48 protein-coding genes (1 of these 48 cut by a window edge) are annotated in these 57,370 nt (G+C 67.5%); 29 read left to right on the forward strand and 19 right to left on the reverse strand.

Translation table 11 applies throughout. From position 1 onward, the window contains the following. Positions 1-351: 351 nt before the first annotated feature. The gene (tyrS, locus tag XcodCFBP4690_RS10835) at positions 352-1,563 is read right to left on the reverse strand and encodes a tyrosine--tRNA ligase (RefSeq protein WP_104540954.1); all 1,212 of its coding nucleotides are present in this window, start codon (positions 1,561-1,563) and stop codon (positions 352-354) included. A gap of 170 nt (positions 1,564-1,733) precedes the next feature. Between tyrS and XcodCFBP4690_RS10840 the strand changes: the two genes are divergently transcribed. After that, positions 1,734-3,158, forward strand: coding sequence for a M23 family metallopeptidase (locus XcodCFBP4690_RS10840; RefSeq protein WP_104540955.1), 1,425 nt, complete (start codon positions 1,734-1,736; stop codon positions 3,156-3,158). A 374-nt stretch (positions 3,159-3,532) separates the two neighbouring features. Continuing rightward, a complete protein-coding gene (locus XcodCFBP4690_RS10845; protein WP_104540956.1) occupies positions 3,533-4,666 on the forward strand; it encodes an anhydro-N-acetylmuramic acid kinase in 1,134 nt (377 codons plus the stop codon). 214 nt (positions 4,667-4,880) lie between these two features. Here the strand turns inward: XcodCFBP4690_RS10845 and XcodCFBP4690_RS10850 are convergent, their stop codons facing one another. From XcodCFBP4690_RS10850 to XcodCFBP4690_RS10860, 3 genes are all read right to left on the reverse strand, one after another. Next, entirely contained in the window at positions 4,881-5,108 is a 228-nt protein-coding gene (locus XcodCFBP4690_RS10850; RefSeq protein ID WP_047692723.1) for a hypothetical protein, read from the reverse strand. 58 nt (positions 5,109-5,166) lie between these two features. Next, entirely contained in the window at positions 5,167-6,462 is a 1,296-nt protein-coding gene (locus tag XcodCFBP4690_RS10855) for an AmpG family muropeptide MFS transporter (protein ID WP_167394568.1), read from the reverse strand. 241 nt (positions 6,463-6,703) lie between these two features. Continuing rightward, a complete protein-coding gene (locus XcodCFBP4690_RS10860) occupies positions 6,704-7,504 on the reverse strand; it encodes an exodeoxyribonuclease III (protein ID WP_104540957.1) in 801 nt (266 codons plus the stop codon). A 127-nt stretch (positions 7,505-7,631) separates the two neighbouring features. On the opposite strand from XcodCFBP4690_RS10860, the gene pyrE reads away from it, so the two are divergent. The 9 genes from pyrE (at position 7,632) to XcodCFBP4690_RS10905 (ending at position 14,292) form a co-directional block, all read left to right on the forward strand. Beyond that, on the forward strand, positions 7,632-8,291 hold the full coding sequence (gene pyrE, locus XcodCFBP4690_RS10865; protein ID WP_104540958.1) for an orotate phosphoribosyltransferase: 660 nt from the start codon (positions 7,632-7,634) through the stop codon (positions 8,289-8,291). 22 nt (positions 8,292-8,313) lie between these two features. After that, on the forward strand, positions 8,314-8,979 hold the full coding sequence (locus tag XcodCFBP4690_RS10870) for a hypothetical protein (RefSeq protein ID WP_167394569.1): 666 nt from the start codon (positions 8,314-8,316) through the stop codon (positions 8,977-8,979). Between the two features lie 113 nt (positions 8,980-9,092). Next, on the forward strand, positions 9,093-9,890 hold the full coding sequence (locus tag XcodCFBP4690_RS10875; protein WP_064507740.1) for a ParA family protein: 798 nt from the start codon (positions 9,093-9,095) through the stop codon (positions 9,888-9,890). Further along, positions 9,890-10,819, forward strand: coding sequence for a ParB/RepB/Spo0J family partition protein (locus XcodCFBP4690_RS10880; protein WP_104540960.1), 930 nt, complete (start codon positions 9,890-9,892; stop codon positions 10,817-10,819). The genes XcodCFBP4690_RS10875 and XcodCFBP4690_RS10880 overlap by 1 nt, the downstream gene beginning before the upstream one ends. 28 nt (positions 10,820-10,847) lie before the next feature. Beyond that, positions 10,848-11,186, forward strand: coding sequence for a helix-hairpin-helix domain-containing protein (locus XcodCFBP4690_RS10885; protein ID WP_104540961.1), 339 nt, complete (start codon positions 10,848-10,850; stop codon positions 11,184-11,186). A gap of 19 nt (positions 11,187-11,205) precedes the next feature. Beyond that, positions 11,206-12,171, forward strand: coding sequence for an SDR family NAD(P)-dependent oxidoreductase (locus XcodCFBP4690_RS10890; protein WP_104540962.1), 966 nt, complete (start codon positions 11,206-11,208; stop codon positions 12,169-12,171). A 256-nt stretch (positions 12,172-12,427) separates the two neighbouring features. Then, positions 12,428-13,150, forward strand: coding sequence for a glycosyltransferase family 2 protein (locus tag XcodCFBP4690_RS10895; RefSeq protein ID WP_104540963.1), 723 nt, complete (start codon positions 12,428-12,430; stop codon positions 13,148-13,150). Beyond that, positions 13,150-13,491 (forward strand): lipid-A-disaccharide synthase N-terminal domain-containing protein, encoded by a 342-nt coding sequence (locus tag XcodCFBP4690_RS10900; protein WP_104540964.1) that lies wholly within the window; start codon positions 13,150-13,152, stop codon positions 13,489-13,491. The genes XcodCFBP4690_RS10895 and XcodCFBP4690_RS10900 overlap by 1 nt, the downstream gene beginning before the upstream one ends. 246 nt (positions 13,492-13,737) lie before the next feature. Next, positions 13,738-14,292 carry a hypothetical protein gene (locus XcodCFBP4690_RS10905; protein ID WP_341871614.1) on the forward strand — a complete coding sequence of 185 codons (555 nt, stop codon included), beginning with the start codon at positions 13,738-13,740 and terminating at the stop codon, positions 14,290-14,292. A gap of 126 nt (positions 14,293-14,418) precedes the next feature. Here the strand turns inward: XcodCFBP4690_RS10905 and XcodCFBP4690_RS22415 are convergent, their stop codons facing one another. From XcodCFBP4690_RS22415 to coaBC, 3 genes are read right to left on the reverse strand one after another with little or no spacing between them, the layout of a single operon-like run. Beyond that, positions 14,419-16,764: a phosphomannomutase/phosphoglucomutase gene (locus tag XcodCFBP4690_RS22415; RefSeq protein ID WP_146091881.1), complete on the reverse strand. Its 2,346-nt coding sequence runs from the start codon at positions 16,762-16,764 to the stop codon at positions 14,419-14,421. Positions 16,765-16,776: 12 nt separating this feature from the next. Beyond that, positions 16,777-17,244 carry a dUTP diphosphatase gene (gene dut / locus XcodCFBP4690_RS10915; protein ID WP_104540966.1) on the reverse strand — a complete coding sequence of 156 codons (468 nt, stop codon included), beginning with the start codon at positions 17,242-17,244 and terminating at the stop codon, positions 16,777-16,779. After that, positions 17,241-18,512, reverse strand: coding sequence for a bifunctional phosphopantothenoylcysteine decarboxylase/phosphopantothenate--cysteine ligase CoaBC (coaBC, locus tag XcodCFBP4690_RS10920; RefSeq protein WP_104540967.1), 1,272 nt, complete (start codon positions 18,510-18,512; stop codon positions 17,241-17,243). Before coaBC ends, dut begins: the two co-directional genes overlap by 4 nt. Before the next feature lie 96 nt (positions 18,513-18,608). Here coaBC and radC point away from each other — a divergent pair, with 96 nt between their 5' ends. From radC to XcodCFBP4690_RS10945, 5 genes are all read left to right on the forward strand, one after another. Beyond that, positions 18,609-19,295, forward strand: coding sequence for a RadC family protein (gene radC, locus XcodCFBP4690_RS10925; protein ID WP_104541046.1), 687 nt, complete (start codon positions 18,609-18,611; stop codon positions 19,293-19,295). A gap of 310 nt (positions 19,296-19,605) precedes the next feature. Further along, positions 19,606-21,294: an arginine--tRNA ligase gene (argS, locus tag XcodCFBP4690_RS10930; RefSeq protein ID WP_104540968.1), complete on the forward strand. Its 1,689-nt coding sequence runs from the start codon at positions 19,606-19,608 to the stop codon at positions 21,292-21,294. Between the two features lie 157 nt (positions 21,295-21,451). Next, complete coding sequence (locus tag XcodCFBP4690_RS10935) at positions 21,452-22,345, forward strand: SPOR domain-containing protein (protein ID WP_104540969.1); 894 nt, start codon at positions 21,452-21,454, stop codon at positions 22,343-22,345. Positions 22,346-22,351: 6 nt separating this feature from the next. Continuing rightward, on the forward strand, positions 22,352-22,882 hold the full coding sequence (locus XcodCFBP4690_RS10940; protein ID WP_104540970.1) for a hypothetical protein: 531 nt from the start codon (positions 22,352-22,354) through the stop codon (positions 22,880-22,882). A 28-nt stretch (positions 22,883-22,910) separates the two neighbouring features. Further along, entirely contained in the window at positions 22,911-23,666 is a 756-nt protein-coding gene (locus XcodCFBP4690_RS10945) for an SDR family NAD(P)-dependent oxidoreductase (protein WP_104540971.1), read from the forward strand. A 183-nt stretch (positions 23,667-23,849) separates the two neighbouring features. On the opposite strand, the gene XcodCFBP4690_RS10950 is transcribed toward XcodCFBP4690_RS10945, so the two are convergent. Then, a complete protein-coding gene (locus XcodCFBP4690_RS10950) occupies positions 23,850-24,974 on the reverse strand; it encodes an acyltransferase family protein (RefSeq protein ID WP_104540972.1) in 1,125 nt (374 codons plus the stop codon). 524 nt (positions 24,975-25,498) lie between these two features. On the opposite strand from XcodCFBP4690_RS10950, the gene XcodCFBP4690_RS10955 reads away from it, so the two are divergent. Then, the gene (locus tag XcodCFBP4690_RS10955; protein ID WP_104540973.1) at positions 25,499-27,688 is read left to right on the forward strand and encodes a TonB-dependent receptor plug domain-containing protein; all 2,190 of its coding nucleotides are present in this window, start codon (positions 25,499-25,501) and stop codon (positions 27,686-27,688) included. Beyond that, positions 27,678-28,271: a thioredoxin-like domain-containing protein gene (locus XcodCFBP4690_RS10960; protein ID WP_244183627.1), complete on the forward strand. Its 594-nt coding sequence runs from the start codon at positions 27,678-27,680 to the stop codon at positions 28,269-28,271. Before XcodCFBP4690_RS10955 ends, XcodCFBP4690_RS10960 begins: the two co-directional genes overlap by 11 nt. A 91-nt stretch (positions 28,272-28,362) precedes the next feature. On the opposite strand, the gene XcodCFBP4690_RS10965 is transcribed toward XcodCFBP4690_RS10960, so the two are convergent. The 3 genes from XcodCFBP4690_RS10965 to speA all read right to left on the reverse strand — a co-directional run bounded on the left by XcodCFBP4690_RS10965 (position 28,363) and on the right by speA (position 36,403). Further along, positions 28,363-29,700 (reverse strand): glycosyltransferase, encoded by a 1,338-nt coding sequence (locus XcodCFBP4690_RS10965; protein WP_104540975.1) that lies wholly within the window; start codon positions 29,698-29,700, stop codon positions 28,363-28,365. Next, the gene (locus XcodCFBP4690_RS10970) at positions 29,693-33,673 is read right to left on the reverse strand and encodes a non-ribosomal peptide synthetase (RefSeq protein ID WP_104540976.1); all 3,981 of its coding nucleotides are present in this window, start codon (positions 33,671-33,673) and stop codon (positions 29,693-29,695) included. Before XcodCFBP4690_RS10970 ends, XcodCFBP4690_RS10965 begins: the two co-directional genes overlap by 8 nt. 843 nt (positions 33,674-34,516) lie before the next feature. Then, positions 34,517-36,403 (reverse strand): arginine decarboxylase, encoded by a 1,887-nt coding sequence (speA, locus tag XcodCFBP4690_RS10975; RefSeq protein WP_104540977.1) that lies wholly within the window; start codon positions 36,401-36,403, stop codon positions 34,517-34,519. A 235-nt stretch (positions 36,404-36,638) separates the two neighbouring features. Between speA and speE the strand changes: the two genes are divergently transcribed. Then, positions 36,639-37,496, forward strand: coding sequence for a polyamine aminopropyltransferase (speE, locus tag XcodCFBP4690_RS10980; RefSeq protein WP_104540978.1), 858 nt, complete (start codon positions 36,639-36,641; stop codon positions 37,494-37,496). 97 nt (positions 37,497-37,593) lie between these two features. Here speE and XcodCFBP4690_RS10985 read toward each other — a convergent pair whose 3' ends face one another. After that, a complete protein-coding gene (locus tag XcodCFBP4690_RS10985) occupies positions 37,594-38,388 on the reverse strand; it encodes a hypothetical protein (RefSeq protein ID WP_104540979.1) in 795 nt (264 codons plus the stop codon). Between the two features lie 541 nt (positions 38,389-38,929). Here XcodCFBP4690_RS10985 and XcodCFBP4690_RS10990 point away from each other — a divergent pair. After that, positions 38,930-39,616: an RIO1 family regulatory kinase/ATPase domain-containing protein gene (locus XcodCFBP4690_RS10990; RefSeq protein WP_167394570.1), complete on the forward strand. Its 687-nt coding sequence runs from the start codon at positions 38,930-38,932 to the stop codon at positions 39,614-39,616. Positions 39,617-39,857: 241 nt separating this feature from the next. Here the strand turns inward: XcodCFBP4690_RS10990 and XcodCFBP4690_RS10995 are convergent, their stop codons facing one another. After that, entirely contained in the window at positions 39,858-41,813 is a 1,956-nt protein-coding gene (locus XcodCFBP4690_RS10995) for a glycoside hydrolase family 84 protein (RefSeq protein ID WP_104540980.1), read from the reverse strand. 520 nt (positions 41,814-42,333) lie between these two features. Beyond that, positions 42,334-42,708 (reverse strand): P-II family nitrogen regulator, encoded by a 375-nt coding sequence (locus XcodCFBP4690_RS11000; protein ID WP_279628105.1) that lies wholly within the window; start codon positions 42,706-42,708, stop codon positions 42,334-42,336. Positions 42,709-42,860: 152 nt separating this feature from the next. Here XcodCFBP4690_RS11000 and ubiK point away from each other — a divergent pair, with 152 nt between their 5' ends. The 3 genes from ubiK to XcodCFBP4690_RS11015 all read left to right on the forward strand — a co-directional run bounded on the left by ubiK (position 42,861) and on the right by XcodCFBP4690_RS11015 (position 45,425). After that, complete coding sequence (gene ubiK / locus XcodCFBP4690_RS11005; RefSeq protein ID WP_104540981.1) at positions 42,861-43,145, forward strand: ubiquinone biosynthesis accessory factor UbiK; 285 nt, start codon at positions 42,861-42,863, stop codon at positions 43,143-43,145. Positions 43,146-43,160: 15 nt separating this feature from the next. Beyond that, on the forward strand, positions 43,161-44,681 hold the full coding sequence (locus XcodCFBP4690_RS11010; RefSeq protein ID WP_104540982.1) for a YifB family Mg chelatase-like AAA ATPase: 1,521 nt from the start codon (positions 43,161-43,163) through the stop codon (positions 44,679-44,681). A gap of 234 nt (positions 44,682-44,915) precedes the next feature. After that, on the forward strand, positions 44,916-45,425 hold the full coding sequence (locus XcodCFBP4690_RS11015; RefSeq protein ID WP_104540983.1) for a lipocalin family protein: 510 nt from the start codon (positions 44,916-44,918) through the stop codon (positions 45,423-45,425). A 238-nt stretch (positions 45,426-45,663) separates the two neighbouring features. On the opposite strand, the gene XcodCFBP4690_RS11020 is transcribed toward XcodCFBP4690_RS11015, so the two are convergent. After that, positions 45,664-45,840 carry a hypothetical protein gene (locus tag XcodCFBP4690_RS11020; RefSeq protein ID WP_064507700.1) on the reverse strand — a complete coding sequence of 59 codons (177 nt, stop codon included), beginning with the start codon at positions 45,838-45,840 and terminating at the stop codon, positions 45,664-45,666. A 384-nt stretch (positions 45,841-46,224) separates the two neighbouring features. Between XcodCFBP4690_RS11020 and XcodCFBP4690_RS11025 the strand changes: the two genes are divergently transcribed. Beyond that, positions 46,225-47,787 carry an EAL domain-containing protein gene (locus XcodCFBP4690_RS11025; RefSeq protein WP_104540984.1) on the forward strand — a complete coding sequence of 521 codons (1,563 nt, stop codon included), beginning with the start codon at positions 46,225-46,227 and terminating at the stop codon, positions 47,785-47,787. A 225-nt stretch (positions 47,788-48,012) separates the two neighbouring features. Here the strand turns inward: XcodCFBP4690_RS11025 and XcodCFBP4690_RS11030 are convergent, their stop codons facing one another. Then, positions 48,013-49,134, reverse strand: a complete 1,122-nt coding sequence (locus XcodCFBP4690_RS11030) for a fatty acid desaturase family protein (RefSeq protein ID WP_104540985.1) — start codon at positions 49,132-49,134, stop codon at positions 48,013-48,015. A gap of 9 nt (positions 49,135-49,143) precedes the next feature. Then, the gene (locus tag XcodCFBP4690_RS11035) at positions 49,144-50,220 is read right to left on the reverse strand and encodes a ferredoxin reductase (protein ID WP_167394571.1); all 1,077 of its coding nucleotides are present in this window, start codon (positions 50,218-50,220) and stop codon (positions 49,144-49,146) included. Positions 50,221-50,311: 91 nt separating this feature from the next. Here XcodCFBP4690_RS11035 and fabR point away from each other — a divergent pair, with 91 nt between their 5' ends. The 5 genes from fabR to XcodCFBP4690_RS11060 all read left to right on the forward strand — a co-directional run bounded on the left by fabR (position 50,312) and on the right by XcodCFBP4690_RS11060 (position 55,759). Then, complete coding sequence (fabR, locus tag XcodCFBP4690_RS11040) at positions 50,312-50,959, forward strand: HTH-type transcriptional repressor FabR (RefSeq protein ID WP_104540987.1); 648 nt, start codon at positions 50,312-50,314, stop codon at positions 50,957-50,959. A 330-nt stretch (positions 50,960-51,289) separates the two neighbouring features. After that, a complete protein-coding gene (locus XcodCFBP4690_RS22710) occupies positions 51,290-51,508 on the forward strand; it encodes a hypothetical protein (protein WP_167394572.1) in 219 nt (72 codons plus the stop codon). Positions 51,509-52,355: 847 nt separating this feature from the next. Further along, positions 52,356-53,477: a slipin family protein gene (locus tag XcodCFBP4690_RS11050; protein ID WP_104540988.1), complete on the forward strand. Its 1,122-nt coding sequence runs from the start codon at positions 52,356-52,358 to the stop codon at positions 53,475-53,477. Positions 53,478-53,534: 57 nt separating this feature from the next. Continuing rightward, positions 53,535-54,758 (forward strand): RtcB family protein, encoded by a 1,224-nt coding sequence (locus XcodCFBP4690_RS11055; protein ID WP_167394573.1) that lies wholly within the window; start codon positions 53,535-53,537, stop codon positions 54,756-54,758. 200 nt (positions 54,759-54,958) lie between these two features. Beyond that, on the forward strand, positions 54,959-55,759 hold the full coding sequence (locus XcodCFBP4690_RS11060) for a hypothetical protein (protein WP_104540990.1): 801 nt from the start codon (positions 54,959-54,961) through the stop codon (positions 55,757-55,759). Positions 55,760-56,084: 325 nt separating this feature from the next. Here XcodCFBP4690_RS11060 and XcodCFBP4690_RS11065 read toward each other — a convergent pair whose 3' ends face one another. After that, positions 56,085-56,951, reverse strand: coding sequence for an alpha/beta hydrolase family protein (locus XcodCFBP4690_RS11065; protein ID WP_104540991.1), 867 nt, complete (start codon positions 56,949-56,951; stop codon positions 56,085-56,087). Beyond that, positions 56,951-57,370 carry the 3' portion of a DUF3182 family protein gene (locus XcodCFBP4690_RS11070; RefSeq protein ID WP_104540992.1) on the reverse strand. The gene runs 687 nt beyond the window's last position, so 420 of the gene's 1,107 nt are visible here — the last part of the coding sequence; the start codon falls outside the window, past its right edge — the gene reads right to left on this strand; it ends in the stop codon at positions 56,951-56,953. Before XcodCFBP4690_RS11070 ends, XcodCFBP4690_RS11065 begins: the two co-directional genes overlap by 1 nt.

Consider the following 57,370-nt stretch of genomic DNA (forward strand, 5'->3'; position numbering starts at 1 on the left):
GTTGCCGCCGCTGCACCTCCACCTGCCGAAGCAGCTTTCCGTGTAGCGAGCCGCCCATCATAGCCGGCTTTTGCGTTTCGTCAACACCCTATATCAGGGAATTTCCGAACCCTGTCTGCGTCGTCGCCGCGTTTGCGGCTCGGTTGCGTCGGGGGAGGCGAACTATATGCCTGCTAAACGGTTTTGGGAAGTGATTTGTGAAAAATATTTCACGAATCTTCCTGAAACCTTGCGCTGCCGCGCAAACCCCACTGGCATTCGTGGTCTGAACGTGTCGCCGCAGCTGACGTCACCGCGTATAGAGGAATCGGCAGCCCATGCGATTGCCGCTCTGCAGCAGGCTGGCACGCGTCAGTCGTTGACCAGCATCACACGGGCGAAGTTGCGCTTGCCGACCTGAATCACGCCCTCAAACCCCGGGACGAGCGTATGCGCCGCATCTTCGATGACTTCGCCGTCGATCTTGACCGCGCGCTCCTTCAGCTTGCGCGTCGCTTCGGAATTACTTGGCGTCAGACCAGCTGCGGTCAGCAGACTGGCGATTCGCAGACCCTCGGCCGGCACCGCGACTTCCTGCAAGGGCAACAGGCTGGTGTCGCCCTGCCCGGTCACCACGGCATGCCAGCCTGCGATCGCCTGCTCAGCGGTGGCCGCATCATGAAAACGCGTGGCCAATTCGCGCGCCAGCCGCAATTTGACATCGCGCGGGTGCAACTCGCCGGTTGCGACCTGCTCCTTCAGCCGCGCCGCTTCGGCCACGCCGATCTCAAAGGAGAGCAGATCGATCCAGCGCCAGGTCAGCTCGTCGCCGATCTTCATGGTCTTGGTGACGATGTCGATGGCCGGCTCATTGATGCCGATGTAATTGCCCAGCGACTTGGACATCTTGGCCACGCCGTCCAGGCCTTCCAGCAACGGCATGGTCAGCACGATCTGCGGGGCCTGGCCGTAATGCTCCTGCAGGCCTCGGCCCATCAATAGGTTGAACTTCTGATCGGTGCCGCCCAGCTCGACATCGGCCTTCAAGGCCACCGAGTCGTAGCCCTGGACCAACGGATAGAGGAACTCGTGGATGGCGATCGGCTGCTGCCCGGTGAAACGCTTGGCGAAATCGTCGCGCTCCAGCATCCGGGCCACGGTGTGCTGGGCGGACAGCTTGATCATGTCCGCCGCGGTCATCTGCCCGAACCACTCGGAGTTGAAGCGCACTTCGGTGCGCTCGCGGTCCAGGATCTTGAAGACCTGCTCTTCATAGGTGCGTGCATTGGCCAGCACGTCCTCGCGGCTGAGTGGCTTGCGGGTGACGTTCTTGCCGCTGGGGTCGCCGATCATGCCGGTGAAGTCGCCGATCAGGAAGATGACCTGGTGCCCGAGCTGCTGGAATTGCCGCATCTTGTTGAGCAGCACGGTGTGGCCCAGGTGCAGGTCCGGCGCGGTGGGATCGAAGCCGGCCTTCACCCGCAGCGGTACGCCCGATTTCAGGCGGGCTTGGAGCTGATCGAGCTTGAGGATCTCGTCGGCGCCACGGCCGATGAGTGCGAGGGATTCTTCGATAGTGGCCAACGACGGACTCCAGCGGCAATTGCCGTCAACAACATGAATGAGGTTAAACGCAAGTTAATTTAGCGCCAAGCGAAAATAATGAACAGGCTCAATGGTTTGACGCGCTGTTACAGCCTGTCTATGGTACCGGCGATTGGGCTCGCACTTCGAGCCATCGAGGACATTGAACGATGCAGAACTCCGAGCAGGGCCGTGCACGCAAGCGGCGCTTCCACGAACGCCTCCACGTTCTCCACGACACTGCACTGCATCGCAAGCTCAAGGCGCATCTGCCGGCCGCGTTCAACGATCGTTGGACACGCCGTCATTGGATCCACGCCAGCCTGTTCGCGACCATCGGCGCGATGGTCGCGACCATTGTGCCCGGCTTCTCCAATGCGATCGACACACCGCTGTCCAGCCATTCCACGCTGGCGTTGCCGCTGCCGCCGCTGGTGCCCAGCCGCAAGCAGCTGGCACCGAGTACCGAATGGGAGATCCTGCAGGTTAAGCCGGGACAGACGCTGAGCACCTTGTTCGGCGAATTGGGAATTCCGACCACGGTGATGTATCAGGTGCTGTCCCATCCCGGCACCAAGGAGGCGCTGACCAAGCTGCATCCGGGGACCGAGATCGCATTCGATATGCCGACGCCGGGACAGCTGCGGGCGTTGCGCTTCGATCGCGACGACAGCCACCGGGTGGAACTGCGCCTGCTGGGCGACAGCGTGCGCGAGAAGGTGACCGAGCGGGCGACGACCACGCGTACGGTGGTGGCCAGTGGCGAGATCACCAGCTCGCTGTACGCCTCGGCCGACAAGTCCGGGTTGTCGCCGGCCGCGGTGGCGATCATGACCGACGAGATCTTCAAGTACGACATCGACTTCGACAAGGACCTGCAGCCGGGCGACCGCTTCAGCGTGGTGATGGACGAGACCTGGCGCGAGGGCGAGCGGATCAACACCGGCGACATCCTGGCGGCGACCTTCACCACCGGCGGCAAGACCTACACCGGCTTCCGCTTCGAACGCGCCGGCAAGCCGGCCGAGTACTACGACATCACCGGTCGGCCGCTGAAGAAGAGCTTCATCCGCATGCCGGTGGCCTATAGCCGCATCAGTTCCACCTTCGGTGCGCGCCGGCACCCGGTGCTGGGCACGATGCGCATGCACAAGGGCGTGGATTACGCGGCCGCCTCGGGCACGCCGATCATGGCCGCCGGCGATGCGCGGGTGGTGTTCGTCGGCACCCAGCGCGGCTATGGCAATGTGGTGATCCTGGACCACGGCAGGAACTACAGCACGCTGTATGGTCACATGTCGCGCTTCGGCAAGATCAAGGCCGGCCAGCGCATCAACCAGGGCACGGTGATCGGCTATGTCGGCATGACCGGCCTGGCGACCGGCCCGCACCTGCATTACGAATTCCGCGTGGGCGGGCAGCAGCGCAATCCGATGTCGGTGACCATGCCGCCGCCGGAGCCGTTGCAGGGCGCCGAACTGGCCGCCTTCCGCGCGCAGACCGCACCGGCGATGGCGCGTATCGAAGGCATGGAGAAGCTGATCTACGCTGACGCCGACGCCGGCAAGCCGGCCAGGGGTAAGTCGCGCGGCTGAGCGCGCACGGCCGGGCAACGGCGGTGGCGGCCAGGCGGCGTTGATCGAGCAGAAGGTGGCCCCGGCATTGGGGCCACGTTGCATGGCTGGGTAACAGCCCAACGGCTCGCCGCGGCTCGCTGCACGCCATACGTGTCGACACGTTCCACTCGCCGTGGCAGGTCTTGCCAGCCTATCGCGCCGAGCTGAAGCGTACTCGCCAGCAATGCCCGCGACCTGCGGGGGACCGGGACGGCCGCTGTCCGAAAGGGCACCCATCCAGGCCTTGGGCCCGGCCGCGATGCGGGTATTGCTCATTGGTGTCGAGCGCCAGACGGGTTGACGGCCACGGCCTAGCTGCACAAGCTGGCCGACCTTGCATTTCCGGCTTCGGCATGCCTGCTTTGGAACACGTTGACCCCCCGCTTTACCTGGGCCTGATGTCGGGCACCAGCGCCGACGGCATCGACGCGGCGCTGGTGCGCTTTGCCGACGACAGTCATCGCCGCTGCGCGTTGGTGGCGGGCATCACGGTGCCGTGGGCGCCAGCGTTGCGCGAACTGCTGGTTGCGCTGGGCCAGGGCGCGGAGACGGTCGCCATCGATGCGCTTGGGCGGCTGGATGCGCAGGTGGGGCTGGCGTTCGCCGCCGCCGCCAACCAGCTCATCGACGAGGCCGGGGTGGCGCGCGCACGTATTCGCGCGATCGGCTCGCATGGGCAGACCATCCGCCACCGGCCAAACGGGGATCTGGCCTTTACCTGGCAGATCGGCGATGCCAGCCGGATCGCCGAGCACACCGGCCTGACCACGGTGGCCGATTTCCGCCGCCGCGATGTCGCTGCCGGTGGACAGGGCGCGCCGCTGATGCCGGCGTTTCATCTGGCCATGCTGGGTACGGGCGATGAAGACCGCGCGGTGCTCAACCTGGGCGGCATCGGCAACCTGACCCTGATCCCGCGCGAGGGCACGGTGCTGGGCTTCGACACCGGGCCAGCCAACGCGCTGCTGGACAGCTGGTGCCAGCAGCATCACGGCAGCGCATTCGATGCCGACGGTGCGTTCGCGGCCAGCGGCCAGGTGGATACGCGCCTGCTGCAGGCGTTGCTGGCCGACCCGTGGTTTGCGCTGGCGCCGCCCAAGAGCACCGGGCGCGAGCAGTTCCACCTGGCCTGGATAATGCAGGCGATGGGCGATGCGCGCCTGCGCCCGGCCGATGTGCAGGCGACCTTGCTGGAACTCACCGCAGCCACCGTGGCCGACGCCTTGCTGCGGCTGCAACCGCAAACCCGCCGGGTGCTGGTCTGTGGCGGCGGCGTACGCAATCCGGTGCTGATGGCACGCCTGGCGGCACGGCTGCCGGGGGTGGTGGTGGAATCCAGCGCGCGGCATGGGCTGGATCCGGATTATCTGGAAGCGATGGGGTTTGCCTGGCTGGCGGCCGAACTCCTGGCCGGGCGCCCGGCAAACCTGCCGTCGGTCACCGGCGCGGCGCGGCCGCGGTTGCTGGGGGCGATCCATCCAGCCTGAGGGTCTTCCCAGGCCATTGCCAGCAGCCGGCGCAAGAGGATTAGAAGCTTGGGGCGAACGTGGGCTGTGGCCGGCTGCCATCCGGGCTTGGAACGGGCTTGCCTGGCGCCGATCAGGTGGCCCGCTGGTTGAGGGTCAGGATGCTCCACCGCTGCGCGTGTTGCGGATCGGCCCTTTCCAACCCTGCCTGGCAGCCGCCGCAGTTCGCCTGCCGCTAGGGATTGTTCCCGGCCGGCAGCGCTTTGAGCGCGGCAATCGCTTCGGCCAGGGCATCGACTTCTGGATGCTGCAGGCCGCCGGTGACTTCGTATTCGCTGGCGAACAGGCCTTGTTCGAGCAGATGCATGACGGTCTGGTGCTGGGTCCAGCCCCGTGCGACGGAAATGCGGCGGATGCGGTCCACCAGCAGCGGATCGATGTCACGCAACACCAGATCGGTCATGCCCTTCCTCGTGCGATGCAGTGCCCCGTCGGCATCATCGACAACCTTGACGGCGGTTTCAATCCGGCTGCCTGTCGTGTGCCAGCAGGCGCGGCCAGAGCCAGGCCAATAGCAGCAGGGTCGGGATCACCGTCAGCGCGCTGAGGATGAAGAAGGTGCTGTAGGACGTGGCCTGGACCAGAAACCCGGACACGCCGCCAGCGAACTTGCCCGGCAGATTGGCCAGCGATACCAACAATGCGTATTGCGTGGCGGTGAAGTTGCGGTCGGTCAGCGACGACATGAAGGCCACCAGCACGGTGGCTGCGAAGCCCTGGAACAGGTTGTCGGCGCTGAGCGCCGCATAGAAGGCCCACAGCTTGCCCGGGTTGTGCGCCATCAGCAGGAACGCCAGGTTGGACAGCGCCACACCCAGCGCAGCCACCAGCAACATGCGACGGAAGCCGAATGCCGCCACCGCCGCGCCGCCGGCAAAGGCACCGACAATCCCGATCCACACGCCGAACAGCTTGGAGACGGTGGCGATATCGGCCTTGGTGTAGCCGGAATCCAGATAGAACGGCCCGGCCATCACGCCGATCACCTGGTCCGGGAACTTGTACAAGCCCACGAACAGTAGCAGCACGACCCCTAACGCCACGCCGTTGCCGGAAAAGAAGCTGGAGATGGGTTGCCAGAATGCTCCTGCCACATCGACGCGGCGGACCACCGTGGCTTCGGGTCGGTCGGGCTCGCGGCACACCAGCGTGGTGATGATCGGCAGCAGCATCAGCGCCGACATGCCCAGGTACGCCCAGGTCCAGTCGAGGTATTCGGCCATGTACAGCGCACCGGCGCCGCCCAGGATCAGGCCGATGCGGTACCCCAGGGTGTAGGTCGCGGCCAGCGCTGCCTGCGCGGTTTCCGGTGCGATCTCGATGCGGTAGGCGTCCACCACCGAATCCTGGGTGGCGCCCCAGAACGAGGCGAACAGCACCCAGCTCACCAGCCCCGTCACGCTCAGGTCCGGGCGCGAGAATGCCAGCGCAACCAAACCAATGGTGACGCCGATCTGCGCGACCAGCAGCCAGGAGCGGCGGCGGCCGAGGAAGGCGGTGAGCGGAAACGCGTAGCGGTCGATCAGCGGCGCCCACAGGAACTTGAGCAGATAGAAGAAGCTGGCCAGGCTGATCAGGCCGATGCTGCCCAAGTCCAGCCCGACATCACGCAACCGTGTGGACAGCGTTTGCGAGGCGATCAACAGGAACGGCAGGCCGCTGCCGAAACCCAACAATGCCATGGTCGCCGCCGATGGCGTGGCGAAGGCTTGCCGGATCCCGCGCAGGCCTTTGTACCTGGGTGCGGGCTTGCTCATGCGTGCGGCCGGTGGGATCGGATGCTGGTCGATGCTGCGCGGGCAGTGTTACCGACCGCGGCGCGGGCAGGGCTGACGCAAACGCACAATCGGCACCCTGAAGGATCTGCAGCCCTTGCGCTGCGGCGCGCTACCGCCCGCATGCGCGCGATGCCTGCCTGCGCCACGCCACCGGACGCGCGCCAATCCCGAGTAGCGGCACTCCTGCCCAGTCCAGCGCCGATCCACTGTGCGGCCTCACTCACAGTGCGTAATCCACGACATACGGCGCATGGTCGGAGAAGCGCTGCTCGCGGTAGATCGCGCAGGCCTGCAGTGCCTCGCGCAGGCCGGGGGTGACCAGTTGATAGTCGATGCGCCACCCCACGTTGTTGGCGCGCGCGGCACCGCGGTTGCTCCACCAGGTGTAGTCCTGGCCCTGCGGATGCAACACGCGGTAGCTGTCGACCCAGCCTCGCCCATCGGCGGCGCTGGCCTCGCTTGCCGCATCCGCGCACAGCCCGTTGAGCCAGTCGCGCTCGGGCGGCAGGCAGCCGGAATTCTTCTGGTTGGACTTCCAGTTCTTGATGTCCAGCGCGGTGCGCACGATGTTCCAGTCGCCGCACAGCACGTACTGGCGGCCGCTGGCCAGCCACTGGTCCAGGATCGGCCGCAGCCACTGCATCACCTGAAACTTGTAGTCCTGGCGCACCTCGCCCGACGAGCCGGAGGGAATATAGAAGGACACCACGCTCAGGTTGCCGAAACGCGCCTCGATGTAGCGCCCTTCTTCGTCGAACTCGGGCCAGCCCAGCGCACTGCGCACTTCGTCGGGTTCGCGCCGGGCGTAGATCGCCACGCCGCTGTAGCCCTTCTTGGTGCTGGCGTCGCGAAACCAGGCCTTGTAGCCGGCCGGCAGGAATTCCGGCCCGGCCAGTTGGTGTTCCTGGGCCTTGGTCTCCTGGATGCACAGCACATCCGCGTCCTGGGCGACGAACCAGTCGAAAAAGCCCTTGCTGGCGGCCGATCGCAGGCCATTGGCGTTGAAGCTGATGATGCGCATAGATGAAGAGCCGGGATTCGGGAGTGGGAATTGGGGATTGGCGAAAGCGTACCGCATCGGCGGATGCCGCAAGGCGCGACCGGCTATGCTTTCCAATCCCGAATCCCCACTCCCCAATCTCGTCACCATGACCGACCACCGCACCCGATTCCTGCAGCTGGCCCTGGACGCCGATGCCTTGCGCTTTGGCGAGTTCACGCTCAAGTCCGGGCGGTTGAGCCCCTACTTCTTCAATGCCGGGCGCTTCGATTCCGGGGCCAAGACCGCGCGGCTGGCGCAGTGCTATGCCGATGCGATCGACGCGGCCGGGGTGGAGTTCGATCTGGTGTTCGGGCCGGCCTACAAGGGCATCCCGCTGGCAACGGCGCTGGCCTGTGCCTACGCAGGACGCGGCCGCGACCTGCCGCTGGCGTTCAATCGCAAGGAAGCCAAGGACCATGGCGAAGGCGGCAGCCTGATCGGGGCGCCGCTGACCGGCCGCAAGGTGCTGATCGTGGACGACGTGATCACCGCCGGCACCGCAATCCGCGAGGCGCTGGGCATCATCCGCGCAGCCGGCGGCACCCCGGCCGGCATCGTGGTGGCGCTGGACCGGCAGGAGATCGCCTCCGAGCAGGACCGCCGCTCGGCGGCGCAGGCGGTGGCGGCCGAGGCCGGCATTGCGGTGATCGCGGTGGCCAACCTGGCCGACCTGCTTGCTTTTGCGGCAGGAAACGCCGACCTTGTCGGCTACCGGGAGCCCCTGCTGGCCTATCGTGGCCGCTACGGGACCGACACCACAGGCTGACGGCAGGCGACAGGGGGCTGCGATGATGCCGAGATACACACGTTTGGCGTTATGCGCCGCCGTCATGGCGGCCCTGGCCGCCGCGCCTGCCATCGCGCAGGACAAGTCGGCGGCGAAGAAACTGTATTGCTGGAACCAGAACGGCGCCCGGGTGTGCAGCGATACGCTGCCGCCGGAGGCGGTGAACCAGGCGCGCGACGAGTTCAACGCCAAGAGCGGGCTGCGCAGCGCCGAGGTGCAGCGCGCGATGAGCAGCGACGAGCGCGCCGCCGCCGCGGCCAGCGAGCAGCAGCGCCAGGCCGATCTGGCCGCAGAGCAGATGCGCAAGCGCACCGACCAGGCGATGCTGATGTCGTATCAGAGCGAGGACGACCTGCGCCGGGTGTTCAACGAGCGCATCGCCATCGTCGACAACAACATCCACACCGCACGCTTCAACGTGACCAGCCTGCGCGAGGGATTGGCCAGCCTGCTGCGCGCCGCCGGCGACCGGGAGCTGGCCGGCCAGGCGGTGGCAGACAAGCTGGCCGGCGACATCCAGCAACGCCATCGCGAACTGATGGCGCAGTTGCGCCTGCAGACCAGCTTCGAGCAGCAACGGGTGGCGCTGGACGGGGAGATCGCCGACATCCTGCAGCGCTACCGTGCCATGCAGGCGCCCGCCGGCAGCGCCGCGCCCGCCGGCTGACCCGCAGCGGTCATTCCGACGCGTGGGCGCCGCCGCCGCGGGCGGCATTTCCCGATCCGACGCCCTGCCCGCATAATGGCCGGTCTTACTCCTTGCCCACGAGGCTCTCCCGCATGGCCCGGATCATCGCCATTGCCAACCAGAAGGGCGGCGTCGGCAAGACCACGACGGCAGTCAATCTGGCGGCCGGCCTGGCGCGCGCGCCCAAGCGCGTGTTGCTGGTGGATCTGGACTCGCAGGGCAACGCCACCATGGGCAGCGGCATCGACAAGCGCGATGTGGCGGCCTCCACCTGCGACCTGCTGCTGGGCGAGAACAGCGCGGCCGAGATCCGGGTCACCGCGCCGGAAGGTTTCGACCTGCTGCCGGGCAACATCGACCTGACCGCCGCCGAGATCCAGCTGATGGACCAGGGCGAGCGCGAGCAGCGGCTCAAGCGCGCGCTGGCGCCGATCCGTGACGAGTACGACTTCATCCTGATCGACTGCCCGCCGGCGTTGTCGCTGCTGACGCTCAACGCGCTGACCGCGGCCGATTCGATCATCGTGCCGATGCAATGCGAGTACTACGCGCTGGAAGGGCTGACCGCGCTGCTGGAAACCATCGAAGCGCTGCGTGCCAACCTCAACCCGGCGCTGGAGATCGAAGGGGTGCTGCGCACCATGTTCGACATCCGCAACAACCTGGCCAATGCGGTGTCGGCCGAGCTGACCGAGCATTTCGGCGATAAGGTGTTCCGCACCATCGTGCCGCGCAACGTGCGCCTGGCCGAGGCACCCAGCCATGGACAGAGCATCGTGGGCTACGACCGCACCTCGCGTGGCGGGGTGGCCTACCTGGGCCTGGCCGGCGAGATCGTGCGCCGCCAGAACGACCGCAACAAGGCCGTCCGGCCCGTGGAGACCGTCTGATGAGCAAGCCGCCGCTGGCAAAGAAGCGTGGCCTGGGCCGCGGCCTGGAAGCGCTGCTGGGGCCCAAGGGTGCGGCCGCCGCCGCAGCACCGGCCGGTGCCGACGAACAGGCCTTGCAGCCCGGCGACACCCTGCGCACCTTGGCGGTGACCCAGCTGCAGCCGGGCAAGTACCAGCCGCGCCAGGAGATGGACGAGGTCAAGCTGGCCGAGCTGGCGGAGTCGATCAAGGCGCAGGGCGTGATCCAGCCGATCGTGGCGCGCGAGCTGGCGCCGGGGCAGTTCGAGATCGTGGCCGGCGAACGCCGCTGGCGCGCCTCGCAGCTGGCCGGGCTGACCGACGTGCCGGTGGTGGTGCGCGAGCTGGACGACCGCACCGTCATCGCGATGGCGCTGATCGAGAACATCCAGCGCGAAGACCTCAACCCGCTGGAAGAAGCGCAGGCGCTGCAGCGGCTGATCGACGAATTTTCGCTGACCCATGCCGAGGCCGCCGAAGCGGTGGGCCGCTCGCGCGCGTCGGTGTCCAACCTGCTGCGGCTGCTGGAACTGCCGGTGGCGATCCGGGTGCTGCTGGAAACCCGCCGCCTGGAAATGGGCCATGCGCGTGCGCTGCTCACCCTGGCACCGGAACTGGCCAGCAAGCTGGCCCAGGAAGCGGCCGACCAGGGCTGGTCGGTACGCGAGGTGGAACACCGCGCACAGCAGTTTGCCGCCGGCAAGGTGCCGGGCGGGCTGCGCCGTGGCAAGCCGACGCCGGTTGCGCCGCAGGCCGACATCGCCTCGCTGGAAACCGAACTGTCCGAATCGCTGGGCACCAAAGTGGTGTTCAATCACGGCCGCGGCGGCAAGGGCAAGCTGGTGATCCACTACACCGACCTGGACACGCTGGAAGGCGTGCTGGAACGGCTGCGCCTGCACAAGGGTTAAGGCCGCGGCCCGCGCACGAGGAGCACCGATGCATCCTGCCAAGGTCGACCGCGCGCAGCTGCGGCGCCTGACCGACCTGCCCAATGTCGGTCCGGCCTGCGTACAGGATCTGCATCTTCTCGGCATCCACGAGCCGGCGCAGCTGCGTGGCCGCGATGCGTTCGAGATGCATGCCCAACTCTGCCAGCGCAGCGGGGTGCGGCACGACCCGTGCGTGATCGATGTGTTTCTGTCGATCGTGCGCTTCATGCAGGGCGAGGCGCCACGCCACTGGTGGGAATTCAGCGCCGAGCGCAAGGCGATCCTGGCGAGCCGACCCGCGCTGACGGCGGAGCCGCCATCTGGCGACCCCGCCCTTCGTACTTGATGTCTTCAGGACTACTGCCATGACCATTCTCGTCACCGGCGCCGCCGGTTTCATCGGTGCCTACACCTGCCGCGCCCTGGCTGCACGCGGTGAGACGGTGGTGGGCCTGGACAACTACAACAGTTACTACGACCCGCAGCTCAAGCGCGACCGGGTGGCGGCGCTGTGCCCCGGCATCGACATCCGCACGCTGGATCTGACCGACCGCGACGGCCTGGCCGCGTTGTTCGATCAGATCCAGCCAACCCGCGTGGTGCACCTGGCCGCACAGGCCGGCGTGCGCTATTCGCTGGAAAACCCGCATGCCTATGTCGACAGCAACTTGGCCGGCTTCGTCAACATGCTCGAGCTGTGCCGGCACCGCGGCGTGCAGCATCTGGTGTATGCCTCCAGCAGCTCGGTCTATGGCGACTCGGCCACCCCGCCGTTCTCCGAAGACCAGCGCGTGGACCAGCCGCGCTCGTTGTATGCCGCGTCCAAGGCCGCCAACGAACTGATGGGCTACACCTATGCGCAGTTGTACGGCCTGCGCGCGACCGGGCTGCGCTTTTTCACCGTGTACGGTCCATGGGGCCGGCCGGACATGGCGCCGCTGATCTTCAGCCGCGCGGTGCTGGCCGGGCGCCCGATCGAGGTGTTCAACCACGGCAGGATGCAGCGCGACTTCACCTTCGTGGACGACATCGTGGCCGGCGTGCTCGGCGCGCTGGACACGCCCAGCGACGCGCCGGTGCCGCACCGGGTGTTCAACCTGGGCAACCACACGCCGGTGGAGCTGGAGACCTTCATCGAGGTGATCGCCCAGGCCGCCGGTCGCCCGGCCGAGAAGGTCTACAAGCCGATGCAACCGGGCGACATGCTCCGCACCATGGCCGACACCCGGCGCGCGCAGGCGGCCTTCGGCTTCGATCCGGCCACGCCGGTCGAACGCGGGCTGCCGCAGGTGGTGGACTGGTGCCGGAACTACTTCGGCGACCGCGCCTGAGCGTGATGCAGCGCAGGTGACACCGCGGGCCAGGGAGCGCTCGGCCGCCGCCGCAACTCGTACACTGCAGCGATAGCAGCCACCCGGCGGCCATCAGCGTGCCAAGGCACGCCTGGCGGCATGCGCCCTACACGCTCCCGGCCGCTTGTGCGCATGCCGGCACGGCGGATGCGCACAGGCTTCATGCCTGGCTCAGACGCTCAGGGCACAATGCGCGATCTTTTTTGCTCTGCCCTCCTCCGGCCACCACGAATCCATGAGCCAACCTCAGCTTTCCGTCGTCGTCCCGGTGTTCAACGAACGCGACAACGTCGCGGCCCTGGTCGGCGAAATCGTCGCAGCACTGCGCGGCCTGGTGGCCTTTGAAATCGTCTATGTCGACGACCACTCGCGCGACGACACCCTGGCCGTGCTGCAAGGTCTAAAGGCCACCACGCCGGAATTGCGCGTGCTGCACCACGTGACCCAGAGCGGGCAAAGCACGGCGGTACGCAGCGGGGTCAAGGCCGCGCGCGCCAGCTGGATCGCCACCCTGGATGGCGATGGCCAGAACGACCCGGCCGACATCCCCAAGCTGCTCATCGCGCGCAGCCAGGCGCAGCCGCAGGTCAAGCTGTTTGCCGGCTGGCGGGTCAACCGCCAGGATTCCGGGTCCAAGCGCTGGGCCAGCAAATGGGCCAACGCGATCCGCTCGCGCATGCTGCAGGACAACACGCCCGATACCGGCTGCGGCATCAAGTTGTTCGAGCGCGAGGCGTTCCTGGACCTGCCCTACTTCGACCATATGCACCGTTACCTGCCGGCCCTGATGCAACGCGCCGGCTGGCGCACGGTGAGCGTGCCGGTGAACCACCGCCATCGCACCGCCGGCGTCTCCAAGTACAACAATCTCAATCGCGCGCTGGTGGGCATCCGCGACCTGCGCGGCGTGGCGTGGCTGATCACCCGCAGCAAGCGCACCGTGGTGGAGGAGCGTTGATGGAACCGTCGTTTCTCGACCAGCAGCTGACCTGGCTGTACTGGACCGGTATCCATGTCACCGGCTGGAAGCTGATCGGCTATGTGGGCGCGCTGATGTTCGGCGGCCGCTGGCTGGTGCAGTTCGTTGCCTCCAAGCGCGCCGGCAAGCCGGTGATCCCGCGGCTGTTCTGGTACATGAGCGTGGTCGGCAGCCTGATGACGCTGAGCTACTTCGTGTTCTCGGCCAAGCAGGATTCGGTGGGCGTGCTGCAGAACCTGTTCCCGGCGTTCACTGCGTTTTACAGCCTGTATCTGGATGTGAGGCATCGCGGCTGGAAGCGTGATCGGGCTGGGCATTGAGGGGCTGGGATTGGGGATTGGGGATTGGGGATTGGGGATTCGTCGGTAGTCGGTCGCCGGCGCGCACACGCCGTGTTGGTGGATCTATCGCTCCAGACGGCGCCAGGTTGTTCTTGTGGCTGGCCGCGTTGCGAAAAAGTGCTGCAGCTGGGCGCCCGATCCTTACGCGGCGTTGCGCAGGTGGCCGACGCCCTGGTGCGCGGCTGGATGATGTCGATGCCCTGACGGCATGGGCAAGCTGTGGGCATGTCCAGCATGTCCCTCCCCTGTTCGGTTTTCATGCCAGCGCCCACTGCGGCGTATTGGCATCTGTGCCTGCCCACGCATCAGGATGTGCCCTTGTTCGCGGACTGGCGCTGCGCGCGTGCGGCCGCGGCCACGTTGGCGATGCCGCGCCATTGGCACGGCGCGCAGCTGCTGTGCTGGGTGCTGCTGCCGCAGCGCTGGTGTGGCCTGTTGCAGGCACCGGGCAAGGCGGGCCTGCTGCAACTGGCTGGCGCCGCACGGCTGGCAGCCGGCGAAGCGGTCAATCGCGCACGCGGGCGCGGCGGCACCATCTGGCAACCGGAGATGCAGGCGGCGGCGCTTCCAGCGGATATCGATCACCGGCAGTTCGCGCGCAGCCTGGTGGCGTCGCCGTTGCGCATCGGGTTGGTCGACCGGATCGGCGCGTATCCGTATTGGGATGCGGTGTGGCTGCAGCGCGACGGCCCTCGGGCCTTCGAACTGCCGGTTGCGGCCAACGGCCTGCACCTGCATGCAGTGGCCGGCAGTGCCGGTCGCAGCGGCAGCGAGTATTGAGCCTGCCGATGCGGCAGGCCTGCTTCGCTGCCGGATGGCCCACCTCCTTCGCCGCCATCCTGCTGCGCCACGACCGACGGTGCTGCCGCTGGAGGGGCAACGCCGCGGGTGGCCTTGCCCGCTGGCTCAGAACGCCAGCGGATGTTCGGGCAACAGCGCCTGCAATTCACTGCGGAACAGCGCGCGGATACGCTCCAGCGCCGCCTCGCTGTCGGCTTCGAACCGCAGCACCAGGATCGGCGTGGTGTTGGAGGCGCGCACCAGGCCCCAGCCGTCGACGAAGTCCGCCCGCAGGCCGTCGATGGTGGACAGCCGCGCCGACTCGAACGGCGATTCTTCGCCCGCCTGCGCACGCGCGACCACGCGCGCCACCAGCGCATGCGCATCGCCTTCCACCGGCACCTTGATCTCCGGCGTGGAGACGCTTTCGGGCAGTGCGTCCAGCACCTCGGACGGGGTTTGCTCGCGCTGGGCCAGGATTTCCAGCAGGCGTGCGGCCGCGTAGATGCCGTCGTCGAAGCCGTACCAGCGTTCCTTGAAGAAGAAGTGGCCGCTCATCTCGCCGGCCAGTTCGGCATCGGTTTCGCGCATCTTCGACTTGATCAGCGAATGCCCGGTCTTCCACATCAGCGGGCTGCCGCCGTTGCGCAGCACGTAATCGGACAGCTTGCCGGTGCACTTCACGTCGTAGATGACCAGCGCGCCGGGATTGCGCTGCAGCACGTCGGCGGCGAACAACATCAGCAGGCGGTCGGGGAACACCACCGCGCCTTCCTTGGTCACCACGCCCAGGCGATCGGCGTCGCCGTCGAAGGCCACGCCGATATCGGCGTCGAAACGCTGCACCATGTTCACCAGATCGTCGAGATTGTGCGGCTCGCTCGGGTCCGGATGGTGGTTGGGGAAGGTGCCGTCGATGTCGCAATACAGCGGCACCACTTCGGCGCCGATCGCTTCCAGCAAGCGTGGCGCGATCTCGCCGGCCGCGCCATTGCCGGCGTCCACGACGACCTTGATCGGGCGGTCGAGCTGCACGTCGTCGGCGATGCGCTGGATGTAGGCGTCGCTGAGATCGTGCTGTTCCAGCTCGCCGGGCGTGGCCGCGGTGTGCAGGCGGCCTTCGTTGATGCGCTGGTGCAACTCGGCGATGGCCGTGCCGGACAGCGTCTCGCCCCCGATGACGATCTTGAAGCCGTTGTAGTCCGGCGGATTGTGGCTGCCGGTCACCGCTACGCAGCTGCCGGCACGCAACTCGTACGCACCGAAGTACACCACCGGCGTCGGTGCCAGACCGATGTCGGTCACGTTGCAGCCGGCGCGCCGCAGGCCTTCGATCAGCCCGTTGCTCAGTTCCGGGCCGGACAGCCGTCCGTCGCGGCCCACCACCACATCGCGCAGACCCTGGGCCTGCATCACGCTGCCGATGGCCTGGCCGATCAGCGCCGCCACGCCGGGATTGAGGTCTTTTCCAACCACGCCCCGGATGTCGTAGGCGCGGAACATGTCGGTGGCGACCTGCACCGCCGGCACCAGCGCTGGCGTGGCGGGCTGCGCTGCCTCATCCGGCACAGCCGCCTGGCTGGCAAGGCTGGCGTCGTGTTGCAGGCTTTGACTGAAGGTGGGTTCGTCGGCCGTCGGCGCGCCGGCGACGCGGCGACGCGGCAAGGCCACCCGGCCACGGCTGGCCAGCACCAGCAACACGGCAATGACGCCCAGCAAGCCCGCCACGATGGCGCAGCCCACCGCGCCCAGGCCCAGCGGGCCGGCATCGCCCTGCGGCACCGCTGCGGCCACGCGCAGGCCGCTGGTGCCCAGCGGCCTGGCCAGCGTTTCGGCGGCATCGGACAGTGCCGCATCACCCTGTTGGGCCACGTTGTAACTGCCCTGGCGCAGCGCCAGGTAGGCGCTGCCGGGCACCGCGATCGCGTCCAGCGGGCCGGTCAGGCGCAGCAGCGGCAATCGCGCATACGCCACTGCCGGCTGCCCGCCCAGGCGCACCGCGGCCGCCACGCCCAGGCGCACCTGCCTGGCGTCGCGCACCACGCGCACCTGCGCATGGTCGGCCACCTGCGCCGATTCGAGCAGGCTCAGGCGCGCGTAACCGAAATCCTTGGGGTTGGCATAGGCCGCTGCCAGGTCGCCAGGCAGCACCTGCACGTCCTCGGCGCCCTTGAAACGCTCACGGACGATCGAGGCGGCGGCCAATGCGTCGCCGTTGCCCAGCGCGGTCACGACCGCTGGTTGCTTGAGCACGGCGTCGAGCTGGCTGGCCTGCGCGGCCATCGCCTGGCCGACCTCCTGCACCGCACGGTCGCGGGCCTGCTCCAGCGTCTGCGCAATCGACTCTTCGTGCCATTGCGCATAGCTATTCCAGCCGAACCACGCGGCCAGCAGCAGCAACACGCCCCCCAATACCGGACCACTCGTACGCACGCTGGACATCGACTGCCTGCGCTCGTTCGCCTTGCTCATGCGACTCCCCCGTCAGCGCATCCCGGTGTGGCCGAATCCACCCGCTCCCCGCGCGCTGTCGACGAAAGTATCCACCACTTGCAGGCCCACGCGCACGATCGGCAGGATCACCAGCTGCGCGATGCGGTCGCCCGGCTCGATGGTGAAGGCCTCGCGCCCACGATTCCAGGTGCTGATCAGCAGCGGCCCCTGGTAATCGGCATCGATGAGCCCGGTGCCGTTGCCGAGCACGATGCCGTGACGATGGCCCAGGCCCGAACGCGGCAGGACCACCGCGCACAGCTGCGGGTCGGCCAGATGGATGGCGATGCCGCTGGGAATCAGCGCCGCGTCGCCGGGTTCCAGCGTCATCGGCGCTTCCAGTGCGGCGCGCAGGTCCATGCCTGCGCTGGCCTCGGTGGCGTAGGCCGGCAACGGCCATACGTCGCCGAAGCGCGGATCGAGCAACTTCAGCTGCAAGGAGTAGGTCGGGTCGCTCATGCCTGCAATCTCTCCGCGATCAGGGCCAGCAGTTGGTCGGCCAGCTGGGTCTTGCTGCTGCTGGGGAACACACGCTCGCCGCCCTGCCAGTAGGCGGTGGCGGCGTTGTTGTCGCTTTCGAACCCGCCGCCCTCGATCCCCACCTGGTTGGCGATGATCAGGTCCAGCCGCTTGGCCGCCAGCTTGCCGCGCGCGTAATGCTCCACGTCGTGCGTTTCGGCGGCAAAACCGACCACCAGTTTGAGCGCGCCGGTCTGCGCGGCCACCTCGGACAGGATGTCCGGCGTGCGCACCAGTTCCAGGGTCAGGGTTTCGCCGGTCTTCTTGATCTTCTGCGATACCACCCGTTTGGGCGTGTAGTCGGCCACCGCGGCCGCGCCGATGTAGATGTCGGCCGGAAACGCGCCCAGCACCGCGTCGCGCATCTGCGCGGCCGAGCGCACGTCGGTGCGCTGCACCCCGGGCGGGGTGGTCTGGTGCACCGGTCCGCTGACCAGCACGACGTCGGCGCCCTGGCGGGCGGCGGCAGCGGCCAGGGCGTAGCCCATCTTGCCGCTGCTGCGGTTACCGACGTAGCGCACCGGGTCCAGGTCTTCGAACGTGGGGCCGGCGCTGATCACGATACGCAGGCCTTCCAGCTGCGCGCTGCTGGGAATGAACACCGGCGTGGCCGCAGCCGGGGCGGCAGGGGATGCGGCCGCCACGGCGCCGGTTCCGGCCAGTGCAGCCACGATCGCTGCCGGCTCGGCCAGCCGGCCGGGGCCGGATTCGCCTTCGGCCAGCGGACCGTCCTCGGGGCCGATCACCGCCACGCCGCGCGCGCGCAAGGTGGCGATGTTGGCCTGGGTGGCCGCATGCAGCCACATGCGGTGGTTCATCGCCGGGGCCACGATCAGTGGCGCGGTGGTCGCCAGGCACAGCGTGGTGACCAGATCGTCGGCCAAGCCATGTGCCAGGCGCGCCAGCAGGTCGGCGGTGGCCGGGGCCACGACCACCCGGTCGGCCCAGCGCGCCAGTTCGATATGCCCCATCGCCTGCTCGGCGGCACTGTCCCATAGCGTGGTGCGGGTCGGGTGCCCGGACAGCGCCTGGAAGCTCAGCGGAGTGACGAACTGCTGGGCGCCGCCGGTCATGGCGACCTGCACCTGCGCGCCGGCGTCGCGCAGGCGACGGACCAGTTCGAGCGATTTGTAAGCGGCAATGCCTCCGCCGACGCACAGCAGCAAGCGCTGTCCGTCCAGGGGGCGGGCCTGAGTGGAGCCGATCACGTCGGAGTCGTCCTACGGTTACAAGGACAACTAGATTAGCCGATGGCCCTGCCTGGCCTGATGGGCGTGGGCGATAAGCACCGGCAATCTCGCCATATGCACATACACGACTGGCCCAGCACCGAACGCCCGCGCGAAAAACTCCTGGCGCGCGGCGCGCCCGCCCTCTCCGACGCCGAGCTGCTGGCGATCTTCGTCGGCTCGGGCCTGCGCGGCCAGGACGCGGTCAAGACCGCGCGCGAGCTGCTGCACCGGCACGGTCCGCTGCGCGTGCTGCTGGACCGCCCGGCCTCGGCCCTGGCGCGCCTGCCCGGCCTGGGCCCGGCCTCGGCGTGCAAGCTCAACGCGGCGCTGGAACTGGCGCACCGCCACCTGATGAGCGGGCTGGAGCGCGGCGAAGCGCTCAGCGACCCACCCAGCGTGGGCCGCTATTTTTCCCAGCGGCTGCGCGCACGCAGCTACGAAGTGTTTGCGGTGCTGTTCCTGGACAACCGCCACCGCGCCATCGCCTTCGAGGAAATGTTCACCGGCACCATCGACGGCGCCGACATCCATCCGCGCGAGGTGGTCCGCAAGGCGCTGCTGCACAACGCCGCGGCGGTGATCGTCGGGCACAACCACCCGTCCGGCAATCCGGAGCCGTCCGAGGCCGACCGCGCAGTCACCCAACGCCTGCTGCAGGGGCTGGACCTGGTGGATATCCGCCTGCTGGACCACTTCGTGATCGGCGATGGCCGGCCGGTATCGCTGGCCGAGCGCGGCTGGCTGGACTGGCGCGCTTGATGCCTGCCCGGGATGCGCTGCCATCCGGGCAGATGCCGTCATCAGCGAGGCGGGGCCGATGCTGCGCGGCCCCGGGAACGCGGCGCGCTCGGCGCGGCTGACGGCCATTGCGTACGGGAAGCGGCCTGTGCCACGGGTGATCTGCAACGCCCGGGCAATACTGCCGGCCGCAGATCCCTGTTGCGCCTGCGTGGTCGTCGCGTCGTGCTGGGGTGGATCGTTTGAGCCGGCGCGCCGACCTGAACCATCGGCCGGACCCTGCGCCGCGCGGTCGGGTAAAATCGCTGGTTTGGTTCCAAGCAGATCCCACGTGAAAGCCCAACTCCGCGCACTGATCGGCCAAGGCATCGAAGCCTTGCGCGCCAACGGCACCCTGCCCGCCGACACCCTGCCGCCGGATTTTGTGGTCGAGCGACCCAAGACCCGCGAGCATGGCGACTTCGCCACCAATGCGGCAATGCTGCTGGCCAAGCTCGCGCGCAGCAATCCGCGCGCACTGGCACAGGCGCTGGTGGCCGCGCTGCCGGCCAGCGACGATGTGACCAAGGTGGAGATCGCCGGTCCCGGCTTCATCAATTTCCATCTGGCGCCTACCGCGTATCAGCGCGAAGTGGCGCATGTGATCAAGCAGGGCCACGACTACGGCCGCGGCCTGGCCGGCAACGGCCGCTCGGTGGGCGTGGAATACGTTTCGGCCAATCCCACCGGCCCGCTGCACGTCGGTCATGGCCGCGCCGCGGCGATCGGCGACAGCCTGGCGCGCGTGCTCGATGCCAATGGCTGGAACGTCAAGCGCGAGTTCTACTACAACGATGCCGGCGTGCAGATCGAGAACCTGGCGCTGTCGGTGCAGGCGCGCGCGCAGGGGCTCACCCCCGACAGCGACGGCTGGCCGGAGAGCGGCTACCGCGGCGACTACATCGCCGACGTGGCCAACGCCTACCTGGCCGGCGATACCGTCGACCTGGAGGGCCATCTGGTCACCGGCACCAAGGATCCGTCCGATCTTGAATCGATCCGCCGCTTCGCGGTGGCGTATCTGCGCAACGAGCAGAACCACGACCTGGCGGCGTTCCGCGTCGACTTCGATATCTATTTCCTGGAAAGCTCGCTGTACAAGGACGGCAAGGTCGAAGAAGCGGTGCAGAAGCTGATCGCCTCCGGCCACACCTACGAAGAAGGTGGCGCGTTGTGGCTGAAGTCCACCGACTTCGGCGACGACAAGGACCGCGTCATGCGCAAGTCCGACGGCACCTACACCTACTTCGTGCCGGACGTGGCCTACCACCTGACCAAGTGGCAGCGCGGTTACGAGCGCGCGATCACCGAACTGGGCGCCGACCACCACGGCTCGCTGACGCGCGTGCGCGCCGGCCTGCAGGCGCTGGAGCTGGGCATCCCGCAGGGCTGGCCGGAGTACGTGCTGCACCAGATGGTCACGGTGATGCGCGGCGGCGAGGAAGTGAAGCTGTCCAAGCGTGCCGGCAGCTACGTCACCCTGCGCGACCTGATCGAGGAAACCAGCGCCGATGCGGTGCGCTGGTTCCTGATCGCGCGCAAGCCCGATTCGCAGCTCACCTTCGACATCGACCTGGCGCGTGCGCAGAGCAACGACAACCCGGTGTTCTACGTGCAATACGCGCATGCGCGGGTGTGCAGCGTGCTGCGCCAGGCGCAGGAAAAGGGCTTCAAGTACGAACAGGCCAATGGCCTGGCCCAGCTGGCGCGGCTGGACGACGAGCACTCGCTTGCGGTGATGCTGGAGCTGTCGCGCTACCCGGAAGTGGTGGAGATCTCTGGCCAGGCGCTGGAGCCGTACCAGATTGCGCAGTACCTGCGTGAATTGGCACATGCTTTCCACACGTGGTATCACAACAGCAAGGTGCTGGTGGACGATGCCGCCGAGCGCGACGCCAAACTCACCCTGGCGGTGGCCACCCAGCAAGTGCTCGCCAACGGCCTGGAACTGCTCGGCGTCAGCGCTCCGGAAAAGATGTAGGCACGCCGCCGGGATGCCGCAGCCGGGTGTGCACATCCGGCTGCGGCGCAGGCACGGCAGCCCGCTCATCGCCTGCGCCGCACCCGGCAGCAGGCGCAGCGATTGCCGCAGCAAGCCGGGCAACGGCCCGCAACGACACGATTCGGAGAAGTGGTAGATGGCAGCACGACGCGGTAAGAGCCAGGCACGACGCAACACCAGCAATGGCACGCCCGGTTGGGTGTGGTTGGTGGCGGGCGCCGCGATTGCGGCGGTGATCTTCCTGGCCGCGCCCAACCTGTTCAAGAAGAACGGCGACGGCTTCCTGCGCGTGGGCCCGCGGGCCAATCCCGATGCGCAGCCCGAGCCGGTGGCCGATGCCGACACCGATACGCCGGCCGAGCTGCCCAGGCCCAGCACGCAGCCGCCCAAGCCGCAGACCAAGCCCGGCGATGCGCAGACCCAGTACGACTTCTACACCTTGCTGCCCGGCAAGGAAGTGCAGATGTCCGATGCGGAACTGGCCGCCAGCGCGCGTGCCGAGGAAGCTGCGCGCGCGCGCGCGGCGCTGGAAGGCAAGCCGGTGCCACCGGCACCGGGCGCCGCAGCCAGCGTCGCGGCGGCCACGCCTGCCGCCAGCGTGCCGGTGCCGTTGAACGAACCGGCCGCCCGCGTGCCCAAGCCGTTGCCGGAAGCCGCCCAGACCCGCCCGGCCGCCACGCCTGCGCCAACCAGCACCGCCGCGCTCACCACGCCAGCGGCCACGGCGCCCAAGCCGGCTATCGCCGCAGCCGGCACGACGGCGTCCAGCCCTGCCGCCGCGCCTGCGGTGACCGACAACACCCGTTACATCCTGCAGGCCGGCTCGTTCGGCGCCTCCGGCGATGCCGAATCGACCAAGGCCAAGCTGGCGATGATGGGCCTGGCCGCCCGGGTCGAATCGGCCGAAATCAGTGGCAAGACGGTGTATCGCGTGCGCATGGGGCCGTACGGCAGCGCCGGCGAACTGGCCGAGGCCAAGCAGAAACTCACCGGCAGCGGCTTGCCTGCCATCGCGATCAAGGCGCAGTAAGCGCAGGTGATGCGCCGCCTCGCCGGCTCGCTGCTGGGACTGCTCGCGCTGATCGGCAGCGCGCAGGCCACCGAGCAGATCCCCGACCGCATCCAGATCGACGGCCGGCAGGCAGACCTGCTGGCGGAGCCCTTGTCCGGGCCGCTGGACGATCCCGCCACCTGGAAGCGCTTCGTCGCCAGGGCCGGCACGGCCCTGGGCAGCTGTACGGCCAACTGGCGCGGCTACCAGGCGTTCTGGCGCCTGGACGCACAGCAGCTGGTACTCGATCGGGTGGTGCTGGGCGCCTGCCGCGACGCACCGCCGGAGCTGCCGCTGGAAGTGGTGTTTCCCGGCCAGCGCGCGCCGGTAGCGGCGGTGTGGGTGGATGGCGAATTGATCCTCGCGTTGCCGCCTGCCGCAGAGGCGCCATCGGCGGCGGCCAGCTATCGGGTCCTGCGGCTGCGCCGCGGCCGGGTGATCGCGCAAGACACCCTGACCGGGCAGATGCTGCGCGCCCGCCGCGCTGCAGCCGCCAGCGGCGACCCCGTTCCCTGATACCCCCTTCCCCTGCCTGGAGTTCCCCATGTCCAAGACCGTCATGATCACCGGCGCCACCTCCGGATTCGGCAGCGCCGCGGTGCGCCGCTTCGCCGCCGCCGGCTGGAAGGTCATCGCCACCGGCCGGCGTGCCGAGCGCCTGGAGGCGTTGGCCGCGGAACTGCCGGCCGGCCAGGTGCACACCGCCGCCTTCGACATGCGCGATGCGCCTGCGCTGGCGGCGGCCATCGACGCGCTGCCGGCCGCCTTTGCCGACATCGACGTGCTGGTCAACAACGCCGGCCTCGCACTGGGCACCGCGCCTGCGCAGCAGGCCGACCTGCAGCAGTGGCAGCAGATGATCGATACCAATGTCACCGCCCTGGTGACCCTCACCCACCGGCTGCTGCCGGCATTGATCGCACGCCGCGGCGCCATCATCAACATCGCCTCGGTGGCGGCCACCTACCCGTACACCGGCGGCAATGTCTACGGCGGCACCAAGGCCTTCGTGCAGCAGTTTTCGCTGGGCCTGCGCTCGGACCTGCACGGCACCGGCGTGCGCGTGACCTCGATCGAACCGGGCATGGCCGAAACCGAATTCACCCTGGTGCGCACCGGCGGCAACCAGGCCGCGTCGGACACGCTCTACCGCGGCGCCACCCCGATGACGGCCGAAGACATCGCCGAGCAGATCTTCTACGTGGCCAGCCTGCCGGCGCACCTGAACATCAATCGGCTGGAAATCATGCCGGTGACGCAGTCGTTCGCCGGTTTCCAGGTGGCGCGCGACCCACAGTGAGGCGGCAGGCGGGATCTGCACGCTCGTCGGGTGCAGCTCCCGCCGCAACCGGCAACGTGCGTTGCGCGAGCGTGCGCTGGGCGAGGCGCAATGCGGTCGCCTCCATCCTGTGTCGTGGCCGCGTCGTACGTGGCAACAGCTCATCGCCTGTCCTGGGAGCTGCAGCGCCGACCGTCGCGTCGGTCACTGCGCTGCGGTCTGCAATGCCCGTGCTCGCCGCCGTACCAGGCTGCCGCGCAGCTGCAGGAAGGGCCGTTCCACACCGTAATGCAGCACCGCGCCCGCCAGCAGGGCCGCAACGCCATACGCGGCAAACGCCAGCACGCCCCGCCCTTCCAGTGCAGTGCCGAACCACGCCTGGGTGAGGTGGAAGACGGCCTTGTGGGTCAGGTACAGGCTGTAGGAGACCGTCGCCAGCCAGGCCGCGCCGGGCACATGCAGGCGGCCAGACAGGCTGTCGGTCGCGCTGCCCGCCAGCACCAGCAAGGCCAGGCCGACCGAAAGCACCGGCCAACCCACCGCATTGCCGATCAGGCCGGTGCGCTCGCGAAACAGCCACATCGCCAGGGCCAGCGTCGCGATACCGGCCAGCAACCAGGTGCCTCCACGCTGCTGCAGCCGTTGCCAGGTCTGCGGGCGAAACACCTTCAGCACTGCGAGCGCTACGCCGGCCAGCAGGCCGTCGAGACGGTTCCAGGTGGGGTAGTAGATGTCTTCGACAAACCAGTTGCGCTGCTGCCCGGCGCCGATCTGATCCAGCGCGGTGTTGTGCAGCCATACGCTGCTGCGCAAGGCGATGCCGGCCACCACCACCGCCATGCACAGGGCGATGAAGCGGGCTGCCGACGGGCGCCGCAGCAATAGCGTGGCCAGCAGCGGGAACACCAGATAGAAATGCTCTTCCACGCACAGCGACCAGGCGTGCGAGAAGGCGGCCTGCTGGCCGTAATCGACGAACAGGTTCAGGGTGAAACTGGCGAACATCCACCACGGCGCCAGCCCGGGCGCTTCGCGAAACCCCGGCCACGCCATGTAGACGATCAGTACCACCGCAAACGCCGGCAGGATGCGCAAGGCGCGCCGCAGGTAGAAGTCCCTGACATCCAGCCGCTGCCCGCGCGCCAGCGGTGTCAGCACCTGGTTGCCGATCAGAAACCCGCTCAGCACGAAGAACAGGTCCACCCCCATCCAGCCGTAGCGCGACAGCCACGCCCAGTCCGGCCCCAGCCCGCCGACCACGAAGGAATGGAACAGCATCACCCAGACGATGGCGATGCCACGCAGCAGGTCCAACGCGGGATAGCGCATGTGGGGAATACAGACCAGGGAGGCGCGATTGTGCCCCACGCACGGTGTGTGCATAACCGCTTGCGGCGCGGACCGGGCATCGGCTGGCCGCATCGCGTGGGTGCAAGCTGGTTCTTGCGTGTGCAAGGACCCGGTGTTCGGAGGGTACGCCTGCATCGCACCACACCATGACCGCCGCATACCGATCGACGACGATCATGACCAACGCTGCATCGGTCGCGCCCGGGTGGCTGTACCGCCCCGGCGCAGGTACCGCCGCCACTGGTGCGGCGATCCATACCGCGCATGACCTGCCGTGCGACAGGCCACCGATCCGCAGCGCCTGCCGCCTGCCGCCCGTCGCAAACAGAAGCCTGGAATCGAAGACGCGCAACGCGCCGAAACCACGGATTAGCACCAACTTTTCTTTATAGCATTTGCTATATTACCCGCAGCCAGCCGGTCCGTTTCGGCCAGCCCTCGTCGCGATCGGCCGCGTTGTCGCGACACCCCGCGCTCCCCCGGCTTCCCATCCAGGTCTTCGCATGCACCACACCCCCGCGCCCCCGCATCGCGTCGATGCCGTGCGTTCCCTTGTCCTGCTGGCCGCTTCCCTGGCCGGCGATGCAGTCGCTGCGGCGGCCGAGGACGCCACCACGACGCCGCAGGCAGTGGCGCTGGACCGCATCGAGGTCAAGGTCAGCACCGCCACGCGCACCGAGCGCCTGCTGGCGGATGTGCCCGTGCGTACCGAAGTGCTGCGCCAACAGGACATCGCCTTGCGCGCCGCCACCGACGTTTCGCAGGCGGTCGAACTGATCAACGGACTGCGGGTGGAGAGCAACTGCCAGAACTGCAACACCTCCGAGGTGCAATTGCTGGGCTTGCCTGGCGCCTACAACCAGTTGCTGTTCGACGGCACGCCGCTGCTGTCCACGCTGGGGAGCGTGTACGGCCTGGAGCAGATCCCCAGTGCGTTCATCGATCGCATCGAAGTGGTCAAGGGCGGCGGTTCGGCCTTGTACGGGCCCGGCGCCGTGGCCGGTGTGGTCAACCTGATTTCCGAGCGACCGGTACGCAACGGGGGCTACGTACAAGCGGGCGTGGACGTGCTCGAGGGCACGCCGCAATGGAACCTGGATGGCCGACTGAATCTGATCACCGACGACGATCGCTTCGGCGTGGCGGTGGTGGCACAACGCTCCGACGACGACGGTATCGACTACAACCACGACGGCTACACCGAAATCACCCGCAAGGACCTGCGCCTGGGCGGCGTCCAGCTCTGGTACGCACCCACCGCCCAGACCCGCCTGCGCGCCGATTATCAGTCCACCGACGAATCGCGACGCGGCGGCAATCGATTGGGGGTCCCCGAATACCTGGCCAACATCGCCGAGTCGTTGCACACTCGCTATCGGCGCGGCGGGCTGAGCTGGGAACAGACGCTGAGTGAGGACGCCGATTTCCGCATCGGCTATGCGTTCGCCGCGATCGATCGCGACAGCTTCTACGGTGGCCTGGGCGAGGTGGCAACCGATCCAGGCGATCCCGCCTACGACCCACGCCAACTCTCCCCTTCGGTTCCCGGCAGTGCGGCAGCGCGGTCCTACGATCAATACGGCTACACCGAAAATCCGTTGCAGTTCGTCGATAGCCAGTTCAACTGGCGGCTGGGCGCGCACGCAGTGGCCTTCGGTCTTCAGTACAAGCGCGAGACCCTGCGCGATTTCAATCTGGATGCGACCGGCCGGCGTCTGCGCACGCTCGCCGATGCGCGCTTCCGCAACCTGGGCGGCTTTGTCCAGGACGAGTGGGCGGTGAGCGAGGAGGTGGATCTGGTCCTGGGCGCGCGCCTGGACAAGAGCTCGGAACTGGAGAACAGCGTGTTTTCGCCGCGCCTGGCGCTGGCCTGGCAGGCCACTGCCAACCTGAAGTGGCGCGCAGGCGTGTCCACCGGCTTTCGTGCACCGGAGATCTTCCTGGAAGACGTGCATGTGGACACGCTCGGCGCCGCACCGGTACGGGTGCGCAACACCGATGGATTGCGCGAGGAGCGCGCGATGACCGCAATGCTGGGGATGGACTGGCGCAGCGATCCGGCGCAACCGCGCTGGAGCTGGGATGCGACCGCCTCGTTCACCCGGCTGCGCGACACCTTCGTGCTCGGGCAGATCCGCAGCGACGCCGACGGCAACCTCTTCCAGCTTCGTGACAATGCATCCGGTTCGACGGTGGCCGGGCTGGAAAGCAACCTGGCGTGGCAACCCAGCGCGCAGTGGCGCGCCAGCGCAGGCGTGGCGTGGTACCGCTCGCGCTACGATCAGGCACAGCTGATCTTCGACGACACCGCCGATGGTGGCGACACCCGCATCGCCAGCACCCGCTATCTGAAAACGCCGGAATGGAGTGGACTGGCGCAACTCACCTGGCAACCCAGCGAGGCGTTTCAGGCCTTCCTCGCGACCCGCTACACCGGCCGCATGGACGCATTGAACAACCGCCTCGGCGTCTTGCGTCGTACCCCGGATTTCTGGAACACCGATGTGGGCGTGCTCTGGCATCTGCATTGGGGCGCGAATGGCAGCCAGCAGTTCAGCGTGGCGTTCGGGGTGAAGAACCTGTTCGATCGACGCCAGCGCGACCTGGAGGTGGGCGCCGGCCGCGACAGCGATTATGTCTACGGGCCGCGCCTGGCGCGCGCGTGGTATTTCAACCTGCGCCATGCGTTCTGAGCGTACGCCATGGCGGCTGGCAGTGTGCTGTCTGCTGGCATGCGCGCTGCCGGCCGGCGCGCGGCAAGGCCCGCCGCTGCGGCGGGAGATCGCGCAGGCCTTGGTGGTGCCCGCCACCGACCGCATGCAGACCTTTCGCTGGACGCGCGAGCCGGCCGTGATCGCGCTGTACTTCGGTGCCGACTGGTGCGGCCCCTGCCATGCGTTCGTTCCCGAATTGATCCGGGTGCGCGCGGCACTGCGCGAGGCCGGCGCCGACACCGAGGTGGTGTATGTCAGCCAGGACCATTCGCAAGCGCAGATGCGCCGCTACATGCGCCTGCAGCAGATGCCCTGGCCGGCGATCGACTATCGCCGTCTTCCCGCATTGCCGGCATTGCGCCGGCTCGCCGGTACTGCGCCGCCGAACCTGGTGCTGCTGGATCGCAACGGCACTGTACTGGCCAGCGGCTGGCAGGGCCGGCGCTACACCGGCCTGGTGCCGGTGCTGCGCAGCTGGAGCGCGCATGTCCAACCCGGCGCGGCGGAGGCCTTGCAGGACGCACCGGAGGATCCCGCCGCACTTCCGGAGGCGCGCGATTGATTGCGTTGGCGATCGGGCCTGCCGTCAGCGGCCAGCTGTCGAACGACAGCTCACTGCTTCCCGGACCTGGCGACCTCCCACGGCCATCCCGTCACGCAACGGCCCGTTCGCTACGGGCGACCGGCGTCATTGGCATTGCAGCGTTCAGCAGCCCCCACGCTTCCAACTGATCCACCGCGGTGCGTACGCCGTCTTCCTCGCCGATATGCTGCCCCAGCGCACGCGCGGCCGCACGCATGGCCGGCGCGCTGGCCTGGCGCAGTGCGTCGGCCAGCCGCTGCGGCTGCAGACCGACGCGGGCGAGCGCCGGCGGCGCCACGCCGCGCTGGGCCAGGCAATGTGCCCAGAACGGCTGGTCGTACCCGAACGGCAGCACCACCGAGGGAATGCCCGCCGCCAGCGCGGCACCGGTGGTGCCGGCACCGCCGTGATGCACCGCCACGGCCACGCGCGGGAACAACCAGTCGTGCGGTGCGTGCTCCAGATGGAAGAAACGTTCGGCATCGTCGGCGGCGGCCTCCTGGCCATCGGTCAGTCCACCCCAGCCGCTGGCCAGCAACGCACGCTGGCCGGTCAGACGCACCGCCGCCTTGACCGTGGCGGTGAGCTGCGCCGCGTCGGAACTGGTCATGCTGCCGAAACCGATATACAACGGCGGTGGCCCGGCCTGCAGGAACGCCTGCAGGTCTGCCGGCGGTTGCCACTGCGGCTGCGGCAGCTGCCAGAAGCCGCAGACCTGCGCGCTGGGCGGCCAGTCCGGTGGACGCGGGCATAGCTGGGCGCTGTAGCCGTAGATCACCCGCAGCGCGCTGCGGTCCGGTCCGCGCCACGGGTAGGCCGGCAGGCCCAGCGCCGGCCGTACGATGTCGTTGAGCGCCGGGCGCATCAGCTGCCAGCCGGCAAAGCGCACCAGGTGATGCAGCGCCACGCTCACCCGCCCGGGAAACCGAACGCTCGGCATCACCATCAGCGGCAGATGCCGCGAAGCGGTCAGCGGCTGCAGTTGCGCGAACACCACCGGCAGCCCGTAGGCCTGCCCCAGGCTGTGGGCCAGGAAGCTGGCGCTGCCCACGCCCAGGATCAAGCCGGCATCGGCACAGGCCGCACGGCCCTGCTCGGCCCAGTCGCGCGCCCAGTCCAGCAGCTGCGCGCGCAAGGTGCCCCAGATACCGCGCCAGCCGCCACGCATCTCGGCCACGTGCGGGTTGCCCTGCAGCAGTTGCTGGTGGTCGCCGCTGAGCGGGAAGAACTCCAGCCCGTTGGCGCGGATCAGCGCTTCGAAATTGCCGCTGGTCAGCACCCGCACCGGATACCCGCGCTCGCGCAGGCCACGTCCCAGCGCGATGATCGGGCGCACGTCGCCGTGGGTGCCCAGGGTGGCGATGACGATCGGTCGATGGACGGTAGCGCTTGCCGGGATCTCAGGCATATTCGGCCACCCCGTCGCTGGCAGTGGCGATGCTGCCGTCGCGCAGCGACACCGGGCCGGTGGCGGCATGCAGCAATGCGCATAGCCTGGTCGAATGCGTGGCCGACAGCATCGAATGATGGTCGCTATCCAAGCCATGCAGGTGCAGCGTGCGCACGTACGGACGCCAGGCCTGCGGCCGGTAGTCCACCCACTGCGCATCGTCGCCGCCGGAACTCATCCGCACGTTCGCCTCGACGAACAACACGTCCTGATTCAATGCGCGGGGGCGGTGACGGCGCGCCAGGTGCAAATGATGCTGGGTCACATCGCCCAGGTCGTCCAGCAGCGTGGGGCGCTGTTCGAGCAGCTGGCGTACGGCCGGCAAGGTGGTCAGCCCGTAGTGGTCGCACAGCAGGCTGGCCAGCTCGGCCACGGTGGTCGGCATCGGCTGGTGTGCGGCCAGGGTCAGGCCCAGCGCATGCACCGACGCGCGCACGTTCTCCGCTTCCGGCAGCGCGGCGGCCTGTTCCAGATGCGGGTAGCTGTCCAGCATCGCCAGCAGTTCGACATCCTCGCCCAGGTCGTGCAGCTCGGCCGCGATGGCATGGGCGATCAGCCCGCCCAGCGACCAGCCGATCAACCGGTACGGGCCGTGCGGCTGCACGCTGCGCATGCGCGCCAGATAGTCGCGCGCAATCGCCTCGATGCTGTCCGGGCGATACTGCCGGTCGCTCAATGCCGGCGACTGCAACACATACACCGGCCACTGCGGGTCGAGCTGGCCGAGCAAGGTGAGATACGACCAGCCCAGCCCGATCACCGGATGGATGCAGAACAACGGCGTGCTGCCGGGCGTGCCTGCACGCAAGGGCAACAGCACGCCCAGGGGATCGTTCGCCGGCTGCGCGCTGCGCCTGATCACCTCGGCCAGGCCGGCGATCGTCGGCGCATGGAACAACGTGCCCAGCGGCAGTTCGACACCGAACAGCTGCGGAAAGCGCGCTGCCATTTCCGCCGCGCGCAGCGAATCGCCGCCCAGCTCGAAGAAGTTGTCGTCCACGCCCACCGCCTGGATGCCCAGCACCTCGCGCAGCAAATCTGCCAGCTGCTGTTCCAGCGCATCGCGCGGCGCCACCTGCGCACGCACCGCCACCACACCCGGCGCAGGCAGGGCACGGCGGTCCAGCTTGCCATTGGCCGTCAGCGGCAAGGCCGCCAGCATGACCCAAAGGCTTGGAATCATCGACGCCGGCAAGCGCTGCTGCAGATGCGCACGCAGCGTCTCGGTCGACGGCGCCGTACCGTGCTTGCCCACCACGTAGGCCAGCAACTGCAGCGCCGTATCGCCGTCCTGGTGCGCCACCACGGCAACCTGCGCCACCTGGGCATGCAGCAGCAACGCGTTCTCGATCTCGGCCGGCTCCACACGGTGGCCGCGGATCTTCAACTGCGCATCGGCGCGGCCGATGAATTCCAGCAGGCCATCCTCACGCTGACGCACGCGATCGCCGGTGCGGTACATGCTGCTGCCGTCGGCGGCGAACGGGTCGCGCAGGAAGCGCTCGCTGGTCAGCTGGCGCTTGCCGCGGTAGCCCTTGGCCACGCCGGCGCCACCGATGTACAGCTCGCCGATGGCACCGGTCGGCAATGGCTGCCGCTGTGCATCGAGTACGTAGACGCGCGTATTGAGCAGCGGCCTGCCGATCGGCGGCGCCGCGGCATCGGTCAACTGCAGCGGCATGATGGTCGACCAGATGGTGGTTTCGGTGGGTCCGTACAGCTGGGTCAGGCGCCCCGCCCGGCTCAGCAACTGGCTGGCCAGTTCCGGCACCAGCGCCTCGCCGCCCACCAGCGCATGCAGGCGATCCAGCGCAAGATCCTGGTTGGCCAGCAGGATGCGCCACAGCGACGGCGTGGCCTGCACCAGGCTGATCTGCTCGCCGGCGATCAAGCGCGCCAGGCTGCGCGGATCGTGGCTGATACCGGCCGGTGCGATGACCACGCGCGCGCCCACCAGCAGCGGCAGGTACAACTCCAGCCCGGCGATGTCGAAGGTGATGGTGGTGACGGCCAGCACGCGGTCGCGCGGGCGCAGCGCCAGCTCGTGTTCCATCGCATGCAAGAAGTTGAACAGGTTGCGATGGCTGATCTCCACGCCCTTGGGCGCGCCGGTCGAACCGGAGGTGTACAACACGTAGGCCGTGCCATCGGGCGTGGCCAGCGGCGCGATCGCTTCCGGCAACACCGCCGGACGGGGATCCAGCCAGACCATGCCGCCGATCAGGTAGCGCTCGCACAGCGCAGGCTCGCACACCAGCGCGATGGCGCCGGAATCGTTGAGCATCTGGCGGTTGCGCGCGGCCGGGCTCTCCGGGTCCAGCGGCAGATACGCCGCACCGCTCCACATGATCGCCAGCAGCGCCACCAGCAGCTGCTCGCTGCGCGGCAAGGCCACGGCCACCACATCGCCGGGGCGCACGCCATCGGCGACCCACTGCGCGGCAATGCGCGAGGCCAGCTCGCACAAGGTGGCGTAATCCAGTGTGCGGTTGTCGTACTGCACGACCACGGCGGCAGGCATCAGTTCGGCACGCTGCAGCATGCCGTGCAGGAGCGTGGCATCGGCCGGCAGCGGCGCGTCGGTGCGGTTCCAGGTGTACAGCAGGCGCTGGCGCTCCTGCTCGCCCAGTACGTCGAGCTCGCCCAGCGCGCAGGTGGGGTGGTCGAGCACGGCATCGGCCAGCTGGGTCAGGCGCCGGCAATGCTCGGCCAGTTCGTGGCTGTCGTACAGCGCCGGGTTGGCATCCAGATCGAAGCGCAGTGCCGCGCCATCGCCGCGCTCGTAGCAGAAGATGGTCAGGTCGTCGGCCGGTCCGTTGCAGAGGTTGTGCGGCATCGCATACGCCTGGCCAAAGCGCAGCGCGTAGTCGAAGGCTTCGATGTTCACCGCCAGGCGGGCGAACTTCTGCTCGATGCCGAACATGCCAAGGTCGCGGCGCACGTCCTCGAAGCGGTATTGCTGATGGCGCAGCGCGCTCCTGACCACCGAGGCCACCTGTGCGAACAAGGTGTGGACCGGTTGCTGCGGGTCCATCTTCAGCCGCAGCGAGATCACGTTGGCGACCAGGCCGGCGGTATGCCGGTAGCGCGCATTGATCCGGCCGGTCACCGGCATGGCCAGCACCAGGTCTTCGGCACCGGTGCAGCGGTAGTAATACGCGGCGATCAGGGAAATCAGCATCTGCGGCAGGCTGGCGCCGTACTCCTTGCCCAGCGCACGCAGGCGCACCACCTGCTGCGGCGAAAACTGCCCGATGCCGCGCAGCAGGCCGGTGGACAGGTGATTACCCGGCCGCGCCAGGGTGACCGGCGGCGGCAGATCGGCCAGTTGCTGCATCCAGTAGCTGCGGTCGCGCTGAAAGCGATCGGAGTCGCGGTACTGCTGTTCCATCTCGATCAGCGACAACGCGCTGCCGTACTCGGCAGGCTCGGGCTCCACGTTCGCCGCGTAGGCGTTATAGAGCACCGCCATCCGCTGCATCATGATCGAGGCGCAATAGCCATCCATCACCAGATGGCTGACGCACTGCACCCACATGTGGTGATCTTCGCCGAGGCGGAATACCGCGCAATGCCACAGCGGCCCGTTGCGCAGGTCCTCCGGCTTGCGGATTTCCTCGGCCACCCAATGCTCGGCGGCATTGCGCGGCGCCGGGTCGTCGCTCACGTCGAAGAACGGTATTGGCGCGGTGTACTCCGGCAGGACGACCTGGTGCGGCACGCCCTCGTGCTCATGGATGCAAAGGCGCAGCGTGTCGAACTCGCGCGCCAGCTGCAGCGTGGCGCGGATCAGCAGCGCAGGATCCAGTGGACCGAACAATTCCAGCGCTTCGGACAACATCAAGGTGTTGTCGGTATGCAACTTGTTGGCCACCCACAGGCCACGTTGTGCCCTGGTCAGTGGAAACAGTGGGGCGGCATCAGCGTGCATCGCATGCATCCTTCTGTGTGGCGCGCAGTCGCCCGGCGCTTTGGCTGCAGCGCAGTCAAAGAAACGTCGGATCGGCACCCGGTAATGAAACGCATGATAGAGAGCACCAGCGACTGTCGGCGAATGCCGGCAATACGTGGTGGAAACGCACAATGGAAACGCACAACGAGGCGACATGCACGATCGAGACCCCGATGTGCACTGTCATGGGTGAAGCAACTTGTATCCCGACAAGTTAAGCAAACACTAACAACTCGCGAACTTAATGAACCGTGCAAAAATCACGAAATGCGGGTCTTTCGTAATTATTTTGGTCCAAAATGTGATTCCTACAGACGTTCTGCATGCGCGTATGCGCTTGGGTCGCCTTGTGCATGCAACTGACACACGATGTGGTGCAGGCAGACCGCAAGTAGCCACCAAACATCTGTTTTCAAGGCGATTTCGCACTGTCGCGGCACGCTGGCCCAGGCCGTCGATAAGACCATTTCAAACAACGCCATTGGTACAAATGGATCTGCAAAAAATCACTTGATGCAATCGGTGATGATCGCCGGCGCGATCGCAATCTGGCGGGCGGCCAGGCGAATGCCGTCAATCGATTGACGTCTCGCGCCGTGTATAAAAGCGAGCAGTGGCAACGATGGCGCGTGTAAATCACGGCAAGGCGTGACTTGCCGGCACGCCATCGCAGGCAGCGAGGCGTGGGCCTGCCGATATCAGGCGAGGCGTTCGAAGGCAGGGGTGGGCGGGACTCCCCGCCATAACCGCAAGCGTGCGCCACGGTGAGATGGCGCGACGGCAGTGCCGCGCGCTGCAGCAGGGGCCGCAGCGCGCCGAGGATCAGCCGAGCGGCTCGTCGGACAGATAGGTGTAGCCGGTCAGCCCGGCTTCCAGCGCCTGGCTCAGCTGCTGCGCGCGCTCCGGGGGCAGCTGCGCGGCGGCGATGCGCTCGGCATAGGTCGCGCGCAGCGTGTCCAGGTGGTAGCCCACGTAATCGAGCATCACATCGGTGGTGTCACCGCGACGCTGCTGCACGATGCGATATCCGTCGCCGTCCACGGCCACTTCCACCGCATCGGTATCGCCGAACAGGTTATGGATATCGCCCAGGATTTCCTGGTAGGCACCGACCAGGAAGAAGCCGATGCGATAGCTCTCACCCGCGTTCAAGGCATGCAGCGGCAGCGAGCTGTCCAGGCTCTCGTTCTCGACATAGGTCTTGACCATGCCGTCCGAATCGCAGGTCATGTCGGCGATGATGCCGCGGCGCTGCGGTGCCTCGTTCAGGCGCTCGATCGGCACGATCGGGAACACCTGGTCGATCGCCCAGACGTCCGGGATCGATTCGAACACACTGAAATTGACGAAGTACTTGTCCACCAGCCGCTCGTTGAGCTCGTCCAGCACCGGGCGGTGGCTCTTCTCGTCGAAGCTCAACCGTGCCCGCACGCCGTGGGCGATGGCATAGAACAGGTCGTCGATGCGCGCACGATGGGTCAGGTCGATCTGGCCCAGCGCATAGGCGCTCAAACCCTCGGCATGGAAGTGCTGGGCCTCCTGGAACAGTTCCACCGCCGGGCGCACGTCCAGTTCGTCGTGGATCTCGCGCAGGTGGCGGATCGCCGCCGGTTCGTCATCGTGCGCATCGGGCACGCGGCCTTCCGGCGCCTGCTCCACCTCGGACACGTTGGCGATCAGCACCGCATGGTGGGCCGTCATCGCGCGGCCGCACTCGGTGACGATGCGCGGCGGAGCCAGGCCATGTTCCTCGCAGGCGCTGGCCAGCGGCTGCACGATATTGCTGGCGTACGAATGCAGGCCGTAGTTGATCGAGCAATAGCTGCGCGAGCGGGTGCCTTCGTAGTCGATGCCCAGGCCGCCGCCCACGTCCACATGGCTGATCTTCGCGCCCAGCCGCGAGAGCTCCACGAAATAGCGCGTGGCCTCGCGCATGCCGTTGGCGATGTCGCGCACGTTGGAGATCTGCGAGCCCATGTGGAAATGCAGCAGATTCAGGCTGTCGGCGTACTCGGTGTCGCGCAGCGATTTCCACAGGTCCAGCACCTGGCGCGGCGACAGCCCGAACTTGGCCTTGTCGCCGCCGCTGTTCTGCCACTTGCCCGCACCCAGCGAAGCCAGGCGCATGCGCACGCCCAGGCCCGGCTTGACGTCCAGCGCGCGCGCCTCTTCCAGCACCAGCGCCAGTTCGGAGGGCTTTTCGATCACGATGAAGGTCTGCAGGCCGAGCTTGCGGCCGATCAGCGCCAGCCGGATGTATTCGCGGTCCTTGTAGCCGTTGCAGACGATCAGCCCGCCCGGGCGCGACAGCGCCAGCACCGCCATCAGCTCCGGCTTGCTACCCGCTTCCAGGCCGAAGCCCTCGCCGTGATGGCCGGCCAGGGTGCCGGCCACGCCACGGTGCTGGTTGACCTTGATCGGGTACACCGCGGTGTAGCCGCCGGCGTAGTCCCATTCCGACTGCGCCTGCGCAAAGGCCGCCTGCAGCTTGCCCAGGCGCTGACCCAGGATGTCCGGGAAGCGCACCAGCAGCGGGAGTTTTGCCCCGGCCGCGCGTGCGGCATCCACCACTTCGGGCAGCGACACTGCCGGGCCATCGGCGGTTGGTTTGACCACCACGTGGCCGGCGGCGTTCACATCGAAATACCCATCGGCCCAATGCGGGATCGAGTAGGTCTTGCGGGCTTGGTCGAGGGACCAATCGCTCATTTCGTTGTCTCGGCTGGGGCAAAAGGGCGTGAATTGTAACGCCTGGCATGCCGAGGGTCCGTTACAATCCGCGCCGACTTCACGCCCCGCTCCTGGTCGGATCGGGGCCGAGCAAGGGTCGGCCGCTGCGCAGTCTGGCTGCACGCGGCTGCGCCCGATCCTCCTCCGGCGCTACGCGCCACCTTCTCCCGGCAGGAGAAGGAACCGCCCGCTTCTTTTAGTTTAGGACGTCCGCATGAGCAGCAACGACAACTGGTACATCGAACACTTCCAGCCCACCGGGTCGGCCATCGGCTTCCGCATCAGCGGCAAGCTGGACGAGGTGCAGTCCCCGTTCCAGAAGATCGAGATCTACCAGACCACCGATTGGGGCAAGCTGATGCTCATCGACGGCGCGGTGATGCTGACCAGCCGCGACAATTTCTTCTACCACGAGATGATCAGCCATCCGGCGCTGTTCACCCATCCCGCGCCCAAGCGCGTGGTGATCATCGGCGGCGGCGACTGCGGCACGCTGCGCGAGGTGCTCAAGCACCCGGGCGTGGAAAGCGCCACCCAGTGCGATATCGACGAGCAGGTCACGCGCATGTCGGAGAAGTATTTCCCCGAGCTGTGCGACTCCAACCACGATGCGCGCGCCGAGCTGCTGTTCGACGACGGCGTGGCCTACATGGCCAACTGCCCGGCCGGCAGCGTGGATATCGTGATCGTCGATTCCACCGACCCGGTGGGCCCGGCCGAAGGCCTGTTCAACAAGGCGTTCTACGAGAGCTGCTTCAAGGCACTGAAGGACGACGGCTTGCTGGTGCAGCAGTCCGAATCGCCGTTGGCGCTGCTGGACCTGATCAACGAGATGCGCACCGAGATGGGCAAGGCCGGTTTCCAGTCGTTCAAGACCCTGCCGTTCCCGCAGCCGTGCTACCCCACCGGCTGGTGGAGCGTGACCATGGCCAGCAAGCAGGCCAAGGCCGATTTCGCCTTCCGTCAGGACGCCGCGCAGGCCAAGGGCTTCGAGACGCTGTACTACACCGCGCACCTGCACACCGGCGTGTTGGTGGCACCGCCGTTCGTGGCCAAGGCGCTGGGCGAGTAAGCGCAAGCCGGCGCTGCAGAGTGTCGGCAGCGCCCAAACCACAACGGGGCGGATGTTGCCATCCGCCCCGTTGCCGTATCTGCCGCTGCGTCGCCAATCAGAAACGGACTTCGGCGCCTACGTTCAACACTTCGGCACGGTTGATGGTGACGTCTTCGCCGTAGTCGTAGTAGTCGTTGGCGTACACATAGTTGGTGTACATCACGCTCACACTGGCGTATTTGCCCAGGTCCACACCCAAGCCGACGCCCGCGTAGCCACCGTAGATTTCCTCGTTCGTCTCTGCGACATCGGCGTACCACGAGCCCAGGCGCACCATCGCAAACAACGGGCTATCACCGAAGTTGAAGCGCGCTGTGCCACCAAGGCCGCCAAACTTCACGGACGGGATAAAGATGTCGTCCGTGCTCTCGCCGCGATCCAGGCGACCGATCGATGCTTCAAGACCGATGAGGGTCACCGAGCCTGCGCGCCAGCGATAACCAGCGCTTAGACCGAGCATGTCCTGCTTATAGCCATCGAACACCTCTGCTCTACCGCGTTGCACGCTGATGAAGGCACCGCTGTCGATGCGGGACTCTTCGCGCGGGGCGGCCGCCACATACGCAGGCACAGGTGGCGATGCCACTGCGGGTGCTTGCGCCGTCACCGTAGTGAATCCGCCGCTCTGGCCAGACGCGTTACCGTCGCTGCCGGCCGGTGCCGTAGCAGTTGTGGTGGGCGTTGTGGCCGATACCGGAGCAGTCGGCGCGGCAGTCCCCTGCGGGCCGGCCTGTTGCTGCTTTTGCTGCTGGCGGTAGCTATCCCAGCCGCGCGAGAGCGATTGCGCCGAGGCCTGTGCCGTGACGCCAAGCGCCGTGCAGGCCAACAGCAGTGTTGCGGTCTTTTTCATCACGTTCCCCTGAGTGGTCGTCCATCGTTCCGCATCCTTGCGCACGCAGGCGGACCTGACGGGCGTCGGGAAGTGGTGCAGTTGCTGCCGTCTCGTAGGGGCTTCCCCGCCGCGCGCTGTGTCGCCGACGACACTGGCGCAGGCAAGCCTGGGCAGACCAAGCCAGTCGCGTGATGCAGCCCCCTGACCGCAGCGCGCACAGTGTCTGGAGTCTCAGTGGCTGTCAAGAAGATGTGAGACGCCCGTTGCCCGGAACGGGTCGGATGGTAGGTACGTCACTGCGCGGCCTGCGATAACACCGGGCCGCATCGGCCGTCTGGCCACGCGTCGACTGCCGAGCCCGCACAGCACCGGCGTTTTCGATACGTCTTCCAACGCCTTGATCGGAAAGGCCGTTCCACGCCCAGAATGCTTCATTTGTTAAATAACAGTAATTTCAATACTGACAAGTTCTAAAATTGCGCACTCCCGATCCCATGCGATCACCGTGGACCTGCGTAACGCGTGACACCTCCGCGCCGCCAGCGTCCGGAGAACTGCCATGCATCACCAGCCGCTGGACGTTTCCAGCCTGCACCTCGTGACACCCGTGCTGCTCAAACAGGGTATGCGGCTGCTCGAACCGGACGTCTACCGCACCCACCTGGATGGGCAACTGGCGGTGGTCAAGGACTACACCCGTTATCGCCGTACCCTGCTGGCGCCGATCGCGCGGCTGATGGTGCGCCACGAAGCCCGCATGCTGCGCCGGCTGCACGGGTGGCGGCATGCGCCCGCGTTGCTCGGCACCCTGGGCGGTTTGGCGTTGGGCATGGAGTTCATTCCCGGCGACACGCTCAGCGCCAGCGCAGTGGTGGGCCAGGAGGTGTTCCAGCAGCTGCAGCAGGCGTTGCGCCGCCTGCACGGTTTCGGCATCACCCATAACGACCTGCATGGCACCAACGTGGTGGTCAGTGCCGGGGTGCCGGTCTTGATCGATTTCACCTCGGCCTGGCGGTTTCCGCGCTGGCTGCGGCGCGGCCTGCTGGCCCGCCAGCTGCAGCGCAGCGACGTGGCCAATTTCCAGAAGATGCGCCAGCGCCTGGCCGGCATCGCCCCCACCGCCGACGAAGCCGCGCGCAGCGCCGAACCGGGCTGGGTGCGCGGCATTCGCGGCGGCTGGAAGCGGCTGTATCGCCATCTCAAGCGCGAGGCACAGCCGGCGGATCAGGCGGAGTCGCGCCACTGATCTGCGCGATGTGTGCAAGACGCGCCGGCGGGGTGGCCGAGCAATCTTTTCATCGGACGTAGCAACGCCCGGCAGGCATCGCGCCCGGGAGTGATGAAGCAGCACGCAGTGCCGCGCCAGACCGGGTATGCGGCGTGGGCAGCGAATGGCAGCGGTGTACGACCGCCTCAAGCGCGATGCATCAGAGTCACCGGTGCCTGCCAGAGAGCAGGCACCGGCATTCCGTCAGCGCAGCACGCCGCTACGGCGTCGTCGCTGGCGCGCGATAGGCGATCAGGTGCGGCGCGTCGACCACAAACCGATCCAGCACACCGTCAGCGATCTTGACCGGCCCGCCGAAACGCGTGGCGCCGGGAATCGAGGGGATCGCTGCGGCCCTGGCAGCGACTGCCGCGGCATCGGCAAACAATGCCGGCGCCTCGGTGCTGCCACGGTTGGCGGCATCCAGGCCGGCTGCTGTCTTCTGCAGCGCCTGACCCCAGGCTTCCATCGCCTGCAGCCACGGCCGCGATTGCTCGGCAAAGCCCTTGTCGGCCACGCCGTCGCGGATGAGTTGCGGTGCAGTGGCGATGTCATCGGCGGTGCGCGCCAATGTTGCAATCGCCTGGCTGCGCGCCGTGGCATCGCCCAGCGCGATGGCTTCGCGCACCTGGTCGAGCACGGCCTTCAGGCGCGGCGCCTGCTCCTGCCACGGCTGGCTGCCGAAGGTGGGCGCCAGGTGCTGGGTATCGAAGAAGGTCAGCAACGCCGCCGCCACGCGCGCATCGCCGCCGGCCAGATCGCGCGCGGCCGCATGCCAGGTGCGTTGCGCGTCGTAGCCCTTGTCGTTCCAGGCGAACGCGGTCAGCCCCATCACCGCGACGCGGCTGGGCACTTCCTGGTTCATCGGGTTGGACACGATGCCCGACAGCTCGGCCGACAGGCCCGCCTCGCGCCGCGCATACGGCGCCATCAGCAGGCGCCCGGCCGAGGTCTCGAAGTCGTTGACCGGGTAGTTGTCCCACAGCAGCGTCTTGCGGCCGAACGCCTTGGTGGCCGCACGCGCATCCGGGATGGAAATGGCCGGCGGCACCACGTCGGTGCCGGTCCACTGCACCACGATCTTCGGGTCCAGGTGCTTGCGCAGCGCTTGCTTGTAGGGACTTTCCTTGGCATCGAAGTATTCGGTCGGCACCATGATCAGCTCCGAGGAAGCGTCGTGGCGGGCGACCAGGTCGGCCTGCACCAGGTTGAGCAGATGCGACTGCGCAATGCCCGCCGCCTGCGCGCCGGACTCGCCGAAGGTGGCCTTGTCGCGCTCGCAGTTCCACTTGGTGTATTCGATATCGTCCAGCGCCACATAGAAGCTGCGCACGCCCAGCGCGCGGAACGCATCGAACTTGCGCAGCAAGGCCTTGGCATCGGCCGGGTCGGAGAAGCACACCGTCGGGCCCGGCGAGATCGCGTAGACAAAATCGACGTGGTTGCGCCTGGCGGTGGCGGCCAGCTGGCCCAGCGCCTTCAAGGTCGCCTTCGGGTACGGCTCGCGCCAGCGGTCGCGCGCGTACGGATCGTCCTTGGGGCTGTAGATATAAGTGTTGGCCTTGGCGCGCGCCAGGAAATCGATGTGCTTGCTGCGATCGCTCATCGACCACGGCGCGCCGTAGAACCCCTCGATCGTGCCGCGGATCGGCATGGCCGGGTAATCATGGATCGTCAGCGTCGGCACGGCCGGCCGCTTGAGCAGCTGGCGCAGCGTCTGCGCGGCATGGAACAGGCCATCGTTGTCGTGGCCAGCCAGCGTGATCAGGCCACTGCCGAGCGCCGCGCTGGCCAGCGTATAGCCTTCGGCGTGGGTGTCCTGGGTGGCCTTGCTGCGTGCGAGCGCATCGCGCACCACCTCAGCCTCGCCAGTCCCGACCACCACGTGCGGGCGATCGAAGCTGGCCGGCAGGCGCGAGGCGGTGGCGATCTTGCCGACACCGGCTGCGCCGAGCACGCGGCGCACTAGCGCGACCGCGGCCGGATCCGCGCCCGGCGCAACCACCAGCACCACCGAATCGCCCAACGTGATCGTCTGGCCGTCCAGGCTGATAGACACCGGCGTGGGAAAGATCGCCGGCTGGGTGACCGGCTCGGCCATTGCCGGCAGCGCCAGGCCCAATGCCACCAACACCGGAAGCAGGCGCATGCCTGTCTGCCTGTTGCCTCGCTGCATGTCGAACTCCGGTATTGGAATGGTATTAACACCTAGAGTAGGCAAGTCATGGCGCGACGACAAGCGCAGCTGCGGCAGGAGGTCGAGTCCGTTTTGGCGGCATCCGGCCTGCGTCGCGACGATCAGCAGGTAATGCTCGTCGCTCGGCGCGCAGAGTTTTCGGTATTGAAATGGTATGAGCAGCGGTCGGCGATCCGCGCGCGCTGCGATCCCGCCCAACGCGGAAGGGTATGCATCTCGACAGGGGTGCGGGTACCCGGGATGCGATCCAGGCCAATGCGACGCGCAGCATGACGCCTTTACCTGGAGAGCCGGTGGCCCTGGTAGACGCATCTGCGCTGCCTGCCTCAAGTTCCCGGAATGCCGCGCACCTTGCAGGTGCCCCGCTCAGCGCCGCAGGATGCGCGCTTGGATGCCATCGGATACGCCTGTGTCAGCGCTACGTTGCACGCGCAACTTGCGGCGAACATCCACAGGCATGCAACAGCGCCGGGCTCACGCCGACGGCGCGCGGCCCACCTTACAGCGCGTCGCTGTCCAGCTCACCGGTGCGGATGCGCACCACGCTGCCGAGGTCGTACACGAACACCTTGCCGTCGCCGATCTTGCCGGTACCGGCCGCGGCCACGATGGCTTCGACCACGCGCTCGGCCTGATCGTCGGTCACCGCCACCTCGATCTTCACCTTGGGCAGGAAATCGACCACGTACTCGGCGCCGCGATACAGCTCGGTGTGGCCCTTCTGCCGACCAAAGCCCTTGACCTCGGTCACCGTGATGCCTGCCACCCCGCAGCCGGCGAGCGCTTCGCGCACATCGTCGAGCTTGAACGGTTTGACGATGGCCATGATCATTTTCATCGGTGCAGGTCCCAGGGCATGACGGGCGCGCAGCATACCGTGGACGGGGGCAACACTCATCCACGCCGGCGTCCATCACCCCGGCCGACAACCGAAATGGGACTATCCTTACCGCCTGCCGACTGCCTTGCCGATGTCCCGCGTGTCCCGGCCTGCACTAGGCTTCCTACGGACCTGCGGAGACCACCATGATCGATTTCAATCAGCTCGACGACCTCGCCCGCCGCCTCAGCGACCTGGTGCCGCCGGGCCTGCGCCAATCGCGCGAAGAGCTGCAGAGCACCTTCAAGGGCGCCTTGCAGGCCGGCCTGGGCAAGCTGGACCTGGTCACCCGCGAGGAGTTCGACGTGCAGCGCGCGGTACTGCTGCGCACCCGCGAAAAGCTCGAGGCGCTGGAGCAGGCGGTGGCCGCCCTGGAAGCACGCGCAACCGGCACGCCGCCCAGCGCGGCGCCCGGCTCCGATACCCCCTGACCCGGGCCTTCCACCATGAGTCTGGCGCTGGTGCACAGCCGTGCCCGCGTGGGAGTGCACGCGCCTGAGGTTCGGGTGGAGGTGCATCTGTCCGGCGGTCTTCCCTCCACCCAGATCGTGGGCCTGCCCGAAGCGGCGGTACGCGAGTCGCGCGAACGCGTGCGTGCCGCGCTGCTCTGCGCGCAGTTCGAATTTCCGGCCCGGCGCATCACCATCAACCTGGCGCCTGCGGACCTGCCCAAGGAGGGCGGGCGGTTCGACCTGCCGATCGCGCTCGGCATCCTGGCTGCCAGCGGGCAGATCGACCGGCAGGCACTGGCCGACCATGAGTTTGTCGGCGAGCTGGCGCTGACCGGCGAGCTGCGTGGCGTCGACGGCGTGCTGCCGGCCGCCCTGGCCGCCGCGCGGGCGGGGCGACGGCTGATCGTGCCGCTGGCCAATGGCGCCGAGGCAGCCATCGCCGGGCATGTGCAGGCCTTCACTGCGCGCACCCTGCTGGAGGTCTGCGCCGCCCTCAACGGCACCCAGCCGGCGCCTGCCGCAGAACTGGCGGTCGCCGCGCTCGGCGCACGTGCGCTGCCGGACATGGCCGACGTGCGCGGCCAGCCGCATGCGCGCCGCGCGCTGGAGATCGCCGCCGCCGGCGGGCACCACCTGCTGCTGGTCGGCAGCCCCGGCTGTGGCAAGACCTTGCTGGCCTCGCGCCTGCCGGGGCTGCTGCCCGACGCCAGCGAAGCCGAGGCGCTGGAAACCGCCGCCATCAGTTCGGTCAGCGGCCGTGGGCTGGATCTGGCCCGCTGGCGCCAGCGGCCCTACCGGGCCCCGCACCATACCGCCAGCGCAGTTGCCCTGGTCGGCGGTGGCACGCACCCGCGCCCGGGCGAGATTTCGCTGGCGCACAACGGCGTGCTGTTTCTGGACGAGCTGCCCGAGTGGCAACGGCAGACCCTGGAAGTGCTGCGCGAGCCGCTGGAATCGGGCCTGGTCACGATCTCGCGCGCGGCGCGCAGCGTGGATTTTCCGGCACGCTTCCAGTTGGTCGCGGCCATGAATCCCTGCCCCTGCGGCTGGGCCGGCGATGGCAGCGGGCGTTGCCGCTGCAGCAGCGACAGCATCCACCGTTACCGTAGCCGCATTTCCGGGCCGCTGCTGGACCGCATCGACCTGCATGTGGAAGTGCCGCGGCTGCCGCCGCAGGCACTGCGTAGCGGCACCCCGGGCGAAGACAGCGCCAGCGTGCGTGCCCGCGTGGTCGCCGCGCGGCAGCGGCAGCTTGCGCGCGGCGCCCTGCCCAACGCACAGCTCGATCAGCCCGACACCGACCGTCACTGCCGGCTGCAAGGCGAGGACCAGGTGCTGCTGGAGCGCGCGATCGAGCGCCTGCAGCTGTCCGCACGTTCGATGCACCGCATCCTGCGCGTGGCGCGCACCATCGCCGACCTGGACGACAGTGCGGCGATTGCCACCGGCCATCTCACCGAAGCGATCGGCTACCGCAAGCTGGATCGCGCACTCGGCACCGCCAGCGCGGCCTAGTCGCGCGGTCCGATGCCAAGGCGGGGCCGCGCGCACGGCGCTGCAACGCAGCGGCTGCTTCGGGCGCGTGCGCGCTGCGATCCTCGCAGCGGCTCCTGCGCCATCCAGGCCAATCACCGCGGCAGTGCCTCGCGCTGCACTCCAGGGCGCGCCGCACCGTCAGGCGCCGGTCCGCAACATCCACTTCATGGCGCTGCACGTACAACGTCAGCCTCCCTGTGCAGCGAGGCCGTCATGAGCCGACTTCCCGAGTTATCCACCGTCGCGTCGCTGGATCTGAACCGCTACCTGGGCACCTGGTACGAGATCGCCCGGCTGCCGATCCGTTTCGAGGATGCGGACTGTACCGACGTGTCGGCGCATTACGCGCTGCAGGCCGACGGCACGGTGCGCGTGCAGAACCGCTGCCTGAGCGTGAGCGGCGAGCTGGAGGAAGCCATCGGCCAGGCACGCCCCATCGACGACAGCCATGGACGCCTGGAGGTGACCTTCCTGCCCGAGGGGCTGCGCTGGATTCCCTTCACCAAGGGCGACTATTGGGTGATGCGCATCGATGCCGACTACACCGCGGCCCTGGTCGGCAGCCCCGACCGCAAGTATCTGTGGCTGCTGGCGCGGCTGCCGCAACTGGACGAGAACATCGCCCAGGCGTACCTGGCGCATGCACGCGAACAGGGTTTCGATCTGGCGCCGCTGATCCACACCCCGCATACCGGACGGCTGACCGAGCAGCCATTGCCCTGACCTGCAGCGTTGCCGCTATTTCGAACAGGAGGGCTGCGGGCGCCAACGCCGGCCGCCACCCCGGCCAACCTCACTCCGCCATGAAGGCTCAAGGCACTGGACAAGCCGCCACGGCGGGAGCGGCGCTACGACGAACCCAACCGCAGCGCGCTCCGCGGCCCGGCAGCACCAGACCTGCAAGTCGCTATCAGCAGGCCCTTCCAGCAACGACCCGCGGCCGGCAACTCGCCAAGGCCAGTTACCCGTTGAGCGTGCCCAGATCCTTGGCCGCGGCCTGCGCGCCTTCCAGGCTGTCGAACGCCACGCCGGTGTCGCCGACCACGTACTTGATCAGTTCGCCATCGCGCGTGGTTTCCTGCATCTTGAAGATCGGCACTGCATCGGTGCCGCCGACACGTTCTTTCTGGGTTGTCATGGATCAGTCCTCCGGTGAGAGCGCCTTGCCACGGGCCGGCCGGCCCTGCGGCCCACGTATACGGGCGCAGACGCAACGACCGTAGCGCGCCCTTGCGTGCAAGCGCGTGAATCCCTTGCAACACACCAGCCCGCACACCGCATCGCGCCCGCTCGGCAGAAAATCACATCCACTTCGCTCTGCGGACGCGCGCAATGCACGCGTGTGTCGTACATTCGCGACGTGCAGCCTCATCCGTCCCCTTCTGTGGTCCACATCACGTCAGCGCGGCGCGTCCGTCGGCGCGAAGATGCGGCTGTGGCACCCGCTCCGATGGCGCCGCAGCGTGCGCTGCGCGTTGGGCTGCATGCATGAGCTGGCCCCCATGCCGATGCGGGTGGTGATGTGAAGCGCCAACGCATCATCAGCCTGACCGTGCTGCTGGTGGTGGTGTGCGCAACGCTCCCAATCGGTCTGTCGTACTACCTGGCCTGGCGGCTGGCGCTGTCGCGCGAGGAAGGCAGGCTCAGCCAACTGGCTGCGCTGTCGATCCGGCGCACCGAAACGGCTTTCGACGAGGCGCATGGCGCCCTGCTGAGCATGGCCGCCTCCAGGCTGACGCCCTGCTCGCCGGCCCACCTGGCGCAGATGCGCGCCTTGGTGCTGACCAGCCATTACATCGTCGAGCTGGGGTATTTCCGACAGGGGCGGTTGCGTTGCACCTCATGGGGGCTGTTGCCCAGAAGCATTGCGCAGAGCCGCCCGGATTTCGTGGTCAAGCGTGGCATTGCCGTCACCACGCGGCTGCTGCCGCTGGCCAACCCGCAACATCCGCTGATGGCGCTGCAGCTGGACGACTACAACGTCCTGATCAATCCGAACACGCTGGCCGACATCAATATCCCGCCCGGCCTGCAGCTGGCGATCGGCACGCCGGATGGGCGGCTGCTCAGCAGCACCGGCACCGCGGCCGAACAGTTGCTGGTGGCGCCGCTGGCCGACGACGCCACCCGCACGTCCGGGCAGGCGCAGGTGCTGTCCGGGCGAGGACGCCGGGGCGACTGGGCCGCGGTGGTCACCGAACCGGTCGCCTACCTGCGCGGGCCGTTGGCGGCCGCGCGGCTGCAGGTGGTGCCGGTCGGCATTGCGCTGGCCGTGCTGCTGGTCGCCCTGGTGCTGTGGGTCTCGCGGCGACGGTTGTCGCCGCTGGCACGGCTGGAAATCGCGGTGCAGCGCGGTGAATTCGTCGTGCATTACCAACCGATCATCGCGCTCGACAGCGGCCGCTGCGTCGGTGCCGAGGCACTGGTGCGCTGGCAGCAGCCCGATGGCGTGCTGGTGCCGCCGGATGCCTTCATCCCGCTGGCCGAAGCAAGCGGCCTGATCATGCCGATCACCGATCTGGTGGTGGCCGAGGTCATCCGCGATCTTGGCCCCACCCTGGCCGCCGAACCGTCGCTGCATGTAGCCATCAACGTCTCGGCCGAGGACATCAAGAGCGGCCGCGTGCAGTCGGTGCTGGCCGACGCGCTGCGGGGCACCGGCGTGGACAGCGGGCAGATCTGGGTGGAGGCGACCGAACGCAGCCTGATGGACATCGATGCCGCGCGCACCACCATCACCCACCTGCGCGGCGCCGGCCACACCGTGTCCATCGACGACTTCGGCACCGGCTACTCCAGCCTGCAGTATCTGCAAGGCCTGCCGCTGGATGCCTTGAAGATCGACAAATCCTTCGTGGACACGATCGGCATGCACTCGGCCACCAGCTCGGTCACCGCGCATATCATCGAGATGGCCAAGACGCTGCAACTGCGCACCATCGCCGAAGGGGTCGAGCGCCAGGAGCAGCTGGACTACCTGCGCGCACACGGCGTGGACCTGGCGCAGGGCTGGCTGTTCTCGCGCGCGCTGCCTGCCATCGGCTTCATCGCCTATCAGGCGCAGGCGCGCAAATCGGCGCGCTGAGTCATCCGATTCGCCACTTGGTGATTGGTGATTGGTGATTGGGGATTGGGGATTGGCACGCCGCATGGAGCATGCGCATGCCGCGCCAGCGTTACCGCAACATTGGCCACTGTGCGTGCCGGCAACCCGGGTTCGGCGCCGCCAGCAAACGATTCACATACACCAGCAGTCCGGACACGCTCCACTCCAAGAAAAAGGCCGCCAGTGGCGGCCTTTCTTGTTGGATCACGCGCCCTGCAGCGCCCCGCTGCGCTCGCGTACCGGCTTGGGCCGGCTCGGGAACGCATGCCGCACGATGCGCCACATCACCTGCCCGAACTGCCGCGGCAGCGAGCCGGTGTTGTAGTGCTGGCCGTAGCGCGCACAGATCTGCTTCACTTCGACCGCAATCTGCGCATACCGGTTGGCCGGCAGGTCCGGATAGAAGTGATGCTCGATCTGATGGCTCAGATTGCCCGACAACACGTTCATCAGCTTGCCGCCGGTCAGGTTCGACGAGCCGCGCAGCTGGCGCAGATACCAGTGGCCGCGCGATTCGTTGCGGATCGATTCCTTCGGGAACACTTCCGCATCGGCGGTGAAATGCCCGCAGAAGATGATCACGAAGGTCCAGATGCTGCGCAATACGTTGGCGGCCAGGTTGCCCAGCAGTACGGTCAGGAAGAACGGCCCCGCCAGGACCGGGAACACGATGTAGTCCTTGAGCATCTGGCGGCCCATCTTGCGGCCGACCGGCAGGAACGAGGCGCGCAACTCGGCCGCCTTCATCTTGCCGGCGAACCAGCGGCCCAGGCGCAGGTCCTGGATCGCCACGCCCCATTCGAACAGCAGTGCGAACACCACCGCAATGAACGGCTGCAGCAGGTAGAACGGGCGCCAGCGCTGCTCGGGAAAGATGCGCAGCAGGCCGTAGCCGATGTCGTCGTCCATGCCGCGCACATTGGTGTAGGTGTGGTGCTTGAAGTTGTGCGTCTTGCGCCAATTGTCGCCGGTGGCAACGATGTCCCACTCGTAGGTATTGCCGTTGAGTTGCGGGTCGCCCATCCAGTCGTACTGGCCGTGCATGACGTTGTGGCCCAGCTCCATGTTCTCCAGGATCTTGGACAGCGTCAGCAGCAGCACGCCGGCGATCCAGGCCGGAACCAGCACGCTGTGCACGAAGGCGCCCAGGAACAGCAGCGCGCGGCCGGACACGCCGGTCCAGCGCACCGCGGCCACGATGCGACGGATGTAGCGCGCATCGTCGGCGCCCACCTGCTTCAGCACACGGGCGCGGATGGCATCGAGCTCGTCGCCGAAGGATTGCAGCTCGGCTGCGGACAGGGCGCGGTTATGGACTCGGCTCATGCAGGTTCCTTACAGATCCAGGATCAGGTCGGTGCTTGGGGCACTAATGCACAGGCGAACCTGTGCGGTGGGTTCGTTGCTGCGCTCGCCGGTCAGCAGGTGGCGCGTGGTGCCGGCCTGGCGTGCGCAGGCGCAGCTGTTGCAGATGCCCATGCGGCAGCCGTGTTTTGGCCGCAGGCCCTGGGCCTCCAGCCCTTCCAGCAGCGACTGCCCGCGCGACAGGCTCAGCGTACGGCCGCTGCGTGACAGCTGCACCTGCACCTGCCCGGCCTCGCTTTCTTCCAACGCCGGCACGCTGAAAGCCTCGGCCTGGAACGCCGCCACGCGGCCCTCCAGGCGCGCACGTGCGGCCTGCACGAAGCCGCCCGGTCCGCAGGCCATCACGTGGCGGCGGGACAGCCCGGCGATCTCGTCCAGCGCATGGGTATCCACCCGGGCGGCCGGAGCGGCGCCTTCGCGGGTGGTCAGCAGGCTTACGCGCAGGCGCGGATGTGCCGCGGCCAGCGCGTGGAATTCGTCCAGGAAGCAGGCGTCTTCGCGCGCGCGCACCCAGTACAGCAGGTCGACGTCGGCCGGCATGCCGGCCTGTGCCGCGGCGCGCAGCAGCGCGCGCATCGGCGTGATGCCGGAGCCGGCGGCCAGTAACAGCAACGGCGTGGGCGAGGCCGGCAACAGCATGTCGCCAAACGCCGGGTCCAGCGACACCACCGTGCCCAGCGCGGCCTGGTGCGCCAGATAACCGCTGACCTGCCCGCCCTGGATGGTCTTGACCGTGATCGCCAGGCGGCCTTCGTCCAGCACCGTCGGGCTGTAGCTGCGCAGCAGGCGGCGGCCGTCGATCTCTACGCCCAGGCTGACATGCTGGCCGGCCTGCAGGCCCTGCCAGTGGCCATTGGGCTGCAAGACCAGGGTCACCGCGTCGCGGCTGGCCGCATGGCGTTCGACCAGGCGGGCCATCGGCCGCTCCAGCGTCCACAGCGGGTTGATCCGGGTGGCCCAGAAGTCGAACAACTGCGGCGACACCAGGCGGCGCGCCAATCGGGCGGCCAGCGGGGACTTGGACTTGGGAGTGGGTGCCAGGTTCATGGAGGGCACTATACGCATGCATGCACAGCCGTGTATACACTTGTATATTGTCGGAAGGGCTATGATTCAGGCCCACGCCCGGCCGTTGCCCATGACCTCCATCGCCCTGCCTTCCCACGACGCGCCGCCGTCACGCAAGCCGGCGATCTCACGCGAGGACCTGATTGCCGCGGCGCTGTCGCTGATCGGCCCGCACCGCAGCCTGTCCACGCTGAGCCTGCGCGAGGTCGCACGCGAGGCCGGCATCGCACCGAACAGCTTCTACCGCCAGTTCCGCGACATGGACGAGCTCGCCGTGGCGCTGATCGACCTGGCCGGGCGTTCGTTGCGCACCATCATCGGCCAGGCCCGCCAGCGCGCCACCTCCGCCGACCGCAGTGTCATCCGCGTGTCGGTCGAAGCCTTCATGGAACAGCTGCGCGCCGACGACAAGCTGCTGCACGTGCTGCTGCGCGAAGGCGCGGTGGGCTCGGATGCGTTCAAGCAGGCGGTGGAGCGCGAGCTCACCTACTTCGAGGACGAGCTGCGGATGGATCTGATCCGCCTGGCCGCCGCCGACAACGCCACCTTGCATGCGCCGGCGCTGGTGTCCAAGGCGATCACCCGCCTGGTATTTGCGATGGGCGCGGTGGCGATGGACCTGCCGCCGGAGAAGGACCCCGAGCTGATCGAGCAGATCTCGCAGATGCTGCGCATGATCCTGACCGGCGCGCGCACGCTGGGCACGCACGGCGGCTGAGCACGCGCTGGCGGCTGGTTGCAGCTGCCAGCCGGTGATTTCCCAAAAGTCGTGCGAATGCGCGGGCATCGCCGGCGTGGCGCCAGCGGCAGGCCAACGCTGTGAGATCGCTTCGCTTGGCCCGGGAAGGCGGCATTTCAACCCTGCCCGCCGTGATGCCTGATCACCCGCCTTGTCCCGACGCTGCTCCCGCGCAAGCACTGACTTGCAACGGCGGCGATACGCCGCCGCAGTGCAGCCGCGCCGGCGTGCTGCAGATAATCCAGTCCGATACCGGTTTCTGGATTATCTATCGCATGCGTTTGCGCCTGGCATCTGCAACAGATTCTCATGCCCCAGAAAATAGTTCGATTATTTTTCATAAAGTACTTGCATCGACAAAATCCTGCAGGTAATGTTCGCGCCCTACGCAGCAACGCCTGCATCCGGACCCAACTGATTTTCATGCACGCCAGCCAACCCACCAAATCCGATCGACTGCCCGGCGCACTGTGCGCTGCAGCGATTGCGCGCACGGTGCTGCGCGACATGCACACCATTATCGGCTGATGTCCTGGTTCCAGGAGATCGGTCACCCGATCTCCGAGGTACGCGAACGCCCTCGGATGCTGCATCCGGGGGCGTTTTTCGTTGCGCGTTCGTCTCAAGCCTGTGAATGAGCACATCCGAAACCCGGGCAGGGATTGCCCGACGACAGGGATGTCGTCATGCCGCGAGGCGCGAAAGCGCTGTGCCCTGGTTTCGGGCACGGGTGGCACGTGGTCATGCACATACTGCATTGCCGTTTGAATAGAACGGTAATCGGAACCATTGCGGAAGATCGTCAGCGGCCTGGAGTTTCTCATCCAGCCGGTGCGCGCGGCCATGCCGTGGCGTATACCGATCTCTTTCGGATGTTTCTGTTTCGGGTACGGCTCCTGGAGGAGCGGCGGCGCAATCCGCAGGTCCGGTTCGATTCCGGAATACCCCCACTGGATAGCTCAGTCGGTAGAGCAACAGATTCGTAATCTGTCTGTCGCGGGTTCGACTCCCGCTCCATACGTGACCTGTTCGGTCATTCACCGGGACGCAAGTCCCTCACGGAAACGCCCATGCCGCCTGTGGTTAGGCAAGCCATCGCTTGCCCGCATGCGGCAGCGGCGCCGGTGCCGGGCCGCTGCCCTGGACGCGTGTTGCCCTGCCGTGCGCTGCGTCATTGGCATTGCATCGCCAACGACGCAGCCCTGCAGTGGCACGCGCCAACAGCGCAGCACGCCCCGCACCGCCGCCGTCACCGGCGTTTCCACCTTCCAACGCCGCGTTGCATCGGCACACCGTGCGCCCGCCATCCGATCCGGGCGGCGCACCGGCTCAACATCCGGATCGGACCACCAGAGCCAACCCAAGGAGAAGTGTCATGTTCTGGACCAAGAGGGTCGTGATCGGCGACGGCGAGCGCGGCCTGGTGTATCGGAATCGTCGGTTCGAGCGCGTGCTCGGCCCCGGCGTGTACCGTTTTTTCGACCCGTTGCAGCGCAGCGAGATCCACGTGCACGACAGCCCCACGGGTCAGGCCGTGGGCCGCGATGCGGATCTGTTGATCGACACCCTGGGCGCCGCACTGCCCGACCACTTCGTGCTGGCCGACATCGGCCCGGCCCAGGTCGGCCTGTTGATCCGCAACGGCAAGCTCGAGGAGGTGCTGCCGCCGGGAACGCGCACGCTGTACTGGCGTGGCGCGGCGGCCGTCGAGCTGCAGACCCTGCCGTTGGGCGAGGACCTGCAGGTGCCGAGCGTCGTGCAGCGCAGGTTGCGTCAGCTCGGCACGCTGGCACGCGTGGCGGTGTGCATGGAGGTGCCGGCCGAGTCGCAAGGCCTGGTCTTCGTCGATGGCAAGTTGCTCGCGCCGTTCGGGCCTGGGGTATATGCCTTCTGGAATTTCCAGAAGAACGTCGCCACCGAGGTGATCGACCTGCGCGTTCAGTCGGTCGAGGTCTCCGGCCAGGAGCTGTTGACGCGCGACAAGGTATCGCTGCGGGTCAACCTGGCCGCCAGCATGCGCGTCACCGATCCGGTGGCGATGCGCACGCGCGTGGCCAAGGCCGCCGACTACCTGTACCGCGAACTGCAGTACGGCTTGCGGCGTGCGGTCTCGGCCAAGACGCTGGACGAGCTGCTCGGCGACAAGGCCTCGCTGGATGCGGATATCTTCGGATATGTGCGTGGCAGCGTCGCTGCCTTCGGTATCGAGGTGCTGGGCGTCGGCGTCAAGGACGTGATCCTGCCGGGAGAGATGCGCGAGATCCTCAACGCGGTGGTGCAGGCAGAGAAGCAGGCGCAGGCCAATGTCATCCGTCGTCGCGAGGAGGCCAATGCCACCCGCTCGCTGCTCAACACCGCCAGGCTGATCGACGACAGCCCGGTGCTGATGCGCTTGAAGGAGCTGGAGGCGCTGGAAAAGGTCACCGAAAAGATCGACAAGCTCACCGTGTTCGGCGGCCTGGATGGCGTGCTGAAGCAGTTGGTGACGCTCAGATAGTCATGCGGGTGTGCGGCGAAGGGACTGGCCGCACACCCGCGCAAAGGAATGAACACCATGAGTACCTCACAACAGTTCGAATGGCTGCATGCCGAAGGCAGCACCACCCCGATCAAGGGCTGGGTGCGTGGCGTGCCGCTGGAAGAACAGGCACACGCGCAGTTGCGCAATATCGCCGCGATGCCGTTCGTCGGGCCATGGGTGGCGGTCATGCCCGACGTGCACCTGGGCAAGGGCGCCACCGTGGGCTCGGTGATCCCGACCCGCGGCGCCATCATCCCGGCCGCGGTCGGCGTGGACATCGGCTGCGGCATGGCCGCGGTACGCACCACCCTGCGCGCCAAGGACCTGCCCGACAACCTGGCGCAGCTGCGCTCCAGCATCGAGCGTAGCGTGCCGGTGGGCAACGGCCGCGGCGGCGAGCATCGCAAGCTGCCCGACAGCATCGAAACCCGCATCGCGCAGTCCGGGCTGGTGCAGCGGCTGGATGCGATCAAGCAGCAACACCGGCGCATCCGTACCGACAAGCTGGAATGCCAGATCGGCACGTTGGGCGGTGGCAACCACTTCATCGAGATCTGCCTGGACGAGACCGATGCGGTTTGGGTGATGCTGCACAGCGGTTCGCGCGGCACCGGCAACCTGATCGGCACCTACTTCATCGAGCGAGCGCGTGAGCAGCTGGCGCATCGGGTGCTGGGCTTTCATCTGCCCGACAAGGACCTGGCGTTCTTCATGCAAGGCGAGCCGCTGTTCGACGAGTACGTCGAAGCGGTGTCGTGGGCGCAGGATTATGCCCGCGAAAATCGCGAGGCGATGATGGCGCGGGTGCTGGCGGAGATGCGTCACCGCCTGCCGAGGTTCCAGCTGGAGACGCTGGCGGTCAACTGCCACCACAACTACGTGCAGAAGGAGACGCACCACGGCGAGGAATTGCTGATCACCCGCAAGGGTGCGGTCAGCGCACGCACCGGCGAGCTGGGCATCATTCCCGGCAGCATGGGCACGCGCAGCTACATCGTGCGTGGGCTGGGCAATGCGGAAAGCTTCCACAGCTGCAGCCACGGCGCGGGACGGGTGATGAGCCGAACCGCTGCACGGGCGCAGATCACCCTGGCACAGCACCGCGAGGCCACCGCGCACGTGGAATGCCGCAAGGACGCAGCAGTCATCGACGAATCGCCGGCAGCGTACAAGTCCATCGATGCAGTCATGGCCGCGCAGCAGGACCTGGTGGAAGTGCTGCACACCCTGCGTCAGGTGGTCTGCATCAAGGGATAGGACGGGGCCGCACATGCGGCCCCTTTTTTTTGTTCCGGCAGTGCGGAGCAACCTCATCCGCCGGCGCACTGCATGGTTCAGTCATGTGGTGGCAGCGCTCACGTTCACGCACGCGCGTTTCACTCCCGCGACCCCATCGTGGCGCCACATTTCGCGGACCTGCACTGTCAGGACGCGCCCTTGAGCACCCCGGAGGCGACATGAACAGTGACGACAAGCAGGAACGCAAGGCAGAAGCGCACGACCTTAACCGTGACCCGATTTCCGGTACCCCCGGCGCACACCCTGTCGGTGTGGGCGTGGGCGGCATCGCGGGCGGCGCGGCAGCGGGCGCGCTTGCGGGCACGGTATTTGGTCCCCTGGGCACGTTGATCGGTGCTGCGGCGGGTGTGGTCGCCGGCGCTGCGGCGGGCAAGGGCGTCGCCGAGCGCCTGGACCCGACGGTCGAAACCGAGTACTGGCGCCAGGAGCATCGCAATCGTCCGTACTACAAAGAGGGCACCGACTACGATCGCGACTATGCCACCGTCTACGGATTCGGCCTGCAGGCTCGCGAAACGCGCCCCACCAGCACCTGGGAAGAAACCGAAGCCACGCTGGCAGGCGAGTGGCCGCGCAACCGTGGTCAGTCGCGCCTGGAATGGGACGAGGCCCGCCTGGCTGCGCGCGATGCCTGGGATCGCGCCGATCGCACCCATAGCGTGTACCGCGACGGCGACACCCACTACGAGGGCCGCTTTGATAGCGCCAGCTACCGCGACACCGACTACTCCTATGACGACTACCGCCCTGCCTATCGCTACGGCATGCAGGCGCGCCAGCAGCACGCCGGACGGCAGTGGGACGATCATCTGGAACGCGACCTGGGCGATGGCTGGGACCGTTTCAAGTCCAATTCGCGCCTGAGCTGGGAGAAGGCCAAGCATGCAGTACGCGAGGCGTTCGATTCGGACCGCCACGATAATGCAGCACGCCGCACTCCCACCGACCCGCGCATGTAAGACAGTGCCGCGCATCACTGGCACCAGGCCGGTGCCGCAAAAAACAACGGGCCCGATGGGCCCGTTGTTTCTTTGTCTGTGCATACAACGGGCCGATGCGAGAATGATCCTCGGCGCACCTGGTTGAAACCGCCGCACACGCAACGACGACGCGAGCTCCCGCGTCTGCACAGCAGCACGACGTGCTAGCCGGGACCACCTGGATGCAACCACCTCCCACTCATCGGATGCCTTGCCAGCGCGCGGATCTAACCATTCCACAGCCGCCGCCAGCCATCGTGGTCTGCACAAAAGATCAGCTGCAGACCAGTGCGCAGTTACGGACTCAATCGGGCGATGTTTCCACTGCGCGGATATCGCCTCGAAATGCAAGCGCATCCTGCCCTGACGGGGCTGCGGTCTTGTTCTGCTGCTGCAGCATCTGCTTGCGTGCGGCCACCACTTCCTTGGCCAGCGCAATCCGGCGCCCCACCACCATTTCGGTCAGCCAGTCGATCAGCGCGCGGGTGTACTGCTGCTGGTGCTCCTTGCCGCTCAGGGCATGGTCGGCGCCGGCGATGACCCGCGATGTCAGCGAGCGCGCATTGGCGAACGCGTCGGCATAATTGCGCAGGACCGGATGCGGCACGATGACATCGTTCTCTGCTTCCACCAGCAATACATCGCCCGTGTAGGCTGCGCAGGCGGCCAGGGCGATATTGTCGCCAGGCGTCAGCACGCGCTGCCGGTAGGCCATCAACTCCGGGTCGGCATTGAGGCTCACCTTGGGTTGGTCCCAGTGCGCATCCTTGTAGAGCGCAGGCGAGCGCAACGCCAGCCACTCCACCGGGCGTTCGCGTGTCAACAAAGCGGAGAGATAGCCGCCATAGCTCAGACCGACCACCGCAATCGACTGCCGATCCACGTACGGCAGGCTCGCCAACTGATCGTAGGCGGCAAGGATGTCCTGCAGGTTCTGCGCGCGCGTCACGGTCTGCCGCATCGCTGCATGGCCTTCGTGGCCGCGCAGATCGAAGGTGAGGCAGATACACCCCAGACCAACCGCCTCACGTGCGCGCACCAGATTGTGGTGCTGGCTGCCGCCCCACCCATGCACGAACAACACCGCCGGAATCCCGGTCGGCGTCAGCAGGGTGCCGCTCAAGGCGTCTTGATCGACCGCAATGTCGATGCTGGAAAGTTTGGCTTCCATCAGTGGGCTACTATCCTTCGATACTTGTAACGCGGCCCGTTATCGGGCTGCGTTGCACGGTAATACACCTGCGCATCCGCCGGCGGTTGGCCGGCGTAGATTTCGTGCGTGGACGCATGAACCCATCGCAGCTCGGGGTGCTCCTGGAACCTCGCAATCGCCGCCAGCTCGGCCGGCGTGGCACCGCCAATCCGCCAGGATTGCTCGAGCACACCGCAGACCCGCCCGGCGTGGACATCTGCACCACTCATCACATCGTAGTTGCGGCGTGAGATGTGCAGGCCAGGATACGCGGCGGCGACAAGGCGATCGTATCGGCATGCCTGCTCGACCACTTGCCTGTGCAGCGGCTGCAACGCCGTGGACAGCAGCGCCTCCAGCGATCCACGGTGGACCTGTAACGACGATCCACCATACAC

The organism is Xanthomonas codiaei, from assembly GCF_002939785.1.
Lineage (GTDB): Bacteria > Pseudomonadota > Gammaproteobacteria > Xanthomonadales > Xanthomonadaceae > Xanthomonas > Xanthomonas codiaei.

Bases quoted from the DNA above. Each gene is read 5' to 3' on its own strand.
- ubiK (WP_104540981.1), top strand. From the start codon at position 42,861: ATGATCGATTTCAATCAGCTCGACGACCTCGCCCGCCGCCTCAGCGAC.
- radC (WP_104541046.1), top strand. From the start codon at position 18,609: ATGCACATACACGACTGGCCCAGCACCGAACGCCCGCGCGAAAAACTC.
- XcodCFBP4690_RS11060 (WP_104540990.1), top strand. From the start codon at position 54,959: ATGAACAGTGACGACAAGCAGGAACGCAAGGCAGAAGCGCACGACCTT.
- XcodCFBP4690_RS10840 (WP_104540955.1), top strand. From the start codon at position 1,734: ATGCAGAACTCCGAGCAGGGCCGTGCACGCAAGCGGCGCTTCCACGAA.
- XcodCFBP4690_RS10965 (WP_104540975.1), bottom strand. From the start codon at position 29,700: ATGCCTGAGATCCCGGCAAGCGCTACCGTCCATCGACCGATCGTCATC.
- fabR (WP_104540987.1), top strand. From the start codon at position 50,312: ATGACCTCCATCGCCCTGCCTTCCCACGACGCGCCGCCGTCACGCAAG.
- XcodCFBP4690_RS10890 (WP_104540962.1), top strand. From the start codon at position 11,206: ATGACCATTCTCGTCACCGGCGCCGCCGGTTTCATCGGTGCCTACACC.
- XcodCFBP4690_RS10900 (WP_104540964.1), top strand. From the start codon at position 13,150: ATGGAACCGTCGTTTCTCGACCAGCAGCTGACCTGGCTGTACTGGACC.
- XcodCFBP4690_RS10880 (WP_104540960.1), top strand. From the start codon at position 9,890: ATGAGCAAGCCGCCGCTGGCAAAGAAGCGTGGCCTGGGCCGCGGCCTG.
- XcodCFBP4690_RS11065 (WP_104540991.1), bottom strand. From the start codon at position 56,951: ATGGAAGCCAAACTTTCCAGCATCGACATTGCGGTCGATCAAGACGCC.
- XcodCFBP4690_RS10885 (WP_104540961.1), top strand. From the start codon at position 10,848: ATGCATCCTGCCAAGGTCGACCGCGCGCAGCTGCGGCGCCTGACCGAC.
- XcodCFBP4690_RS10850 (WP_047692723.1), bottom strand. From the start codon at position 5,108: ATGACCGATCTGGTGTTGCGTGACATCGATCCGCTGCTGGTGGACCGC.
- XcodCFBP4690_RS22415 (WP_146091881.1), bottom strand. From the start codon at position 16,764: ATGAGCAAGGCGAACGAGCGCAGGCAGTCGATGTCCAGCGTGCGTACG.
- XcodCFBP4690_RS10955 (WP_104540973.1), top strand. From the start codon at position 25,499: ATGCACCACACCCCCGCGCCCCCGCATCGCGTCGATGCCGTGCGTTCC.
- XcodCFBP4690_RS11015 (WP_104540983.1), top strand. From the start codon at position 44,916: ATGAGCCGACTTCCCGAGTTATCCACCGTCGCGTCGCTGGATCTGAAC.
- speE (WP_104540978.1), top strand. From the start codon at position 36,639: ATGAGCAGCAACGACAACTGGTACATCGAACACTTCCAGCCCACCGGG.
- XcodCFBP4690_RS11050 (WP_104540988.1), top strand. From the start codon at position 52,356: ATGTTCTGGACCAAGAGGGTCGTGATCGGCGACGGCGAGCGCGGCCTG.
- dut (WP_104540966.1), bottom strand. From the start codon at position 17,244: ATGAGCGACCCGACCTACTCCTTGCAGCTGAAGTTGCTCGATCCGCGC.
- XcodCFBP4690_RS10945 (WP_104540971.1), top strand. From the start codon at position 22,911: ATGTCCAAGACCGTCATGATCACCGGCGCCACCTCCGGATTCGGCAGC.
- XcodCFBP4690_RS10990 (WP_167394570.1), top strand. From the start codon at position 38,930: ATGCATCACCAGCCGCTGGACGTTTCCAGCCTGCACCTCGTGACACCC.
- pyrE (WP_104540958.1), top strand. From the start codon at position 7,632: ATGACCGACCACCGCACCCGATTCCTGCAGCTGGCCCTGGACGCCGAT.
- XcodCFBP4690_RS10970 (WP_104540976.1), bottom strand. From the start codon at position 33,673: ATGCACGCTGATGCCGCCCCACTGTTTCCACTGACCAGGGCACAACGT.
- XcodCFBP4690_RS10895 (WP_104540963.1), top strand. From the start codon at position 12,428: ATGAGCCAACCTCAGCTTTCCGTCGTCGTCCCGGTGTTCAACGAACGC.
- XcodCFBP4690_RS22710 (WP_167394572.1), top strand. From the start codon at position 51,290: ATGCCCCAGAAAATAGTTCGATTATTTTTCATAAAGTACTTGCATCGA.
- XcodCFBP4690_RS11055 (WP_167394573.1), top strand. From the start codon at position 53,535: ATGAGTACCTCACAACAGTTCGAATGGCTGCATGCCGAAGGCAGCACC.
- speA (WP_104540977.1), bottom strand. From the start codon at position 36,403: ATGAGCGATTGGTCCCTCGACCAAGCCCGCAAGACCTACTCGATCCCG.
- XcodCFBP4690_RS11035 (WP_167394571.1), bottom strand. From the start codon at position 50,220: ATGAACCTGGCACCCACTCCCAAGTCCAAGTCCCCGCTGGCCGCCCGA.
- XcodCFBP4690_RS10860 (WP_104540957.1), bottom strand. From the start codon at position 7,504: ATGCGCATCATCAGCTTCAACGCCAATGGCCTGCGATCGGCCGCCAGC.
- XcodCFBP4690_RS11020 (WP_064507700.1), bottom strand. From the start codon at position 45,840: ATGACAACCCAGAAAGAACGTGTCGGCGGCACCGATGCAGTGCCGATC.
- XcodCFBP4690_RS10905 (WP_341871614.1), top strand. From the start codon at position 13,738: ATGTCCAGCATGTCCCTCCCCTGTTCGGTTTTCATGCCAGCGCCCACT.
- XcodCFBP4690_RS10935 (WP_104540969.1), top strand. From the start codon at position 21,452: ATGGCAGCACGACGCGGTAAGAGCCAGGCACGACGCAACACCAGCAAT.
- XcodCFBP4690_RS10960 (WP_244183627.1), top strand. From the start codon at position 27,678: ATGCGTTCTGAGCGTACGCCATGGCGGCTGGCAGTGTGCTGTCTGCTG.
- XcodCFBP4690_RS11000 (WP_279628105.1), bottom strand. From the start codon at position 42,708: ATGCTGCGCGCCCGTCATGCCCTGGGACCTGCACCGATGAAAATGATC.
- XcodCFBP4690_RS10985 (WP_104540979.1), bottom strand. From the start codon at position 38,388: ATGAAAAAGACCGCAACACTGCTGTTGGCCTGCACGGCGCTTGGCGTC.
- XcodCFBP4690_RS10870 (WP_167394569.1), top strand. From the start codon at position 8,314: ATGATGCCGAGATACACACGTTTGGCGTTATGCGCCGCCGTCATGGCG.
- XcodCFBP4690_RS10875 (WP_064507740.1), top strand. From the start codon at position 9,093: ATGGCCCGGATCATCGCCATTGCCAACCAGAAGGGCGGCGTCGGCAAG.
- XcodCFBP4690_RS11030 (WP_104540985.1), bottom strand. From the start codon at position 49,134: ATGAGCCGAGTCCATAACCGCGCCCTGTCCGCAGCCGAGCTGCAATCC.
- XcodCFBP4690_RS10855 (WP_167394568.1), bottom strand. From the start codon at position 6,462: ATGAGCAAGCCCGCACCCAGGTACAAAGGCCTGCGCGGGATCCGGCAA.
- XcodCFBP4690_RS10995 (WP_104540980.1), bottom strand. From the start codon at position 41,813: ATGCAGCGAGGCAACAGGCAGACAGGCATGCGCCTGCTTCCGGTGTTG.
- XcodCFBP4690_RS11010 (WP_104540982.1), top strand. From the start codon at position 43,161: ATGAGTCTGGCGCTGGTGCACAGCCGTGCCCGCGTGGGAGTGCACGCG.
- XcodCFBP4690_RS10950 (WP_104540972.1), bottom strand. From the start codon at position 24,974: ATGCGCTATCCCGCGTTGGACCTGCTGCGTGGCATCGCCATCGTCTGG.
- XcodCFBP4690_RS10845 (WP_104540956.1), top strand. From the start codon at position 3,533: ATGCCTGCTTTGGAACACGTTGACCCCCCGCTTTACCTGGGCCTGATG.